At 59.5% G+C, this 57,671-nt stretch carries 53 protein-coding genes, 2 tRNA genes and 1 pseudogene; 20 read left to right on the forward strand and 36 right to left on the reverse strand.

Going from position 1 to position 57,671, the window contains the following annotated elements:
* Positions 1-237: 237 nt before the first annotated feature.
* The 15 genes from lpxB to IB248_RS08665 all read right to left on the reverse strand — a co-directional run bounded on the left by lpxB (position 238) and on the right by IB248_RS08665 (position 15,868).
* Positions 238-1,419 (reverse strand): lipid-A-disaccharide synthase, encoded by a 1,182-nt coding sequence (lpxB, locus tag IB248_RS08595; RefSeq protein WP_018858814.1) that lies wholly within the window; start codon positions 1,417-1,419, stop codon positions 238-240.
* Positions 1,416-2,297 (reverse strand): LpxI family protein, encoded by an 882-nt coding sequence (locus IB248_RS08600; protein WP_192240713.1) that lies wholly within the window; start codon positions 2,295-2,297, stop codon positions 1,416-1,418. The genes lpxB and IB248_RS08600 overlap by 4 nt, the downstream gene beginning before the upstream one ends.
* Positions 2,298-2,300: 3 nt before the next feature.
* Positions 2,301-3,119: an acyl-ACP--UDP-N-acetylglucosamine O-acyltransferase gene (gene lpxA / locus IB248_RS08605; protein ID WP_192240714.1), complete on the reverse strand. Its 819-nt coding sequence runs from the start codon at positions 3,117-3,119 to the stop codon at positions 2,301-2,303.
* On the reverse strand, positions 3,116-3,583 hold the full coding sequence (fabZ, locus tag IB248_RS08610) for a 3-hydroxyacyl-ACP dehydratase FabZ (protein ID WP_018858817.1): 468 nt from the start codon (positions 3,581-3,583) through the stop codon (positions 3,116-3,118). Before fabZ ends, lpxA begins: the two co-directional genes overlap by 4 nt.
* Positions 3,576-4,637, reverse strand: coding sequence for a UDP-3-O-(3-hydroxymyristoyl)glucosamine N-acyltransferase (gene lpxD / locus IB248_RS08615; protein WP_062375388.1), 1,062 nt, complete (start codon positions 4,635-4,637; stop codon positions 3,576-3,578). The genes fabZ and lpxD overlap by 8 nt, the downstream gene beginning before the upstream one ends.
* Before the next feature lie 50 nt (positions 4,638-4,687).
* Complete coding sequence (gene bamA / locus IB248_RS08620; protein WP_025659035.1) at positions 4,688-7,024, reverse strand: outer membrane protein assembly factor BamA; 2,337 nt, start codon at positions 7,022-7,024, stop codon at positions 4,688-4,690.
* 194 nt (positions 7,025-7,218) lie between these two features.
* Entirely contained in the window at positions 7,219-8,352 is a 1,134-nt protein-coding gene (gene rseP, locus IB248_RS08625) for an RIP metalloprotease RseP (RefSeq protein WP_062375382.1), read from the reverse strand.
* A 28-nt stretch (positions 8,353-8,380) separates the two neighbouring features.
* Positions 8,381-9,214, reverse strand: coding sequence for a phosphatidate cytidylyltransferase (locus IB248_RS08630; protein WP_192240715.1), 834 nt, complete (start codon positions 9,212-9,214; stop codon positions 8,381-8,383).
* The gene (locus IB248_RS08635; RefSeq protein ID WP_192240716.1) at positions 9,214-9,960 is read right to left on the reverse strand and encodes an isoprenyl transferase; all 747 of its coding nucleotides are present in this window, start codon (positions 9,958-9,960) and stop codon (positions 9,214-9,216) included. The genes IB248_RS08630 and IB248_RS08635 overlap by 1 nt, the downstream gene beginning before the upstream one ends.
* Positions 9,961-10,003: 43 nt before the next feature.
* A complete protein-coding gene (gene frr / locus IB248_RS08640; RefSeq protein ID WP_018858823.1) occupies positions 10,004-10,564 on the reverse strand; it encodes a ribosome recycling factor in 561 nt (186 codons plus the stop codon).
* A gap of 52 nt (positions 10,565-10,616) precedes the next feature.
* Positions 10,617-11,339 carry a UMP kinase gene (gene pyrH / locus IB248_RS08645; RefSeq protein WP_018858824.1) on the reverse strand — a complete coding sequence of 241 codons (723 nt, stop codon included), beginning with the start codon at positions 11,337-11,339 and terminating at the stop codon, positions 10,617-10,619.
* Positions 11,340-11,432: 93 nt separating this feature from the next.
* Entirely contained in the window at positions 11,433-12,359 is a 927-nt protein-coding gene (gene tsf, locus IB248_RS08650) for a translation elongation factor Ts (protein ID WP_025659039.1), read from the reverse strand.
* 242 nt (positions 12,360-12,601) lie between these two features.
* Positions 12,602-13,369 carry a 30S ribosomal protein S2 gene (gene rpsB, locus IB248_RS08655; protein ID WP_016553822.1) on the reverse strand — a complete coding sequence of 256 codons (768 nt, stop codon included), beginning with the start codon at positions 13,367-13,369 and terminating at the stop codon, positions 12,602-12,604.
* A gap of 251 nt (positions 13,370-13,620) precedes the next feature.
* Positions 13,621-14,331, reverse strand: coding sequence for a pentapeptide repeat-containing protein (locus tag IB248_RS08660; RefSeq protein ID WP_192240746.1), 711 nt, complete (start codon positions 14,329-14,331; stop codon positions 13,621-13,623).
* Between the two features lie 700 nt (positions 14,332-15,031).
* Positions 15,032-15,868 carry a cell envelope integrity EipB family protein gene (locus tag IB248_RS08665; protein WP_192240717.1) on the reverse strand — a complete coding sequence of 279 codons (837 nt, stop codon included), beginning with the start codon at positions 15,866-15,868 and terminating at the stop codon, positions 15,032-15,034.
* Positions 15,869-16,005: 137 nt separating this feature from the next.
* On the opposite strand from IB248_RS08665, the gene IB248_RS08670 reads away from it, so the two are divergent.
* The 4 genes from IB248_RS08670 (at position 16,006) to IB248_RS08685 (ending at position 18,940) form a co-directional block, all read left to right on the forward strand.
* The gene (locus IB248_RS08670) at positions 16,006-16,473 is read left to right on the forward strand and encodes a RidA family protein (RefSeq protein ID WP_113471672.1); all 468 of its coding nucleotides are present in this window, start codon (positions 16,006-16,008) and stop codon (positions 16,471-16,473) included.
* Positions 16,473-17,192, forward strand: a complete 720-nt coding sequence (locus IB248_RS08675; RefSeq protein WP_169683350.1) for a glycerophosphodiester phosphodiesterase — start codon at positions 16,473-16,475, stop codon at positions 17,190-17,192. The genes IB248_RS08670 and IB248_RS08675 overlap by 1 nt, the downstream gene beginning before the upstream one ends.
* 78 nt (positions 17,193-17,270) lie before the next feature.
* The gene (locus IB248_RS08680) at positions 17,271-18,461 is read left to right on the forward strand and encodes a GNAT family N-acetyltransferase (RefSeq protein ID WP_192240718.1); all 1,191 of its coding nucleotides are present in this window, start codon (positions 17,271-17,273) and stop codon (positions 18,459-18,461) included.
* A gap of 53 nt (positions 18,462-18,514) precedes the next feature.
* Positions 18,515-18,940 (forward strand): HIT family protein, encoded by a 426-nt coding sequence (locus tag IB248_RS08685; protein ID WP_018858831.1) that lies wholly within the window; start codon positions 18,515-18,517, stop codon positions 18,938-18,940.
* Here the strand turns inward: IB248_RS08685 and IB248_RS08690 are convergent.
* The 8 genes from IB248_RS08690 to IB248_RS08725 form a co-directional block, all read right to left on the reverse strand.
* Entirely contained in the window at positions 18,937-19,869 is a 933-nt protein-coding gene (locus IB248_RS08690) for a phosphatase PAP2 family protein (protein WP_018859928.1), read from the reverse strand. The two genes, IB248_RS08685 and IB248_RS08690, sit on opposite strands and share 4 nt — an antisense overlap.
* Positions 19,870-19,977: 108 nt before the next feature.
* Positions 19,978-22,479 (reverse strand): ATP-dependent Clp protease ATP-binding subunit ClpA, encoded by a 2,502-nt coding sequence (gene clpA, locus IB248_RS08695; RefSeq protein ID WP_192240719.1) that lies wholly within the window; start codon positions 22,477-22,479, stop codon positions 19,978-19,980.
* Between the two features lie 10 nt (positions 22,480-22,489).
* Positions 22,490-22,843: an ATP-dependent Clp protease adapter ClpS gene (gene clpS, locus IB248_RS08700; RefSeq protein WP_008526939.1), complete on the reverse strand. Its 354-nt coding sequence runs from the start codon at positions 22,841-22,843 to the stop codon at positions 22,490-22,492.
* A 259-nt stretch (positions 22,844-23,102) separates the two neighbouring features.
* Entirely contained in the window at positions 23,103-23,474 is a 372-nt protein-coding gene (locus IB248_RS08705) for a phasin family protein (RefSeq protein WP_026372161.1), read from the reverse strand.
* Between the two features lie 230 nt (positions 23,475-23,704).
* Complete coding sequence (locus IB248_RS08710; RefSeq protein WP_192240720.1) at positions 23,705-24,127, reverse strand: DUF3597 domain-containing protein; 423 nt, start codon at positions 24,125-24,127, stop codon at positions 23,705-23,707.
* Between the two features lie 246 nt (positions 24,128-24,373).
* Positions 24,374-24,577: a DUF3126 family protein gene (locus IB248_RS08715; protein WP_007532353.1), complete on the reverse strand. Its 204-nt coding sequence runs from the start codon at positions 24,575-24,577 to the stop codon at positions 24,374-24,376.
* Between the two features lie 127 nt (positions 24,578-24,704).
* Positions 24,705-25,538, reverse strand: coding sequence for a serine O-acetyltransferase (gene cysE / locus IB248_RS08720; protein WP_169683356.1), 834 nt, complete (start codon positions 25,536-25,538; stop codon positions 24,705-24,707).
* Between the two features lie 112 nt (positions 25,539-25,650).
* Positions 25,651-26,433: an alpha/beta hydrolase gene (locus IB248_RS08725; RefSeq protein WP_192240721.1), complete on the reverse strand. Its 783-nt coding sequence runs from the start codon at positions 26,431-26,433 to the stop codon at positions 25,651-25,653.
* Between the two features lie 154 nt (positions 26,434-26,587).
* Here IB248_RS08725 and IB248_RS08730 point away from each other — a divergent pair, with 154 nt between their 5' ends.
* Positions 26,588-26,833: a zinc-finger domain-containing protein gene (locus IB248_RS08730; protein WP_018859934.1), complete on the forward strand. Its 246-nt coding sequence runs from the start codon at positions 26,588-26,590 to the stop codon at positions 26,831-26,833.
* 25 nt (positions 26,834-26,858) lie between these two features.
* Positions 26,859-28,004 (forward strand): FAD-dependent monooxygenase, encoded by a 1,146-nt coding sequence (locus IB248_RS08735; RefSeq protein WP_192240722.1) that lies wholly within the window; start codon positions 26,859-26,861, stop codon positions 28,002-28,004.
* Here IB248_RS08735 and IB248_RS08740 read toward each other — a convergent pair whose 3' ends face one another.
* A complete protein-coding gene (locus IB248_RS08740) occupies positions 28,005-29,195 on the reverse strand; it encodes a cystathionine beta-lyase (protein WP_192240723.1) in 1,191 nt (396 codons plus the stop codon). It lies immediately after the preceding gene.
* A gap of 364 nt (positions 29,196-29,559) precedes the next feature.
* Between IB248_RS08740 and IB248_RS08745 the strand changes: the two genes are divergently transcribed.
* The 4 genes from IB248_RS08745 to IB248_RS08760 all read left to right on the forward strand — a co-directional run bounded on the left by IB248_RS08745 (position 29,560) and on the right by IB248_RS08760 (position 33,828).
* Positions 29,560-30,585 (forward strand): amino acid ABC transporter substrate-binding protein, encoded by a 1,026-nt coding sequence (locus tag IB248_RS08745; RefSeq protein ID WP_018859938.1) that lies wholly within the window; start codon positions 29,560-29,562, stop codon positions 30,583-30,585.
* Between the two features lie 91 nt (positions 30,586-30,676).
* Entirely contained in the window at positions 30,677-31,879 is a 1,203-nt protein-coding gene (locus tag IB248_RS08750) for an amino acid ABC transporter permease (RefSeq protein ID WP_026372163.1), read from the forward strand.
* A gap of 1 nt (position 31,880) precedes the next feature.
* Positions 31,881-33,035 (forward strand): amino acid ABC transporter permease, encoded by a 1,155-nt coding sequence (locus tag IB248_RS08755; protein WP_018859940.1) that lies wholly within the window; start codon positions 31,881-31,883, stop codon positions 33,033-33,035.
* Between the two features lie 19 nt (positions 33,036-33,054).
* Positions 33,055-33,828, forward strand: coding sequence for an amino acid ABC transporter ATP-binding protein (locus IB248_RS08760; protein ID WP_018859941.1), 774 nt, complete (start codon positions 33,055-33,057; stop codon positions 33,826-33,828).
* Positions 33,829-33,977: 149 nt separating this feature from the next.
* On the opposite strand, the gene IB248_RS08765 is transcribed toward IB248_RS08760, so the two are convergent.
* Entirely contained in the window at positions 33,978-34,412 is a 435-nt protein-coding gene (locus IB248_RS08765) for a hypothetical protein (protein WP_018859943.1), read from the reverse strand.
* 230 nt (positions 34,413-34,642) lie between these two features.
* Between IB248_RS08765 and IB248_RS08770 the strand changes: the two genes are divergently transcribed.
* The 3 genes from IB248_RS08770 (at position 34,643) to IB248_RS08780 (ending at position 36,584) form a co-directional block, all read left to right on the forward strand.
* Complete coding sequence (locus tag IB248_RS08770) at positions 34,643-35,704, forward strand: class I SAM-dependent methyltransferase (RefSeq protein ID WP_018859944.1); 1,062 nt, start codon at positions 34,643-34,645, stop codon at positions 35,702-35,704.
* A gap of 230 nt (positions 35,705-35,934) precedes the next feature.
* Positions 35,935-36,009: transfer RNA gene (locus IB248_RS08775), tRNA-Glu, on the forward strand.
* Between the two features lie 215 nt (positions 36,010-36,224).
* A complete protein-coding gene (locus IB248_RS08780; protein WP_192240724.1) occupies positions 36,225-36,584 on the forward strand; it encodes a hypothetical protein in 360 nt (119 codons plus the stop codon).
* Here IB248_RS08780 and IB248_RS08785 read toward each other — a convergent pair.
* From IB248_RS08785 to IB248_RS08805, 5 genes are all read right to left on the reverse strand, one after another.
* Positions 36,577-36,990: a hypothetical protein gene (locus tag IB248_RS08785; RefSeq protein WP_018859946.1), complete on the reverse strand. Its 414-nt coding sequence runs from the start codon at positions 36,988-36,990 to the stop codon at positions 36,577-36,579. The two genes, IB248_RS08780 and IB248_RS08785, sit on opposite strands and share 8 nt — an antisense overlap.
* A gap of 17 nt (positions 36,991-37,007) precedes the next feature.
* Positions 37,008-38,810, reverse strand: a complete 1,803-nt coding sequence (gene recJ, locus IB248_RS08790; RefSeq protein ID WP_169683363.1) for a single-stranded-DNA-specific exonuclease RecJ — start codon at positions 38,808-38,810, stop codon at positions 37,008-37,010.
* Positions 38,811-38,992: 182 nt separating this feature from the next.
* Positions 38,993-40,315 (reverse strand): homoserine dehydrogenase, encoded by a 1,323-nt coding sequence (locus IB248_RS08795; protein WP_018859948.1) that lies wholly within the window; start codon positions 40,313-40,315, stop codon positions 38,993-38,995.
* 64 nt (positions 40,316-40,379) lie between these two features.
* Complete coding sequence (locus IB248_RS08800; RefSeq protein ID WP_007532313.1) at positions 40,380-41,597, reverse strand: LL-diaminopimelate aminotransferase; 1,218 nt, start codon at positions 41,595-41,597, stop codon at positions 40,380-40,382.
* A 225-nt stretch (positions 41,598-41,822) separates the two neighbouring features.
* Positions 41,823-42,239: a hypothetical protein gene (locus tag IB248_RS08805; protein ID WP_018859949.1), complete on the reverse strand. Its 417-nt coding sequence runs from the start codon at positions 42,237-42,239 to the stop codon at positions 41,823-41,825.
* Positions 42,240-42,393: 154 nt separating this feature from the next.
* Here IB248_RS08805 and phaC point away from each other — a divergent pair, with 154 nt between their 5' ends.
* Positions 42,394-44,232, forward strand: a complete 1,839-nt coding sequence (phaC, locus tag IB248_RS08810) for a class I poly(R)-hydroxyalkanoic acid synthase (RefSeq protein WP_112641381.1) — start codon at positions 42,394-42,396, stop codon at positions 44,230-44,232.
* Between the two features lie 24 nt (positions 44,233-44,256).
* On the opposite strand, the gene IB248_RS08815 is transcribed toward phaC, so the two are convergent.
* The gene (locus IB248_RS08815; protein WP_018859951.1) at positions 44,257-45,276 is read right to left on the reverse strand and encodes a methyltransferase; all 1,020 of its coding nucleotides are present in this window, start codon (positions 45,274-45,276) and stop codon (positions 44,257-44,259) included.
* A 316-nt stretch (positions 45,277-45,592) separates the two neighbouring features.
* Between IB248_RS08815 and IB248_RS08820 the strand changes: the two genes are divergently transcribed.
* From IB248_RS08820 to IB248_RS08845, 6 genes and pseudogenes are all read left to right on the forward strand, one after another.
* Positions 45,593-46,918: a DUF2778 domain-containing protein gene (locus tag IB248_RS08820; RefSeq protein ID WP_026372164.1), complete on the forward strand. Its 1,326-nt coding sequence runs from the start codon at positions 45,593-45,595 to the stop codon at positions 46,916-46,918.
* 568 nt (positions 46,919-47,486) lie between these two features.
* Positions 47,487-48,323, forward strand: coding sequence for a type I methionyl aminopeptidase (gene map / locus IB248_RS08825; RefSeq protein ID WP_192240725.1), 837 nt, complete (start codon positions 47,487-47,489; stop codon positions 48,321-48,323).
* 7 nt (positions 48,324-48,330) lie between these two features.
* Positions 48,331-49,150 (forward strand): annotated as a pseudogene (radC, locus tag IB248_RS08830) (DNA repair protein RadC).
* A 149-nt stretch (positions 49,151-49,299) separates the two neighbouring features.
* Complete coding sequence (locus tag IB248_RS08835; RefSeq protein ID WP_245268038.1) at positions 49,300-49,836, forward strand: dual specificity protein phosphatase family protein; 537 nt, start codon at positions 49,300-49,302, stop codon at positions 49,834-49,836.
* An 87-nt stretch (positions 49,837-49,923) separates the two neighbouring features.
* On the forward strand, positions 49,924-51,330 hold the full coding sequence (gene sthA / locus IB248_RS08840; protein ID WP_018859955.1) for a Si-specific NAD(P)(+) transhydrogenase: 1,407 nt from the start codon (positions 49,924-49,926) through the stop codon (positions 51,328-51,330).
* 189 nt (positions 51,331-51,519) lie between these two features.
* On the forward strand, positions 51,520-53,310 hold the full coding sequence (locus IB248_RS08845) for a radical SAM protein (RefSeq protein WP_026372165.1): 1,791 nt from the start codon (positions 51,520-51,522) through the stop codon (positions 53,308-53,310).
* A gap of 38 nt (positions 53,311-53,348) precedes the next feature.
* On the opposite strand, the gene IB248_RS31630 is transcribed toward IB248_RS08845, so the two are convergent.
* From IB248_RS31630 to IB248_RS08870, 5 genes are all read right to left on the reverse strand, one after another.
* A complete protein-coding gene (locus tag IB248_RS31630) occupies positions 53,349-53,591 on the reverse strand; it encodes a hypothetical protein (RefSeq protein WP_018859957.1) in 243 nt (80 codons plus the stop codon).
* A gap of 337 nt (positions 53,592-53,928) precedes the next feature.
* Positions 53,929-55,407: a trigger factor gene (tig, locus tag IB248_RS08855; RefSeq protein ID WP_169683367.1), complete on the reverse strand. Its 1,479-nt coding sequence runs from the start codon at positions 55,405-55,407 to the stop codon at positions 53,929-53,931.
* Between the two features lie 186 nt (positions 55,408-55,593).
* Positions 55,594-55,678 (reverse strand) — tRNA-Leu (locus IB248_RS08860).
* Between the two features lie 154 nt (positions 55,679-55,832).
* Positions 55,833-56,420, reverse strand: coding sequence for a GDYXXLXY domain-containing protein (locus IB248_RS08865; protein WP_018859361.1), 588 nt, complete (start codon positions 56,418-56,420; stop codon positions 55,833-55,835).
* Positions 56,417-57,520, reverse strand: coding sequence for a DUF2157 domain-containing protein (locus IB248_RS08870; protein ID WP_018859362.1), 1,104 nt, complete (start codon positions 57,518-57,520; stop codon positions 56,417-56,419). Before IB248_RS08870 ends, IB248_RS08865 begins: the two co-directional genes overlap by 4 nt.
* Positions 57,521-57,671 lie beyond the last annotated feature (151 nt).

Here is a 57,671-nt window from a genome sequence, read left to right on the forward strand (position 1 = left end):
CATCGCTATGCCCGCTTTCGAAGTCTCACCCGCGTCGCATGCCAGTGCCTGCTGGCTGCAGCCGCCCAAAACATCAAGAAGATCGCCATGGCGCTCACCAAGCCACCCAGACCAGCCATGGCATGAGCGCCAGAGGCCGCCAACTTCGCCCCGCCTCAGAACCCAACTAAAACAACCAACGTCCAAAAAACAAACCCGCCGAAAATATCGACGGGTTTGTCAGCAGTCTGAGCCCGGTCAGAAATGACCGGGCTTTTTCTTTTGGAGAACGTCGAGAACAATCTCTGCCGCATGTTCTCCCGGCGGCTTCTCGGTCTGCATTCTCTGCCAGAGAACGTCGAAGCCCTGCATCATTGCCTGCCGTGGCAGGCTATCCGCTGAAAGCTTCTCCATCCAGCGAGCGAAGCTGCCGCCTCGGACCACGTCGTTGATATACTCGGGCACAACAGCGTAATCGGCGATCAAGTTCGGAAGCGCAGCACTCCACGTTTTGATCTTGCTGGTCATGAGCCTGATGATCCAGTCCGTCTTGTACGCCGAAACACAGGGAACGCCCGTCAAAGCCAGCTCAAGCACGACAGTGCCGGAGGCAGCCATGGCGGCATCGGCCTCCGTGAACGCTCGCCACTTCGCCTCGGCTCCCGTCACGATCTCCGGCTTGGCCGTCCAATCCTTGACGAGCTCACGGATCATGGCTTCGCGGCGTGGCATCGTCGGCAAAATAATACGCATCTCGCCGTTGCGCGCTACCAACTCGCTAATGGCATCGCCAAAGTGTGGCAGCAGCTTGGCGATCTCCGACGAGCGCGAACCCGGCAGAAGCATGACTGTCTTGCGGTCGGCCTGGTTTCGCGGCTTCGTCTGCGCGCGCTGGCGTCGTGCATCCAACAGGTTGGGATCGGCTGTCAAGCGGTGGCCGACATAAGTTGTCGGCGGCCCGCCCAGCTTGCGCATCACGTCCGGTTCGAATGGCAACACAGCGAGCACATGGTCGACATAGGCGAGCATGCGCTGCGCCCGGTATTCCTTCCACGCCCATACGCTGGGGCAAACGTAGTTGACGACAGGCAAGCTGGGCAGCACCGTGCGAACACGCTTTGCGACCCTGTGCGTGAAGTCGGGACTGTCGACGATAATAAGCACATCAGGCTTTGCGGCGATGATGGCCGACGCCGTCTCACCGATACGCCGAACGAGCCGCGGCAGCTTCGAAAGCACCTGGGTGATGCCCATGACCTGAAGGTCGGCGAAATCGAAAAGCGAGCGCAGACCCTGCGCCTCCAGCCCCTCGCCGCCAACGCCGATGAGTTCCACGTCGCCAGGAAACTTTCGTTTCAGAGCGGCGATCAGGTCGGCACCCAGGAGGTCGCCCGAAACCTCTCCAACAACAATGGCAACTCTCAGTGAAGCTTCGCTCACGCCAGCCCCCAGGATGGCAATCCCCTATCCAGTCCGCATACAAAGATACCGGCTTCATCGGCAGCCTTGATGACGGCGTCGCGCTCCAGGATGAGCGAGCGGCCCGCCTCCACAGCCACTCCGGCAAGTCCTGCTCTCTGCAGGTTCTCGATCGTCGAAATGCCGATCGATGGCAGGTCCGCGCGGATATCCTGCTGCGGTTTGCACAGTTTCACCAGCACGCCGTGGCGGCGCTGAGAAATTCGCCCCGCCGACCGCAGCTCGGCGACACGCTCCAGCATGCTGTCCGTGCCTTCCACGCCTTCGAGCGCGACAATGCGACCGCCGACCGACACCGACCCTTGACCGACGTCCAGCCTGCCGAGCGCATCCGCTGCTTCTGCGGCTCGCGCGATGTCCTTCGCATTATCGAGGCTTGGTCGCACAGCGCCCAGCGGACCGACCGATGCCAGCAGATCCGGTGCGATCTCGTGCGCGCCGACGACCCGGCGCCCATTCTCTTCGATCAGCGTGATGACCATCCGCAACACGGTATCGTCGCCACCAGCGAGCAGCGTCCGGATTGTCGACGGTAATTTCACGAGGGTCCTCAGCGTCGGCCGCACTTCGCGCCATTCCGGACGCCGGCGTACACCACCAGACATCACGACGCGGTCGATGCCGTTGCCTTCGAATATCCGACTGAGAGCGGCAAAATCTCCGACCCCGATAACCGCATGGTCAAAGCCTTCCCAAGAGCGATCGGCCTCGTCCTTCAGAGCGATAATAAAGGGATTTTCACCTGCTTGCCGCGCCGCGGTGGCGACATAGGACGGCAGAAGCCCGCTACCTGCGATGATGGCCAAGCGGCCCTTTGCCATGTCACCCGCGAGAGCCAAGCATCACCCTTTCTGTCCCCTGGTCGGAGAGGAAAGAGCACGATCGCTATCGGCTGCGATGAAGTCGAGGATCTGAAGGACCTGCTCGCAATCGGCGTATTCATCCCGGATCACGGCGGCGTTGGCACGGATCGAACCGGCGCCTTCGAAGATCGCCTTGTAGGCGCGCCGCACGGCATGAATCGTCGCCCGGTCAACACCGGCGCGGGTCATGCCAACGACGTTCAGTCCACTCAGAAGGCCCGGATTGCCGTTCAGCATGCCATAGGGAATGACGTCATAGCTGACCGCAGAGAGACCGCCGACGAACGCCTGGCGACCGACACGTGTGAATTGGTGCACGGCACAGCCACCACCAAGAATGACACGGTCCTCAATCGTCACATGGCCGGCGAGCATCACGTTGTTGGACATGATGACGTTGTTTCCTACCCGGCAGTCATGGGCGATATGCGAATTCGCCAGGAAAAGGTTGTTGTCGCCAACAATCGTCTGGCCACCAAAATCGGCAGTACCCGTGTTCACCGTGACGCCCTCGCGGAACGTGCAGTTGTCGCCGACCGTCAAGGTCGTTTCTTCGCCGCCGTGATGGACGCTCTGCGGATCGCCGCCGATCACGGCCATCGGGAAAACGCGGCACCCCTTACCAAGCGTCGTCCTGCCGGATACGACCGAATGCGCCAGCAACTCCACGTTATCACCCAGCACGACCTTCGGCCCGACATGGCAGAAAGGGCCGATCTTCACGTTCTCGCCAATCACGGCGCCATCTTCGACGACCGCCATGGCGTGAATGCTGGCGCTGGCTGCTATCGTGCTCATGCCTGATCCTTGCGAACGATCATCGCCCCGATGTCGGCTTCGGCGACGAGCGCTCCATCAACCTTAGCATCGCAATGGAACTTCCAGATATTACCGCGCTGTTTCTGTTTCTTCACGTGGTATTCGACGCGATCGCCGGGAACGACCGGCTTGCGGAAACGCGCGTTATCGATCGTCATGAAGTAGACGAGATTGCCGGTTTCGCCCTGCTTCTTGGCGCAGATCGCGCCGGCCGTCTGCGCCATCCCCTCGATGAGCAGAACTCCCGGCATAATTGGCGATTCCGGAAAGTGACCGGTGAAATGCGGTTCGTTTGCAGTCACGTTCTTGATACCGACCGCGGATTCGTCGCCATCGATCTCGATAATCCGGTCTACGAGCAAGAACGGATACCGGTGTGGCAGCAGCTTCATGATCTCGATGATATCTGCCGAAGAGAGCGAAGTCTTTGCTTCCTCAGTCATTCTTTTCTCCCGTTTTCTTGCCGCCGGTTGATCGCGCCAAAATCGCGGCCGTCTCCCGTAGAAAATCGTTGATGGGGCGGGCCGGCACACCGCCGTAGCGCTCACCAGCGGGGATGTCTCCGATCACGCCGCTCTTTGCAGCGATCTGCACCCCGTCGCCAATCTTGATATGTCCGTTCAGTCCTGCCTGACCGCCGATCTGCACGCCGTCGCCAAGCACCGTACTGCCGGCAATGCCGACCTGCGAAACGATGGCACAGTGACGTCCGATGCGGACGTTGTGGCCGATCTGGACCTGATTGTCGATCTTCGTGCCCTCGCCGACGACCGTATCATCCATCGTACCACGATCAATCGTTGTATTCGCGCCAATCTCGACATGATCCTGGATGATCACCCGGCCGATCTGAACGATCTTGATCATCCCGCGTGGACCCGGAGCGTAGCCGAAACCATCCTGGCCGATCCGTGCACCATTGTGAATGATGACGCTGTTGCCAATGAGGGCGCAGAGCACGCTTGCGCCAGCCGCGATCGTGCAATTGCGGCCGATCTTGACGTTGGGCCCAATGATAGCGCCGGCGCCAATATGTGTACCCTCGCCGATTTCAGCGTGCGCACCGACCACCGCCATCGGCTCGATCGAAACCTTCCCTTCGAGACGGGCCGTAGGATCAACAACCGCGCGATCCGAAATACCAGGGGCTTCGGAAAAAAGGGCTTCTGGCCGCAGCGCCTTCGGGTAGAGGAAACCACCCGCCATCGCAAAGGCCGCATGGGCATTCTTCGAAATCAGAACAGGCAGATGATCCGGCACCAGCGAGCGCAGCCCCGCGCTGCAAAGCACTGCAGACGCTGCGCATGTCGCAAGCTCGTCCTTGCTCCGCTTCGAGATGATGTAACAGAGATCGCCCGCCTTCGCCCGACTTACGGGGGAAACGGAACGGATCACAACATCTGCATTTTTGGGGTCAGCAAGCTCTGCCCCAAGATACTGCGCCAACTCCGAGAGTTTCACGCCATCATGGGGCAGAAAAAAGCTATTTTGCTCCATCGGCAAATCTCCAGAACGGAATTCGGTTTTACGGTTCCGGACTGCCGATATCAGAATTGGTTGTTTATGCCAAACTTGAAGTGCTGCGTCTTGTCAAAGTCTTCCTTGGCGACCGGAATAGCGTAGTCGACGCGCAGCGTACCGAATGGCGACGCCCACATAAGACCAACGCCGACGGACGCACGGAGTGACGCATCTTCGCCGTTCACAGTATCACCGAGCGGGTCGACATCATTGCCGAACAGCGTGCCAGCGTCGGCGAACAAGGCGCCACGCAGGCCAAAGTCACGCGGAACCAACGGGAGCGGGAACGTCGCTTCAGCCGAGACCGTGAAATAGGTCGTACCGCCGAGCGGATCGTCGTTCGCCCCGGCAATGCGCGGGCCGATGCCCTTGTTTTCGAAGCCTCTGATATCGCCGTTGGTCAGCGTGAACTGGTCAAAGACGTTCAGGCTCTTGTCAAAGCCTACAACATAACCCGCCGAACCCGTAACCGAGCCGATAATGTCAGCATCATCGGCCAGCAGATGGAAATACCGCGCCTTGCCGTAGATCTTATAGAACTGCGAGTCACCGCCGATACCAGCAATTTCCTGCGTAACGCTTGCGTAGATGCCTTCGCGCGGCAGCGTCATGTCGTCAAGCGTGTTGTAGGTCAGCGTCTGCGAAACAGACGACTTTACCCATGGGCTATTCTCAACAAGGTTCTGATACGGCGCAGACAGATCGCTCAGCGAACCCGAGGGATCGTACTTCATCTGCTTGTAGTTGTAACGGAACGTCGTCGCCAGATCTTCCGTGATCGGCGCCGTGGCACGAAGAACACCGCTGTTTTCTTCGTAGTCGTAGTTATCGTTGCTCGACGTCTCGCTGTGATTGAGGTCGAAACCGACAGCCAAACGGTAACCGAGGAAGTAAGGCTCAGTGAAGTTCAGGCCATAGGTACGAGAACCTTCCTGACCACCACCAGCGCTGATCTTGATATACTGACCGCGACCCAGGAAGTTCTTTTCCTCGACCGAGGCTTCAAGCAGCAGGCCGTCGCCGCCGGCCGCATAGCCCGCGCCGATACCGAACGAACCCGTCGACTGGTCCTGCACATCAACCACAACGACAACGCGGTCCGGAGAGCTGCCCGGCTGCGTCGAGATGTTGACCGACGAGAAGTAGCCGAGAGCTTCGAGACGGCGCTTTGCCCTCGTGATCATCTGCTGATTGAAGGCGTCGCCTTCGCTCATGTCGAACTCGCGACGAATGACAAAGTCGCGCGTGCGGCTGTTGCCGCGGATTTCGATACGCTCGACATAGGCGCGCTCGCCCTGGTCAACGAGGTATTCGACGCCGATCGTGTTGTTCGCCAGGTCACGATTGCCGCGCGGCGTTACGCGCGCAAAAGGATATCCAGCGGAGGCGACCTGGTCAGATATCGCTTCCATCGACTTCTGGACTTCCTTGGCGCTGTAGACCTGGCCCTCGCGAGTGCGGACGAGCCCCTGCAACTGCGTGGCATCAACTCCGGGAACCGTCGATTGCACGGTTACGGCGCCGAAATTGTAGCGCGGACCTTCTTCGATATTGAAGGTCAACGTGTACTTGTTGGTCGCCTCGTCGAAGGTCGCGTCCGACGAGATGATACGGAAGTCGGCAAAGCCGCGATTGTAGTAGAACTGACGCAGCGCCTCTTCGTCAGCGCGAAGCTTGTCTTCGCTGTAGACGTCCTTGCGTGTCAGGAACGACAGGAAGTTGGAGCGCTTCGTGTTGATGACCGAAGCGAGACGGCCGGAGCTATAGGCATTGTTGCCAACGAAATTGATAGCGCCGATCTTGGTGCGATCACCTTCGTCAATGACGAAAGCCAGATTGACGCGACCTTCGCCGAGCGGCACGACCTGCGTGGTCACCTGGACCTCGCTGCGACCGGTTGCCGCATACGCGTCCTTGATCGACTGAATGTCCGCCTGGATCTGCGCGTCGTTAAAGGGCCCGGCCGCGTGCGTCTTCACGATCGCAGCAAGCTTGTCGTCCTTGATCTTCCGGTTGCCGTTGAAGACGACCTGGTTGATGAGCTGCGCTTCCTGGACCGTCACGACCAGCGTGCCGCCGGAAACGGAAATCTTGACGTCGGAGAAATAGCCCGTGTCGTAAAGCTGCTTCACAGAGTCATCGATGTCGGTGTTGGAGAAGCTCTGGCCAGGCTGGATTGTGAGGTTCGAGCGAACGGCCTCAGCGCCGACACGGCTGGCGCCGCGCACATCGATGCGCTGAATCACTGCAGCTTCTGCCGTCGTAGCGGAGACGAAAACCGCTGCACCTGCTCCCGAAGCAACAATACCTGCAGACAGCGCAACCGCCGATACTGCGTTCAAAAATCTTGAACCAGCCTTCATTTCACCCATTACCTTTTTTCTCGTCCCCGGCCCCAGGCGTCCCCCGATTCCGGTCACGTGTGTCGTTTTACCCGCTTTTGCCTTACAAGCAAGGGAGCAAGTTAATTTCTGTTTACTTCATTTCAAAGCGTGACGCATTCGCCACTACAGCTTTGAAACATCGTAAATAAATGGTAATTTCCCTCGTCGAGCAATCAACCAATCAAAGCGCTTATATCGTTCCAGGTGGCAAAAACCATCAAGCTCAAAACCATCGCCAAGCCAATGCGAAACGCAATGTCCTGCGCAGACGAACCCAACGGTTTTCCCCTCACGGCTTCAATCGCATAGAACATCAAATGTCCGCCATCAAGTACCGGAACCGGCATCAAGTTCAGTAATCCGATGGAAACAGACAAGACAGCGGCAAGCTGAAGCAAAGCTGCAACGCCCAACGTCGCCATCTGACCGGAAGCCTGAGCCACGCGGATCGGTCCGCCAAGCTGGTCTGGCTTCATATAGCCGGAGATCAGGTTGCCAATATACTTGAAGGTGCCAGTTACGATGTGCCAGGTCTGGATCGCGCCTTCCTTGACCGCCTCCAGCGGCGAGTAGGTCTGTACCCGGAAGTGGCCGACCTCCTGGTTGGTGACGATGCCGATCAGGCCGATTTCGATCTTGTTGCCGAACTGGTCGGTCATATCGGTTCGCGCCGGCACCATCGGAACATCCAGCTTCTGGCCGTTGCGCTCGATCGTTACGACAATTTGCTGCTCGGGCCGAATGCTGACGTAGCGCCGGACGTCGTCAAAAGTCTCGACCCTCGTGCCATCGATGGCGATCAGAAGGTCGCCAGGCACGACGCCCGCTTCGGCTGCAACGCTGCCCGGCTTGACTTCCGCAACCACAGGATCAGCAACCGATCGACCGTAGATCGAGAAGAGAACCGCAAAAATCGCAATCGCCAGGATGAAATTCGCTATCGGGCCGGCAGCAACCGTTGCGGCACGCTTCCACAGCTTCGCACCGGCGAAGGACCGCGCACGATCCTCTTCCGACATTGACGCGAGCTTGTCGTCATCGGGCTTGCTCGATACATCCTCGTCGCCGAAGAAGCGGACATAGCCGCCCAGCGGTATCAGTGAGAGCTTCCAGCGCGTTCCATGCTTGTCGGTGAAGCCGAGCAATTCCGGACCAAAGCCGATCGAGAACGCCAATATGCGGATGCCGCTCCATCGCCCCACCAGATAGTGGCCCATTTCATGCACGAAAACGAGCAATGACAGCACGAGGACAAAGGGCACGATATAGCCCGTCAGGAATGCCAATATACCGGTCAAGCCAAGCATCTGATTTTTCCGCCAGCCTTTGCAGATATTATACGCCGAACAGGGCTGCACCGAGCGACGTTATTTCGCCGCCCTTTATCAGCGAAAAAAGCCCAGCTAGCAAGAACGCCGCAAAGCAGGCGAAAATGAGCCCGTCGACACGGTCCATGACGCCGCCATGCCCTGGAATCAGGTGGCTCGAATCCTTGACGCCGAAGCGACGCTTGATGAAGGATTCGAAGAGATCGCCGCTCTGACTGCATACCGATAGGATGAACGCAACCGGAGCCGCGAGCACGAGGCTCTGCGGAAAGGCAAAATAGGCAACCAGGCTACCGGCGATCACAGCGGAAACGGCGCCGCCAATAGCGCCGGACCATGTCTTTCCGGGAGATATCTTCGGCGCCAGCTTCGGGCCACCGATGGCGCGCCCGACGAAATAAGCAAGAATGTCGGTCGACCACACGACTGCGAATACAAAGAGCATCGCGAGAAGGCCGACGCTATCGGAGCCGCGGATGCTCGAAAGGGCAATTCCCGTAAGACCGGCGTACACGATCCCCGTGGGAAACCAGCGCGATACGCCGGACACAAGCACGAAGCCGACAGCAATCAGGAAGAACAGCACCAGTAGCAGCAGGGAATATCCAAGCGTCCCCGCAACGACGGCCACCGCGATTGCCGCCTGCCCTATCCAACCGATCGCATTGGCGACCGGCTGTTCCGTGGCAAGCTTCGTAATGGTCGACCATTCATAGTAGATCAGCAGTCCGATCGCTGACGACAGCAGGCTGAAGGCAACGCCGCCGTACCAGGTGGCGAGCAGAACGATAACGGCAAGGATTACGCCCGAAATAATGCGCAGCTTCAGCTCCTGCTGCATCAGGTGCCCACTGCCGCAGCCGTCTGTGCCACCAGTCCGCCAAAGCGACGGTCGCGCGACGCGAAGGTTTCCAACGCCGAGTAGAAGATCTCCCGGCTGAAATCGGGCCAATACTCGGGCACGAAAATGAACTCGGAGTAGGCCGCCTGCCAGAGCAGGAAGTTGGAAAGGCGTTCTTCACCACTTGTGCGGATGATCAGGTCCGGATCCGGGATCCCGGCCGTGTCGAGCCGCGCATCGATCAGCGCCGGAGAAATATCCTGCGCCTTCAGCCGGCCTGCCTCGACATCCCGTGCAAGGCTCGCCATCGCACGCGCGATCTCGTCGCGCGAGCCATAGTTGAAGGCGATGATGAGCGTCAGCGCGGTATTCGTCTTTGTGGTCTCTTCCGCATCCACGAGAAGATCGAGGATGTCGCTCTTGAGGCTGTGCCGGTCGCCAATCACTTTCACGCGCACGTTCTGGCGATGCAGTTCCGCCAAGTCACGACGAATGAAGGCTTTCAGCAATCCGAGGAGATCCGAGACCTCCGTTACCGGACGCCGCCAGTTTTCCGACGAGAAGGCGAAGAGCGTGAGATATTTGATCCCGATGTCGCCCGCTGCGCGCACGGCCTCGCGCACAGCGTCAACGCCCTTTCGATGCCCCATCGTCCGCGGAAGCCCGCGCTGCTTTGCCCATCGGCCGTTGCCGTCCATGATGATGGCAACGTGTTCTGGCACAGTCAAAAATGTTCGTTCCGACATTTCCCGTCCGGTTCTTGCAGCCAAGGCGCAGCCGCAGCGCGCCTTAAACCTGCATGATTTCCTTTTCCTTCTCGCCAAGCAAGCGGTCGACCTCAGAAATCGTCTCGTCGGTCATCTTCTGCACACGATCTGATTGTGCCCGGCTTTCGTCTTGGCCAATCGCACCGTCTTTTTCGGCTTTCTTAAGGCCGTCCATGCCGTCACGACGTACATGGCGAATCGCAACCTTGCTCTTCTCGGCATAGTCGTGGGCGACCTTCACCAGCGATTTGCGGCGCTCCTCGTTGAGCTCCGGCAGCGGGATACGCAGGTTCTGGCCATCGATGATCGGATTGAGGCCGAGGTTGGCCTCGCGGATCGCGCGATCGACGGCGTTGACCATCGACTTGTCCCAGACGGAGATGCCAAGCATGCGCGGCTCTGGAACGGTCACGTTTGCCACCTGGTTCAGCGGCACGCGCGAACCATAGGCCTCGACCATGACAGGGTCGAGAATGTTGGCCGAGGCGCGGCCGGTGCGCAGCGATGCGATATCGTGCTTGAACGCGGAAATCGCGCCATCCATGCGGCGCTTGAGTTCCTTGATGTCGATGCCTTCACTCATTTTATTGCTCCCGTCTTGGTAGAAGCTGCGGCAAAGCAGGCCGCCCACTCAATCAGTTATCAGAGACGATGGTCTTGAGGCCACCGCCTTTGAGGATTTCAGCAAAACCACCCTTCTCGTGGATCGAGAAGACGATGATCGGAATGGAATTCTCCCGTGCAAGCGCCACTGCCGCGACGTCCATGACGGCCAGTCCCTTGTCGAGGACTTCCTTGTGCGTCAGGTGGTCGAAGCGCGTCGCCTCGGGATCCTTTTTCGGATCAGCCGAATAAATACCATCGACTTGCGTTCCCTTGAAGATCGCTTCCGCTCCCATTTCGGCGGCGCGCAGCGCGGCTGCCGAGTCCGTCGTGAAGAACGGGTTGCCGGTGCCGCCTGCGAAGATCACGACGCGGCCGAGCGACAGATGGTAGAGCGTCGCGCGCTGCGAGAAACTCTCGCAGATCTCCGGCATCGCAATCGCCGAGAGCACAACAGTGTCGATGTTCAGCTTGCGCAGCGACGTTGCCAGCGCCAGCGCGTTGATGACGGTCGCGAGCATGCCCATGTGGTCTCCGGTAACGCGATCGCCACCCTTGGAGGCAACTGCGACACCGCGGAAGATGTTGCCGCCGCCGACGACGACGCCGACTTCCACACCCATCTGCCGCGCTTCGGCTATGTCAGCCGCAATGCGGTCTGCGACCGCTACATCAATTCCAAATCCCTGGCTGCCCATGAGGGCTTCGCCGGAAGCCTTGAGTAGAACGCGTTTGTAGACAGGCTCTGACGACATCGTGGCTCCTCGTATATTACCGCTGTGTGCCGGATACACGAAGGGCACCGCGTTGTCACGCGATGCCCTTCGGTTTTCACATGTATAGGTCGATCAGCCCTTGGCGACAGCGGCCACCTCAGCAGCGAAGTCGCTCTCTTCCTTCTCGACGCCTTCGCCGAGGAGAAGGCGTGCCATGCCGACGACTTCGATCTTGGCGCCGGCTTCCTTTTCTGCTTCCTTGACAGCAGCGCCGACCGTCAGGTCGGGGTTGATGACGAAAGCCTGCGAGAGCAGAGCAACTTCTTCGAAGAACTTGCGCATACGGCCTTCGACCATCTTTTCGATGATGGCTTCCGGCTTGCCGGATTCGCGGGCCTGCTCGATGAAGACGTTGCGTTCGCGCTCGGCAACGGCAGCGTCGACTTCTTCGGCGCGGATGGCGAGCGGGTTGGTCGCAGCGATGTGCATGGCAACCTGGCGGCCGATCGAGGTCAGGACGGCCTTGTCACCTTCCGACTTCAGGGCGACGAGCACGCCGAGCTTGCCGATGCCGTCGCCAGCAGCGTTGTGGATGTAGGTCGCAACAACGCCGTGCTCGACTTCGAGCTTGGCAGCGCGACGGAGCGTCATGTTTTCGCCGATGGTCGCGATCGCGTCCTTGATGGTGTCGGCGACCGGCTTGCCGGATGCCGGGTATGTCGCGGCAGCAATGGCCTCAACCGTGCCATCGGTGGACAGGGCAACGTTGGCGATGCCGCGAACGAGATCCTGGAAGGCATCGTTGCGGGCAACGAAGTCCGTTTCCGAGTTCAGCTCGACGACAACAGCCTTGTGACCGGCGCCGGCAATGGCAATCAGGCCTTCAGCAGCAGCGCGGCCGGCCTTCTTGTCGGCCTTGGAGATGCCCTTGGCGCGCAGCCAGTCGATCGATGCTTCGATGTCGCCGTTGTTTTCGAGCAGCGCCTTCTTGCAGTCCATCATTCCTGCGCCGGACTTCTCGCGCAGTTCCTTCACCAGTGCAGCCGTAATCTCGGTCATAAGCTTCCTCTTGTCGGTTCAAACGGTGGCCCGCAAAGGCGGTGCAACACCGGATTGAGGCACGAAATGTACCTGTATGTATGACAGCGTGATGAAAGACGCCTCATACGAAACTCAAATGGCGAGAGACTGATCGCCCTCGCCTGAAACGGTCAAGGCCGCCGAACTTTAGAAAGTCGCGAGCGGCCTTTTCCCAATCTCTGGAAAGCATGACGGGCCATCCAGCCCGACTGCTTCTTTTATCAGGCTTCGGCTTCGCCTTCGAGCGCCGGCTCAACCGGAGCTTCGATCGATGCGCCGAGATCGCGGCCCGACGAGCTCTGCTGGCGAGCGATACCGTCGATGGCAGCGCGTGCGATCAGGTCGCAGTAGAGAGCGATGGCGCGCGAGGCGTCGTCGTTGCCCGGGATCGGATAGTCGATCAGATCAGGATCGCAGTTCGAGTCGATGATTGCGACAACCGGGATGCCGAGGCGCTTGGCTTCGTCGATCGCGATCTTTTCCTTGTTGGTGTCGATGATGAACATCAGGTCCGGCGTGCCGCCCATATCCTTGATACCACCGAGAGCCTTGTCGAGCTTTTCGCGCTCGCGCTCGAGGTTCAGGCGCTCTTTCTTGTTGTAGCCGGACTGTTCCGAAGACAGGATTTCGTCGAGCTTGCGCAGGCGCTGGATCGAGTTGGAGATCGTCTTCCAGTTGGTCATCATACCGCCGAGCCAACGCGAGTTGACATAGTACTGAGCGGAACGCTTGGCCGAGTCAGCGATCAGCTCGGAAGCCTGGCGCTTGGTGCCGACGAAGAGAACGCGGCCGCCACGAGCAACGGTGTCGGAGACAACCTGCAGGGCGCGCGACAGCATCGGAACGGTCTGAGCCAAGTCGATGATGTGGATGTTGTTACGATCGCCGAAAATGTACGGCTTCATCTTCGGGTTCCAGCGGTGAGTCTGGTGGCCGAAGTGGACGCCTGCTTCGAGGAGCTGGCGCATAGAAAAATCGGGCAATGCCATGCCTTGTAATCCTTTTCCGGTTGAACCTCCGCAAGGCTAACAGCACCCTCTTCGAGGATGCCACCGGGCGGAACAATCCGGATTTCTCCCGGACCATCCCATGCCTTACGTGTGGAATGCGGGTGGCCTTACCCTCCCTTCCGCAGAAAATCAAGGCTTCCTGCGAAAAAAGCGACATTCGGAGCCGGCAGCCAGCGTGGGGTGGAGAGGATGGGCCGGCAGGCCCTTGGCGTCCACCACCGCGCCAAGCGTCAATCGGACTCGCAGGGCCAGCTTGTCGGCGCGGAGAGACCGGCGGGCAACTTGGTCTTGGCATCCCCGCAGGCAAGATCGACCTGAGCCTGCTCGAGACCAGTCGCGGCAGACAAATCAAGCCCTTCGATCCGCGTCAGAAACATGAAGGCGCGATCGAACGCCACCGGTCCTTCAAATGTTGCCTCGCTGAGGTCAGCGCGAGATAGATTGGCGAGCGAGAACCGTGCGCCCGTTAGAACGGCTCTGTCAAAACTTGCGCGGCCAAGTTCGGCCTTTTCAAAATTCGCACCACTGAGCTTTGCACCATTGAAATTGGAGCGTTGGAGTTCCGCGCCGGCGAACGACGCTCCTTCTGCGAAAACGTTCTCGAAGCCGGATCGATAGGCCTCGATTTTCGAGAAGTTCGCCTTGCCGGCCTGCGCTCCCGTAAGCCATGCCCGCACCAGTGTTGCCTTCTCGAAATTCGTTCCGGTCAGGTTGGTGTGGCTGAGATTGGTCAGGCTGAGATCGGCATCTCCCAGGTTGGCACCCTGGAAGTCGCTCCCTTGCAACATGAGATTCCTCTTGGTGCATTCACTCCAATTAACTCCTGCCGCCGGCGTGCTGCCGCAATCTGCAGCGAGGGCCGGAGGGCTCACGAACAACGTCAGCGCAACCAGTCCCGTTGAAATACCATAGAGTCCACCACTCAAAACACCATGCCGCATCGTCAAGATTCTCACTCCAATCCGACTCTAGCGCCCAAATCAGCACGCCTTTCGAATTACTAGCATAGAGAGGGTTTACTTAGCGACAATCGTCGGCGTGCGCATTCGTGACGGTTCTTTGCGAAACTAGACAGCGGATGCCATAAAAATTGCTGCTCAAAGCCGTGTCCAAGCGTTCGTCGAAGGTTCGGAGGCAATGCGACAGAGCGTTGTCGCGAACCGTGCGGATCTCCTATATGCTTAGCGGCGAGCGCCCTGTCATGCGCGATCTGAGAAGGGACGGAAAATGTCCACTCTAGCGCTTTTAATAGTGCAGGCTGATATTCCCAACGAAGCGGACCGAGCGCCTTTCGACGATTGGTATGATCGCCATATGCCAGACGCAGTACGCGCTTTTGGGGCACTCCACGCGTGGCGCGCTTGGAGCCGAACCAATCCCTCGAAGCACACTGCCTTCTATGAATTCTCTAGTTTGGAGGCAGCGAACGCCGCGATGCGATCGCCGGGCCAAGAATTCGATGTCACATGGGGCTCACGCGCCACACGGACGCGTGACGTTCTAGAGGTTGTTCAAAGGGCGCCTGTTTCAGACTGAGCGGGCCCGTTCAAGCTGGGAAATCAAACCTTCAGCCCGCGACAAAGTTCATGAAGTGCGAGTTTAGGTAGGGATGTCCTGCTTGTTGCACTTGCTACATTCCGGTTATTTGCAGGCAGCCGATTTGCTGTCGAGCAGTTCGAGCTTCGCAAGCCTGCCGCTCAAAACAAAATCGCCATAGTCCATCGTCAGATCACGCGTGATGCCATTTTCATAGAGCTTGAACGACATACGGTAGACCGGCAAAGCGTCCGTCCTCGTATTCTCGTTGAAATACGAGATCGTGACCGGCCAGAAGGCTGCCTTCGAGAAGGCGCCAGCGTTGCCCGCATCGGCCTCGTCGGTTGCGGGCGCCACCTGCTTTCCGACCACCGTCGTCGTCACCAACGCCTTGTCTCCATCGTCCGAGCCGTCAAAGACGCGCGCCTCGAACAGGCGCTTGCCAGCCTTGGCGTTCTGGATCACGTCCAGCATATGTTCCGTTGGGAACCGGCTTGCCGCCAGCTGCAACTCCTTGCTGGTCGGCTGGGTCAAGGCAACCTTGACACCTTCAGCCTGGTCCTGCGCGGCACCGTTAACCTCCTTGTCGAGCTGGTCGTCGGTGAAGGATTTGGTGTCGAAGGTGAACCGGCGGTCCTTGAGGTTCTCGAAGGTCTTTGTTTGCTGGTCGCTGACGCGGACGGCATCGCCCGTATCGATCTGGGTAACGAAACGGAAGTTAGTGGTGAAGCCCGTGCAGTAATTGCCGTCGAACTCATAAACCATGCGGCCCGACATGCCCGAAATGCCGGAGCGCTCGGAGGCATCCTTCAATTCCAGATCGTAGACCGCCCGGTGAGCAACGAGGCCAGTCGCGATCGCCGCACTCGTTACCGGCGCGGCCGCATGGACGGTCGTCGAAACGCTCGCCAGAAGAAGTGCGGCAAGACTCGATCGGAACATTGACAATCTCCTGTTGGACTCGCCTGCAATGTTATAAGAACGCTTTCGGCCAAATCGAGGCTCGAAAATGTCACAAAGCAGATTCCAAGCCTTGATGCATAATTTTAGAACTATTGACAATAAAAGCGGAGAGGAAAATGCCCGATCAAATCGCTGCACGCCTGAAAGAAATGGGGATATCCCTGCCTGAGGCTGCTGCACCGGCCGCCAACTACGTCCCCTACGTCATCAGCGGGAACCTTCTCTATATCTCCGGACAGCTGCCGCTCGAGGGCGGAAAGATTGCTGTTCTCGGTCACCTGGGCAAGAATGTAGACGTCGCAACCGGCCAGCGCGCCGCGGAACTCTGCGCCATCAACATCATCGCCCAAGCAAGCGCTGCCCTCGGCGGCGATCTCGGTCGCATCAAGCGCGTCATCAAGCTCAACGGCTTCGTGGCCTCCACTCCTGATTTCGTCGAACAGCACCTCGTCATCAATGGCGCCTCCAACCTGATTGCAGGCGTGCTTGGCGAGGCCGGAAAGCATGCGCGCGCCGCCGTCGGCATGGCCGCGTTGCCGATGAACGCCGCTGTCGAAATCGATGCGATCGTGGAAATTGCCTGATGACCTCAGCAGCATGGCTCAAGGAGCAACCGGTCGCCCATCGTGGCTATCATGACCTCAACAAGACGGTCTGGGAAAACACACTCTCCGCCTTCACGCGCGCAGTCGATGCAGGATTCGCGATCGAGTGCGATCTGCATTATGCGTCCGACGGCGTTCCTGTTGTCTTCCATGACGAGGATTTGGAGCGTCTGTGCAATCTGAAGGGAGGCGTGCGCGAACGCACGTCCAAGGAGCTCGGTCTCATCTCCGTCGGCGGGACGACCGACAAGATCCCGACGCTGCGGCAGCTGCTCGATCTCGTCAAGGGTCAGGTTCCCTTGGTCATCGAGCTGAAAGGCCGCGAGGCCGATGACGAGGGCTTTGCCGAAGCAGTTCTCGAAGTGCTTGAGGGCTATGAAGGCAAGGTCGCCCTCATGAGCTTCGACCACTGGCTGCTTCGCGATCTGAAGGCGCTCAATGCCCCCTATCCTCTCGGGCTGACGGCAGGCGGCAACAAGCCGGAAGAATTCGAAGTGCATGAAAAGGCGATGAAACTCGGCCTTGACTTCATTTCCTATTTCGTCGCCGACCTGCCGAACCCGTTCATAACCGCCCAGCGCGAAAAGGGCATGGTTGTCATCACCTGGACCGTCCGCGACGAAAAGGGGCGAAAGCATACCTTCGAGAATGCCGATCAGATGACGTTCGAAGGATTCGATCCGCGCGTTTCGGTTTGACGCTCGCTTTTTGGACAAGATCATGCTCAGACTGTTGGTGAGCCCTATTCTCCTCCCAAACGGTCTCGCATTCGCTCCATGACAGACGAACTTTCAATCCGCATCGAGCGGTCTTTCACCGCGATTTCCCCGGAGAGCTGGTCTCAGCTTTCCGGGGCCTCCCGCAAAAGCAGCGTTCTCGCCTACAATCCGTTCGTGTCGCATGCTTTCCTGTCCTCGCTGGAGGAATCAGGATCGGCGACCGCACAAACCGGCTGGATGGGTCATCATCTTCTATTGGAAACCGACAAAGGCGAACTCATCGGCGCCCTGCCCGGTTATCTCAAGAACCACAGCCAGGGAGAATATGTTTTCGACCACGGCTGGGCCGATGCTTTCGAACGAGCCGGCGGACGCTACTATCCGAAGCTGCAATGCTCCATCCCCTTTACCCCTGCGACCGGCCCGCGCCTGCTTGTCGCCGAAGGTCTGCAGCGCCTGCCGATCCAGCACGCCATTGCCGAGAGCCTCAAGGAGGTCGTGCGCCGGCTTGGCGTCTCTTCCGCCCACATCACATTCGTGCCCGAAGACGAGATCGGCATCTTCGAAGGTGAGGACTACCTGCACAGGACGGATCAGCAGTTCCACTTCATCAACGAAGGCTACGCCAATCACGAGGAGTTTCTGGAAACGCTCGCGTCGCGCAAGCGCAAAGCACTTCGCAAGGAACGCCGCACCGCACTCGAACACGGCATTGAAATTGATTGGCTGACCGGTCGCGATCTGACAGAACGGATCTGGGACCAGTTCTTCGAATTCTATATGGACACGGGCGGCCGAAAATGGGGCCGGCCTTACCTGACGCGCAAATTCTACTCGCTGATCGGCGAGCGCATGCCCGATGACATCCTGCTCGTCATGGCAAAGCGTGACGGTCGCTATATTGCCGGCGCGATCAACTTCATCGGCGGCGATACGCTTTATGGCCGTCATTGGGGCTGCATCGAGGACCATCCGTTCCTGCATTTCGAAGTCTGCTATCATCAGGCAGTCGACTTTGCATTGGCGAAAGGCCTCAAACGGGTGGAAGCCGGCGCCCAGGGCGAGCACAAGCTGGCACGAGGTTACCTGCCGGTGACAACTCACTCCGCGCATTATGTTGCTCATGCTGGGTTGCGGCGGGCTATAGCCGACTATCTCGAGCGCGAGCGTGACGACGTAGAGCACATGAACGAGATCCTGACGGAGCACAGCCCGTTTCGAAAGGGCGAGCGCCAGCAGGAGGATTGACGCTTTCGCCCCTGCCGCGCTACGCGATCACAGCAGCAACGAGGAGAGTTGGTATGACCAGCGCCGCCTACGACAGCAACAACATTTTCGCCAAGATCCTGCGTGGCGAAATTCCCTCGCACCGCATTTACGAAGACAGCGACACGATCGCCTTCATGGACGTGATGCCGCAGGCTCCGGGCCATGTGCTTGTCCTTCCCAAGGCGGCGTCACGCAACCTGCTCGATGCGGACCCGACCGTTCTCGCCAAGACCATCCCCGTCGTCCAGAAGATCGCCAATGCCGTCAAGGAAGCCTTCGACGCCGACGGCGTCTTCGTCTGCCAGTTCAACGAACCAGCCGCCGGCCAGACCGTCTTTCACCTGCACTTCCACATAATCCCGCGTTTTGAAGGTACGGCCCTGCGTCCGCATTCCGGGCAGATGGAAGACAATGCCGTACTCGCGGCGAACGCGGAGAAGATTAAGGCTGAGCTCTAGTCCGCCAGCCGTATTGTTGAATTTTGCGCATCCGCCGGCGTCGCCTTCTCAAGTAGAGATCGCGCCAGTGCATAGGCGATAGCAAAGGTCACACCACCGCCGACAAGATCGACCAGATGATGCCCTCCGTGTACGAGAATTGCGGGCATCATCAGCGCATTCAGGATGGCCGCTGGAACGAAGACGAACCGGATACGGGCAAGGAAGCAGACCGACATGCACGCCATGACCATGTGGAAGGAAGGGAATGCGATCAGGCCGAGCACATTGGCTGGCGTCAGATGAGTGCTTCCTTCGCGCAACACGCGGCCGAGTTCCGTTCCATAGGCGGGACTAACAGCCAGCGGCATTGCCTCGAGGACCTGCCGAGGGAGCCGCTGGAATGCAGAGGGACCGATCGACGGCAAGAAAAACCAGAACATGATTGCCAGCAGCGCCCCGATAACTCCCGTCAGCAGAAAATGCTGCAGTCTCGTTGTTCTTCCAGAAAAACCAAGAACCAGAATCACGCCTAACAGCTGCATCAGCGAACTCGTGTAGACCGCGTACAACACGAGACCAACCAACGGATGGCGCGCAGCCCATTCGACGATAGCGGGCCAGGAATACCCAAGCATGCCGTCGATCTGCGTTAGCGTGCCGTCAATCTGCGCGAAGTAGGAAGGCAACAACAGATAGTTGAAGATAGAACCGGCAATCGTGAAGAGCACGAAGAGACCCGCAGCGGTCGCCGCTGCCGCGATCCGGTCATTGTGGCGGACACGCCGATAAAATTGACCAAGGGCAACCAGGAACGCGCCGCAAGCAATGAGGCTCGCATATCCTACAAAGTCTATTCCAACGCCCTTCAACAACAACAGGCAGGCATCAAGAAGTGCCAAGGTCGTGATGATGAAAACAATGAAACGTTCAGCCGGCAGAAACACCATCGTAAGGCTCCTTGCTGGAGCCGATATAAAGCCGGTTCACTTAAGAATCGTCTAAGCAACCGCTAGTGCGAAAAAGAAAAGGCGGCCTTCGGCCGCCTTTTGCTCAGTTTACTTCTTCGGAACCCTCGGAACCGCACTTCCCTTCTTGGGCAAGCTCTTGATTACCGGTTCGGCTGCTGCCTTCGCCTTCTTGGCCGTTGCCTTTTTCGGGCGGGCCTTCGTCTTCAACTCGCCGTCATCCTCATCATCGGCCTCGGAATGGACGACTTCGGCTTCCGGCTTCGGCTTGATCGGGGCGCTGTCCGACACAGCTTCGAGGATGATGCCGGGCTTGCCATCTTCCTTCGGACCGACCGTGACGTTGACGACGCCGCCCTTGCGTAGCTTGCCGAAGAGGATCTCGTTGGCAAGCGGCTTCTTGATGACGTCCTGGATGACGCGGGCAAGCGGGCGAGCACCCATCTTGTCGTCGTAACCCTTCTCGGCCAGCCAGGCGATGGCGTCCTTGTGCAGATCGAAGGTGACGTTCCGTTCGGAAAGCTGTGCTTCGAGCTGCATGATGAACTTCTGCACGACCTTGTAGATGACTTCCGTCGGCAGCGCCGCGAACGGGATGATCGCGTCGAGGCGGTTGCGGAACTCGGGCGTGAACAGGCGGGTCAGCGCCTCTTCGTCTTCGCCTGTCCGCTTGGACGAGCCGAAGCCAATCGCGGCCTTGGCCATCTCCGATGCGCCCGCGTTGGTCGTCATGATCAGGATGACGTTGCGGAAGTCGATCTTCTTGCCGTTGTGGTCCGTCAGCGCGCCGTGGTCCATCACCTGCAACAGGATGTTGTAGATGTCGGGATGCGCCTTCTCGATCTCATCGAGCAGCACAACGCAATGCGGATGCTGGTCAACGCCATCGGTCAGGAGACCGCCCTGGTCGAAGCCGACATAGCCGGGAGGTGCACCGAGCAGGCGCGATACCGTGTGCCGCTCCATGTACTCGGACATGTCGAAGCGCAGAAGCTCAACACCCAAAGACGACGCCAGCTGCTTTGCAACCTCGGTCTTGCCGACGCCTGTCGGGCCGGAAAAGACGTAGGAGCCAATCGGCTTGTTCGGTTCACGCAGGCCCGCGCGGGCGAGCTTGATCGACGTCGACAACGCTTCGATCGCATTGTCCTGGCCGTAGACGACCGAGCGCAGTTCCTGCTCGAGATTGGCAAGAACGGCTTCGTCGTCCTTCGACACCGTCTTCGGCGGGATGCGCGCCATCGTCGCGACCGTCGCTTCGATCTCCTTCTCGGTGATCAGCTTGCGGCGCTTGGACGGCGGCAGCAGCATCTGAGCAGCACCAGTCTCATCGATCACATCGATTGCCTTGTCAGGCAGCTTGCGGTCCGAAATGTAACGGGCGGACAGCTCGACGGCGGTCTTGATCGCTTCGTTCGAATAACGCAGGTGATGATATTCCTCGAAGTAAGGCTTCAGGCCCTTCATGATCTCGATCGCATCGTCGATCGACGGTTCATTGACGTCGATCTTCTGGAAACGACGAACCAGGGCACGGTCCTTCTCGAAAAACTGGCGGTATTCCTTATAGGTGGTCGAACCGATGCAGCGGATCGCGCCCGAGGACAGAGCCGGCTTCAACAGGTTCGATGCATCCATCGCGCCGCCCGACGTCGCACCCGCCCCGATGACGGTGTGGATCTCGTCGATGAACAGCACGGCGCCCGGATATTCTTCCAGTTCCTTGACGACCTGCTTCAGGCGCTCCTCGAAATCGCCGCGATAGCGTGTGCCGGCCAGCAGCGTGCCCATATCCAGCGAGAAGATGGTGGCATCAGCAAGCGCTTCCGGCACCTTGCCCTCGACGATGCGCTTGGCAAGGCCTTCGGCAATCGCCGTCTTGCCGACGCCGGGATCACCGACGTAGAGCGGGTTATTCTTCGAGCGACGGCACAGAACCTGGATGGTGCGGTTGACTTCAGCCTGGCGGCCGATGAGCGGATCGATCTTGCCGCTTTTGGCTTTCTCGTTGAGGTTCACGCAGTAGGCCTTCAGGGCGTCCTGCTGTTTCTTCGGACCGCCCTCCTCCTGATCACCGCTGTTGCGAGAAGCCGGCTTGCTCTCGGACTCGCCGTCGTCCGCGCCACGCGGCGGACGGGACTCGGACGAGCCCGGCCGCTTGCCGATCCCGTGCGAGATATAGTTGACGGCGTCGTAGCGGGTCATTTCCTGCTCCTGCAGGAAGTAGGCAGCATGGCTCTCGCGCTCGGCGAAAATGGCAACAAGGACGTTTGCCCCCGTAACCTCTTCGCGACCGGAAGACTGCACATGGATCACCGCTCGCTGGATGACACGCTGGAAGCCTGATGTCGGCTTGGAATCCTCGTCATAGCCAGTGACCAAATTGGAAAGTTCGTTATCGACATATTCAACAAGCGTTTTGCGCAGCGCGTCGAGGTCGACATTGCAGGCACCCATGACCGCGGCCGCATCGGCATCGTCGATCAGGGCGAGCAGCAAATGCTCGAGCGTGGCATATTCATGATGCCGCTCGTTGGCAAAGGTCAGTGCCTGATGGAGCGCCTTCTCAAGACTAGGCGAAAATGTTGGCACGTTCAGATCCTCACTTCTTTTCCATGACGCATTGCAGCGGATGCTGGTGCTGTCGGGCGAAGTCCATCACCTGGCTCACCTTCGTCTCCGCCACCTCGTATGTAAATATCCCGCATTCACCGACGCCGTGATTGTGGACGTGGAGCATGATGCGAGTGGCACTTTCACGATCCTTCTGAAAAAAACGCTCGAGGATATGAATGACAAATTCCATGGGTGTGTAATCGTCATTCAGGAGCAGCACGCGGTAGAGATTGGGCTTCTTGGTCTTTGGCTTCGTGCGCGTGATGACCGAGGTTCCGCGATTTCCGTTGTCCCCGTTCCTTTCGCTGTCGTTTTGCATCCGGATCGGCTTGGCGATCATTTTCTATCATTCCTCGATCATTCCGGTGGGCCTGGGAGGCGTGATTGCCCACCGAATATTCGAACTACTAACTTAGTCCATCCTTGCGCGATTTTAAGCCCCTCGTTTCACACTGCAATCACATTTCGGCCGGTGCCGACGCAAAGACACAGAAACTGGCGAAAGCAGATGACGGACGTCGCGAAAAAAGAAAAGACCGGCCGCAGATGCGTAGCCGGTCCTCGATTTTCAAGGGCTATGCGGCGATTGCCGCCTATCGTTATGCCGCTGCGGGCGTGACAACTGTGGCTGCTTTCGTCGCCTTCGCGGTCGCTGCAGCAACAGGCGCTTCGTATGGTTTGTAAGCGCTTTTGGCGAGATCGGAATACATTTCGCCGAGCTTGGTCGCCTCGCTCACGAAGTTCTCGTATGCGCTTTTCACATAGTTGGTCTGCAACTCGAAGGCAGCTTCAAAGCTGCGCGCTCCGGAAAGACTTTCAAAATGTGTGACCGTGTCCTGAAAGGACTTCTTGGAATACTCCACGGCTTCAGCGGCAATCGCCTGGAAGCCCTTGGCTGTGTCCGAATAGCTTTTCAGCATGGTATCCATGGCTTCCTTGCTCTTCCGGTTGGCGTCATCGAAATTCAACATGACCATCATCCTCCTTGGCCTTTGCAAGCAGGATGAAGCGTAGCTGCAACGCACAAATAGTCAAGCACGATTGTGCATTGCAAAACAACCTTCACTTGCATCCACCCTGTTTTCTTCGGGCAAGACACAACGACACCCTCTCCAATAGTTGATTTTGCTAAAATATATCAGGAGCGCCGCAACCAAGAGCTTTCGAAGAATTTCGGTGCGGCGCCGCCAGCATTGAGCCGTCAATCAAGGAGGTCTGCCGGAACTTTTCCGCCATTCTCGGCAAGCCGTTTCATCAATGCCTTGTGCAGGAACATGTTCATGGTGGCGGTGTCGTGCGGATCGCCGGTAAAGCCAAGCTCTGCCGCAAGTTCCTTGCGCTCCGCAAGGCTCGCGTCCATACCGACAGCCTTCATAAGATCGACGATCGAACGGCGCCAATCCAGCTTCTGTCCGCTCTTCTTCACAGCGGCATCGAGCAGCGGCACGATATCGATCGCAGCTGCGGCGGGCGACGCGGTGGCCGGAGTCGGCTGCGATGGGGCTGCGGGCGCGGCGCTTGGCGCTGCTGCGGTCGGCGGTGGCGTGGGTGCCGCGGACGGTGTGACCGGAGCGGCCACGGCTTCACCAAAAATCGCGTGCTTGATCTTGTCGAAAATACCCATTCTCAGCATCCCTCCTTAGCGCCAGAGCACATGCTCAGAAGAGGAGATGGAGCATTCGACGGAGTGGTCCAGAGAAGGCAGCCTATTTTTCCGCTAAAGATTGCCCTGCGAAAAGAAACAATCGGAGGTTTGCGGGATCAAGGCCTGAGCCGCGCTGCAGATCGATCAAGCGACTTGCCTTGAGAAGCAAGCCGCTCGCGGGCGCGACATGGCAGACGGGCGGCGAGGCCGCCCGTCAATCACAAATCAAAGATCAACGTCGAGGATTGCCATCGAGAAATTATAGGAGCGGTCGCCGTCCTCGTCATCGATATAGACGACACCCAGAAATTCTTCGCCGAGATAGACTTCCGCGGAATCGTTCTTTCGCGGGCGTGCCTTGACGATCACCTGCGGGTTGAACGTGCGCTTGAAATAGGCGTCGAGCTTCTTGATTTCTTCGGGCTTCACACTGCATCTCCTGAGCGGTCTCGGTTGGCCGCTTCTTGCATGGGAAAGACGGCGCTGTAAAGGCGCGGGGACAGACGCGCGAACGCTATCCCCGCCGATATGTCGTACTGTTAAGACGGTAAGCGGCTCAGATATCCGCGCCGATCACCTGATCCATTATTCGCGACGGTTCCGAACACCCGGCTTCTCCGACCACTTTGGCCGGCACGCCCGCCACAGTCGTCTTCGGCGGTACCGCCTTCAGCACGACAGAGCCAGCGGCAATGCGCGAACAATAGCCAACCTCGATGTTGCCAAGAATCTTGGCGCCGGCGCCGATCAGGACACCGCTGCCGATCTTCGGATGCCGATCCGAGCCTTCCTTGCCGGTGCCGCCAAGGGTGACACCATGCAGGATCGACACGTTGTCGCCGATCACAGCGGTTTCGCCGACGACCAACCCGGTGGCATGGTCAAGGAAAATGCCCCTGCCGATACGCGCTGCGGGATTGATGTCGGTCTGGAACACGCTCGAGGATCTGCTCTGCAGATAGAGCGCCAGATCGCGGCGGCCGCGGTTCAGCAACCAATGCGCTAGGCGGTGCGTCTGCAGCGCGTGGAATCCCTTGAAATAGAGCACGGCTTCCATGAAACGCAGGCATGCGGGGTCGCGGTCGTAGATCGCCTGAATGTCGACCCGCAGGATCGCGCTCCACTCCGGCCAATCCTCCAGCATCTGATCGAAGGTCTGGCGCAGCAGGATCGCTTGCATGTCCGGATGATCGAGACGTTCACAGATGCGGTAGATCACGCACTCTTCGAGCGACCGATAATTCAGCACGGTCGAATAGAGAAATGCGGCCAGCACCGGATCGTTTTCCGCGGCAACACGCGCTTCCTCGCGCAGGCTGTCCCAGATCGGATCCATCACCTTGAGAGGATTGCCAGTCTCAAGAGAGCGAATGTCTGTCTTTGCGACCATGAAAGGTCTCCTCGTATGCGTAGGCTCGGCTCTATATAGGGCAAAAACCTGTTAACATAAATGGGTACTTGGGGAATCCTTTGTCCCGCAGCACCGGCATGGAGGCAAGTCACTATCCGGCGACTTTGGCATAAAACTCCAGCGCCGCCTTCTTAAAAACGCGGTCTCCGACGGCCAGCATGTGATCGCGGCCGGGAATATCAAGCGCCTGGGCATGCGGCATCAGCGCAGCCAGTTCCTGGGCTGAACCTGCAATGTCGTCCTTCGTTCCAACGCCGATCAAGGTCGGCGCCTCGATTTTCGCCATGTCGGAGCGTGCCACGAGGTCGCGAGATCCCTTGATACAGGCGGCGAGTGCGTCACGGTCACTCTTCGTCTGGTCGGCGAAGGCCCGGAACATGCGTCCGCGATCATGAGAGACATCGTCGAGCGACGGAGCCAGCAAGGCATCAGCAATCGGATCCCAATCGCCGACACCATCCGTCATGCCGATCCCAAGACCGCCGAGGACCAGCGAGCGGACCCGGTCGGGGTGGGCAAGTGCCGCAAAAACGGAAATGCGGGCTCCCATCGAGTAGCCCATCAGGTTGGCTTCCGGAATCCCAAGGTGATCAAGGAGCGCAATCGCATCGCTTGCCATGTGCCAGGGACGGTAGGCCTCGGCATCCCTTGGCTTGTCGCTTGCACCGTGTCCGCGGTTGTCGATAGCTATGACTCGGTAGCCCTCGTCGCCCAGGGTCTTCAGCCAGCCGGGATTAACCCAGTTGACGTTGGCGCTGGAAGCGAAACCGTGGATCAACAGCACGGGAGCGCCGCCCGGATCGCCTTCATCGAAGAAGGCAAGCTTCAGCCCATCATGTGTCAAGCTGGAAAAAGCGGGCGTATTCAAGTTCATCGGACTGTCCTTTTTGCCGGACCATATTTTATAGGCCAGAGAACTGAAACCCTCGCAGGTGCAAAAACTGTGCGTCCGAGCGCTCTTTGGCTCTACACATTTGCGGTGAAGGACTATAAGGTCCGCGCACGTTACAAAGCATTCGGAGACAGACATGGCCGGCCACAACATTCCCCACTTCCAGAACGACGGCGGACACCGCGTTATCGAAGTCGGCGTGAAAGAGTTCATGTGCACCGGTGCCTCCGTTCCGTTCGATCATCCCCACATCTTCATCGACATGGGCGATGAGAACGAGAAGGTCTGCTCCTACTGCTCGACCCTCTACCGTTTCAATGGTGCGCTGAAGGCAACCCAGACCAATCCGGCTGGCTGCGTCTTCCACGTCAAGGCCGCCTGACACCCATTTCGAGATCGGAAAGCCTATGCCGGCTAAACATGCCGCCATCGTTGGCGCGGGCATAGCGGGCCTTACAGCTGCACTTGCTTTGGCACGGCGCGGCATCAGTTCCGAGATTTTCGAGCAGGCGCCGGAACTGACCGAGGTCGGCGCCGGTCTGCAGATTTCGCCCAATGCGTCACGCATTCTGGCCGAGTTGGGAGTACTCGCGCGCCTGACCGACGCCTGGCTCGAGCCGGACTCCATCCAGCTGATATCCGGAACCTCACTGCGCCGGCTGGCAGCCGTTCCCGCCGGGAGCTTTGCACGCGCCCGCTGGGGTGCTCCCTACGGCGTCCTGCATCGCTCCACGCTGCAGCAAACCCTGCTCGACGCCGTCGCCAACGAGCCGCTCTGCCAGATACATCTAGGCGCGCAGATCAAGGGCCGGCCATTGTCAGACCGCCAAGCAGACCTTCTGATTGGCGCCGACGGCGTCTGGTCGCAGGTTCGGGAAAGCATCGAAGGCAGCCCCTCGCCGCGGTTCTCCGGCAACATCGCCTACCGTTTCACCGTTGACGCCGCAAATGCGCCCGCCTTTCTTGAACGGACGAGCGTCTCTGCCATCCTTGGTCCCTCAGCGCATCTCGTCTGTTATCCGCTCAGGGAAGCCAACCGTTTCAATATGGTGGCGATCACCGCCGGCAATGCCGCATCGCACGACTGGACCAACCAGCCGACGGATGCCCAGCGTCAGCAACTGCTGTCGCGTTTTTCTCGGTGGCATCCTGCGATCGTCGAACTATTCGCCAAGACAGGCGACGTCACCTTCTGGCCCTTGTACGAAACGACGAACGGGCGTTGGCACGACGGCCACAACTGCGTCCTCATCGGCGACGCCGCACACGCAATGATGCCTTTCGCGGCGCAGGGTGCCGCAATGGCAATCGAAGACGCTTATGAGCTTGCGCTGTTCGCCCCGTCGCATCCCGTCGCCGAAGCCCTGCGGTTGTTCGAAGCGCATCGCACGCCGCGGATTGCGCGGCTGCGCCAGCGCGGTGCATTCAACCAGTTTGCCTATCACGCCCGCGGACCGATGCGCATCGGCCGGGACATCGTTCTGGCGCTGCGGCCGCCGCAAAGTCTCGCGGCGGATCTCGACTGGATTTACGGCTACCGCGCCGGCACTTGATCAGACGGCTTTTGCCGCGGCGAAACCGCGCTCGATATCGGCCTTGATATCGACGACATCCTCAAGCCCGATCTGCAGACGGATGACCGGCCCCTCGGCGGGCGCCTTGCAGATACGGCGATCGCTCAGGTTGACGTGAAGCGCGAGGCTCTCGAACCCACCCCATGACCAACCCAGGCCGAAGATTTGCAGCGCGTCGAGGAAGGCGTGCGCCTTGGCCTTGAATTTTTCCGGCGCGTCCACGGCAAGCACGAAAGAGAAGATGCCGCTCGCGCCCTTGAAATCGCGCTTCCACAATTCGTGCGATGGGAAGCTCGGCAGCGCCGGATGCAGCACCTTGGCGACGTCCTCCCTGCCCTCCAGCCATTTGGCGATCGTGAGCGCACTTTCATAGTGTCGCTCCAGGCGCACGCCCATGGTCCGCAATCCACGCAGGATCTGATAGGCGTCGTCAGGCGCTCCGCAAATGCCGAGCGTAATGTTCGCTTCGTGCAGCTGCGGCCAGTAATTGGCGTTTGCCGAGACTGTTCCCATCAGGATGTCCGAGTGCCCGGACGGGTATTTGGTGGCGGCGTGAATCGAGACATCGACACCGAAGTCGAGCGGCCTGAAATAAACAGGCGTCGCCCAGGTGTTATCCATCGTTACCACGGCCCCCTGCTTGTGGGCGACCGCGGCAATCGCCGGAATGTCCTGCATTTCGAAGGTATTCGAGCCAGGCGCTTCCGTATGAACGAGCTTGGTGTTCGGCTTGATCAGCGCTTCGATGCCCGCACCGACCAGCGGATCGTAATAGTCTACTTCTACACCGAGACGCTTCAGCATCGTGTCGCAGAAATGACGGGTCGGTCCATAGACCGAATCGACGATCAACGCATGGTCACCGGCCGACAGGAACGCCAGGAACGGGACGGTAACAGCTGCAAGGCCCGAGGGCACGAGGATAGTCCCAGCGGACCCTTCCAGCGCATCGATCGCCTCGCAAAGCGCATCCGTCGTCGGGGTACCGCGCGTTGCATACGTATACCTCTGTCCACGTGTCTCCATCGTCCTCGCATTTGGAAAGAGGACCGTGGAGGCATGGACAACGGGCGGATTGACGAAACCGTGGTATTCGGCCGGATCGTTGCCGAGGTGGGAAAGGCGCGTGTTGATGCCGGCGTTCTGAAGCAGGCCTTCTTTATCTATCATATCGGAAATGCCTTTGGCGGTGGGATGCAGCCAAACTCTTGGACCGCGTAAAACGATCGGTCAACCCCGTAGCCCGGACTCGCACAGCATCCCTGCCATGCAAATTCCTCAGATATATCAGCGGTTTTGCGCGGTTTTTTTGGCAAGATGCTGCCATTTCGATAGCCATCTGCGCATTTTATGCGCCTCAATTAGTGAATTGCCGAAATATCACGCAATCTTTCATCGCGACACTTGACCATAGTGACATTTGCGACTGTGATAGCACCAACTCGCGCCGGGAGGGTGTCGGGTCATCTGGGAGGTTTGCCTGCTTCGCGAGCGCTCCCACAGAAAGATAAGACAAAGGAAAAGGTTGGGAAAAATGAAGATTAAGCTTCTGTCGGTCGCCATCGGCGCAGCAGTTTTCGGAGTTGGCGCTTCTGCAGCTTCTGCCACCACGCTCGAAGACGTGAAGGCAAAGGGTTTCATTCAGTGCGGCGTCAACACCGGCCTTCTCGGTTTCGCGCAACCTGACGCTTCCGGCAACTGGGCCGGCTTCGACGTCGACTTCTGCAAGGCAGTTGCTTCGGCTGTCTTCGGCGACCCGGCCAAGGTGAAGTACACGCCGCTGTCGGCCAAGGACCGTTTCCCGGCGCTGAAGTCGGGCGAAGTCGACCTTCTGTCGCGTAACACCACCTGGACGATCAACCGCGACACCGCGCAAGGCTTCAACTTCCGCCCGATCACCTACTACGACGGCCAAGGCTTCATGGTCCGCAAGAGCCTGAACGTGAAGTCGGCACTTGAGCTGTCCGGTGCGGCCATCTGCGTCCAGTCCGGCACGACGACGGAACTGAACCTTGCCGACTATTTCAAGTCCAACAACCTCCAGTACAATCCGGTCGTTTTCGAGAAGCTTGAAGAGGTCAACGCGGCCTATGACGCTGGTCGCTGCGACGTCTACACGACTGACCAGTCCGGCCTCTACTCGCTGCGTCTGACGCTGAAGAACCCAGACGAGCACATGATCCTTCCGGAAATCATCTCGAAGGAGCCGCTCGCCCCGGCCGTTCGTCAGGGTGACGATCAGTGGTTCGACATCGTGTCGTGGACGGCCTATGCCCTCATCAATGCCGAAGAGTTCGGCATCACCCAGGCGAACGTCGATGAAATGAAGAACTCGGCCAATCCTGACATCAAGCGCTTCCTCGGCACGGAAACCGATACCAAGATCGGCACCGACCTCGGGCTCACCAATGAATGGGCTTATAACATCATCAAGGGCGTCGGAAACTACGGCGAAGTCTTCGAGCGCAACGTCGGCAAAGGCAGCCCGCTCAAGATCGAGCGTGGTCTGAACGCGCTGTGGAACAAGGGCGGCATCCAGTACGCTCCGCCGGTCCGCTAAGCGGCTGGTCAAGACTTGGGAAGGCGGTCAGCCGCCTTCCCTATATAAAGAGAAAAGCCCGAAAACGGGCTCATAGGGGATAAGACTCGGCATGACGCAAGAGGCTATGCACACGTCACATGTGCAAAGCACTGGCTGGAGTTTCCGGTCGGTGGCTTACGACCCGAGGATTCGGGGCATTTTCTTCCAAGTTCTGACCGTCGCGCTCATCGTCGGCTTCGTGTGGTGGATTGCCCATAACACGGCTCAAAACCTCGCCCGCGCCGGCACGGCCTCCGGCTTCGGGTTTCTGAGCGGGCGCGCCGGCTTCGACATCGGCCAGTCGCTGATCGAATATTCGAGCGATGCGACGTATCGCCGAGCCCTTGTGGTCGGATTTTTGAATACAATCCTCGTCGCGGTCACCGGCATCATTACGGCCACGATCATTGGCTTCGTCGTCGGCATCGGGCGCCTGTCGCACAACTGGCTGATCGCCAAGCTCTGCACGGTGTATGTCGAGGTATTTCGCAACATCCCGCCGCTGCTCGTCATCTTCTTCTGGTATCAGGGCGTTCTCGCTGTTCTGCCAGGCGCGCGAGAGTCGCTGCACCTGCCACTGAACATGTTTCTCAACAATCGCGGGCTCGCCTTCCCGAAGCCGATCTTCGGTGAAGGCATGTGGGCGGTTGGCGTGGCATTTCTGGTTGGTATCGTGGCAGCCGCAATAATCGCGCGCTGGGCGCATAGACGTCAGGCCGCAACCGGTAAGCAATTCCACACGATCTGGGCTTCCATCGGGCTGATTGTCGGCCTGCCCGGTCTGGTGTTCCTGCTGTCCGGCCTGCCGCTTTCGTTCGATGTGCCAGTTGCTGGCAAGTTCAATCTCACCGGCGGCTCCGTCATCGGCCCGGAATTCATGTCGTTGTTCCTGGCACTGTCCTTCTATACGGCGGCATTTATTGCCGAAATCGTCCGCGCCGGCATTCGCGGTGTGCCGAAGGGCCAGTCCGAGGCCGCCGGCGCACTGGGCCTGCATCCATCAAGTATCACGCGCCTCGTGGTGGTTCCGCAGGCTTTGCGCATCATCATTCCGCCACTCACCAGCCAGTACCTGAATCTGACGAAGAACTCGTCGCTCGCGATCGCCATTGGCTTTTCGGATCTCGTCGCCGTCGGCGGTACGATCCTGAACCAGACCGGACAGGCCATTGAAGTCGTGTTCATCTGGGCGGTCGTCTATCTCGCCATCAGCATCCTCACATCGCTGTTCATGAACTGGTTCAACGCCAAGATGGCCTTGGTGGAGAGATAAGATGTCGACATCCAACCAAGCGTTCGTCCGAACGAATTTCATCGATGCCGAACCCGCGCCGCGTAGCGAAAGCGGGCCTCTGGCCTGGATCCGCAAGAACCTGCTGGCTACGCCGAAAGACGTCGTCCTGACGGCTCTGGCCGTTGCCTTGCTCGCATGGGCATTGCCGCACGTCATCAACTGGCTATTCATCCAGGCCGTCTGGACCGGAACGGACCGCACCTTCTGTGCAACCACCGTTCAGGGCGGCACGCAACCCGACGGCTGGAGCGGCGCCTGCTGGGCGTTCGTCAATGCGAAGTTCGACCAGTTCGTCTTCGGTCGATATCCACTGGACGAACGCTGGCGTCCGACAATCGTCGGGATCCTGTTTGTGCTGCTGCTCGTGCCTATGCTGATCCCCAAGGCACCATTCAAGCGCACCAACGCCATTCTGCTGTTTGCCGTCTTGCCGCTTCTTGCCTTCTGGCTGCTTTATGGCGGCTTCGGGCTCGAAATGGTGGATACGCCGCTCTGGGGCGGCCTGATGGTGACGTTGGTGCTCTCCTTCGTCGGCATCGCCGTGTCGCTGCCATTCGGCATCATCCTGGCACTCGGACGCCGCTCGAAGATGCCTGTCATCAAGATGGTCTGCGTCGGCTTCATCGAGATCATTCGCGGCATACCGCTGATCACCGTGCTGTTCATGGCGAGCGTGTTGCTTCCGCTGTTCCTGCCCACAGGCTTTACGATCGACAAGCTGCTCCGCGCCTTGATCGGTGTGGCGATCTTCGCCTCCGCCTACATGGCCGAGGTTATCCGTGGCGGCCTGCAGGCGATCCCGAAGGGCCAGTCCGAAGGGGCCGACTCGCTCGGGCTCGGCTACTGGCAGAAAATGCGGCTGATCATCCTGCCGCAGGCGATCAAGCTGGTCATCCCGGGCATCGTCAATACATTCATCGGCATGTTCAAGGACACATCGCTGGTGTCGATCATCGGCATGTTCGACCTGCTCGGTATCGTCCGTTTCAACTTCACGGACGCCAACTGGGCGAGCGCGGTGACACCCTTGACAGGCCTGATTTTCGCTGGCTTCGTCTTTTGGCTGTTCTGCTTCGGCATGTCGCGCTATTCAGGCTTCATGGAACGCTATCTCGATACCGGCCACAAACGATAAAAGATAAGGGAACGAACACATGGCTGAGGCTCAACCAAAGAAGATGACCGTTTCGGCAACCGACGTTGCCGTCGACATCATCGGCATGAACAAGTGGTACGGTGATTTTCACGTTCTGCGCGACATCAATCTGAAAGTTATGCGTGGCGAGCGCATCGTCATCGCCGGCCCGTCGGGTTCCGGCAAGTCGACGATGATCCGCTGCATCAACCGTCTGGAAGAACACCAGAAGGGCCAGATCATCGTCGATGGCGTCGAACTCACCAACGACCTCAAGAAGATCGACGAAGTGCGCCGCGAAGTCGGCATGGTCTTCCAGCACTTCAACCTCTTCCCGCACCTGACGATCCTGGAAAACTGCACGCTGGCGCCGATCTGGGTGCGCAAGATGCCGAAGAAGCAGGCGGAAGAAGTCGCCATGCACTTCCTGAAGCGCGTCAAGATCCCGGAACAGGCCAACAAGTATCCGGGCCAGCTCTCGGGCGGTCAGCAGCAGCGCGTGGCGATCGCCCGCTCGCTCTGCATGAACCCGAAGATCATGCTCTTCGATGAACCGACCTCGGCGCTCGACCCAGAAATGATCAAGGAAGTTCTGGAGACCATGGTCGGGCTTGCGGAAGAAGGCATGACGATGCTCTGCGTGACGCACGAAATGGGCTTCGCGCGTCAGGTCGCCAACCGCGTCATCTTCATGGACCAGGGGCAGATCGTCGAGCAGAATTCGCCGGCCGAGTTCTTCGACAATCCGCAGCACGAGCGCACCAAGCTGTTCCTCAGCCAGATCCTGCACTAGGTCGATTGGCGAACAACAAATTCAAGGCCGTCGGATTTTTCCGGCGGCCTTTTCGTTTCGGGGCACTTCTGGCGGTTCACACGCGGCGCCATAACATCACAAACAAAAGGCCCCGATGACGGGGCCTTTCGAGGCGAGCCTGAGAGCGATCAGGTCTTCAGCTTGGCATTGCAGAGGCTGTAGAAGCCGCCGCCCTTCTGGATCCACTTCAGGCCATTGAGCGTGTTCGCATCCTTGTTCTGATGGTAGGCGTCGACGCAGGTATGCATCCGGCCCTTTCCGGGCGTTTCCTTGGCGTATTTCGGTGAAATTGCTGTCGGGAACGACACGCCCTTGGGCGCCGTCATCGTCGGCTTGTCCGGTTCTTCGCCACTGTTGAGGGTGACATCGGGTTCGGCCGTCGCATCCGGACCGCACTGCGCCTTGCGGAAATCGTTCCACTTCATGTTCTTCGCAGAGCCGTCAGCCTGGGCCGATTTATACTTCGCGCTGCATTCCTTCATGGTCAGCGCCGAGGACGGCGTAGCAAACGCCAACGCCCCGAGCAGGGAAACGGATGCAAGAATAGTCAACTGCTTGATCATGATCTTTCCTCCAGGCCTCCAGGGGCAATCAAACTATCAGGCTGGCCAATTTTCTTGTCAACGCGACAATTGGTGCAACCAGTACGTTAGATTTGTTCCGGGCAACCGTCGAGCTCCGCTGACGGGATAACATCCCCGCGATGCAGCAGGCGTTTGCTTAGCGGCAAAACGCCGACGGTGGTATAGTGCCGGCCGGGCTGGCTTTTCCTGCACTTCCGAGGGAGGAAGACATGCGCGAACCTGACATGCAGAAAGTAGATGCACTCGTCGGCAGGTTAATCGGCGATGTTGGCGCGGCCGTCTCCGGAGCGCTGGTGGTGCTGGGCGATGACCTCGGCCTGTTCAAGGCCATGGCCGACGGCAAGCCGCGCAACTCTTCCGAACTGTCGAAAAAAACAGGTATCAAGGAACGTTATATCAGGGAGTGGCTGTCCGCCCTCGCAGCTGCCGACTACGTCAGCTATGACGAGAAGAGCGATCGCTTTCATCTGACGCCAGAGCAGGCCATGGTCTTTGCCGAGGAGGACAGCCCAGCCTTCTTTGCTGGCGCCTTTCAGGTCGTGCAGGCCATGTGGACGGACGAACCGAAGGTGGCTGACGCCTTCCGGACCGGCAAGGGTGTGGGATGGCACGAACACAGCGCCTGCCTGTTCCGCGGCACGGAGCGTTTCTTCCGGACCGGCTACAACAACAATCTGGTTGCTGAGTGGATTCCGGCGCTCCAGGGCGTCGACGCCCGCCTCAAAGCCGGCGCCAAGGTCGCTGATGTCGGCTGCGGCCACGGCGCTTCGACGATCCTGATGGCTAAGGCCTATCCTGCCTCGACGTTCTTTGGCTTCGACTATCACGCCCCGTCGATCGAGCGGGCGAAGGCTGCCGCCAAGGAGGCCGGCGTCTCAGATCGCGTCACATTCCAACAGGCGCCCGCCGCCGGCTTTCCGGAGGGGAACTACGATCTCATCGCCATGTTCGACTGCCTCCACGACATGGGGGATCCGGTCGGTGCCGGCAAGCATGTCAAGGAATCGCTCTCGGCCGATGGAACCTGGATGGTCGTCGAGCCCTTCGCCCACGACTGCCTGAAGGACAATCTCAATCCGGTCGGCCGCGTCTACTACGGCGCGTCGACGATGATCTGCACGCCGGCGTCGCTCTCTCAGGAGGTCGGCCTCGGACTCGGCGCGCAGGCCGGGGAAACCAAGCTGCGTAAGGTCGCCCTCGATGCCGGCTTCAAGCATTTCCGCCGCGCCACGGAAACACCCTTCAACATGGTCTTCGAGGTGCGCGCCTGAGGCGAGGTGCGGCGCGCTTGGCCATGGCCCGCCGCGTCACCTGAAACTTTCCACATGCTGAGAAGAGCTTGTGAATATAGAAATAACGGCGAAATATCAAAAAGATAGACAGATTTTCCTAGGCGCCGGAGGTTCAAGGGAGAGAAAAAATCGCGCCATTGTGATTTTTTCTGGTTTTGCCGCTTGCGGGATTCAAAGTGCCTGACTATAAGGGCGCCACCACGAAGGAAGCGCCCTTCGTCTATCGGTTAGGACACCAGATTTTCATTCTGGGAAGAGGGGTTCGACTCCCCTAGGGCGTGCCATCGTTTTCCTTTAAAAATCAGTTGCTTAGATACCCGCTTGCGAAAATTCGATAATTATTTCGAGTTTCGGGGGCAACCGGATTATATGCTGCTTTTCGCAAAGCGAATGTCTGGGAATCAGCCACCTGCTATAGCTTGGGCTCGGACACCATATGGTTCGAGCCCTCCCCGCCAACTACCTAGCAGCAGAATGAGCAGCCCATGGGTCACCTAAAATGACGGCTGATCTTCTGCGGCGTTACGGCGAAGCGGCGCTCCGCAACGCAGAGGAACCTCTCGTCAAAGTATCGCTATTGCGTGACCCTGGCACATTGCGCGAGCCTACTTCTTGGCTGTCGCGCGCATCGAGGAAGCGGGCAAGACTACACGCATTTGATGCTCAGAACCGACACTTCTCTGATCACGCCGTCTGCAAAGGGCTGAAAACAGCGATGGAGAGTCACTCCCAGAAAATCAACTATGCATTGGTAGCGTGGACCCTGAGTGCTCCCGAGCCGCGTGATGCGCTGAAGATAGCGCTCGATCTGATTTTTCACATTAAGCGCTGGCGCGAGCCCTCGATGAGCGTCAGGTAAAGACGCACTCGATTTGGCCAAGCGGACCGAAGTCGGCTGCGAGATGCTGGCCTGCCCAAACCTGAAGAATTTTCGAGCACGAACCAGTTGCGACCACGTCGTTCGGCTCGAGCTGGCGGCCCTTTGCTGCAAGCTCAGCAGCGAGCCAGGCGACAGCGTTCAACGGATCACCCATGACTGACGTCGCCTTTCCCGAAAAAACGGTATGCTTGAACAGAAATGTCGTCACGTCGATCTTGGCGACCTCGTCAAGCGGTATGCCGGGAGCAGGATCGCCGCAGATCGTTGCGACATGCAGGCCAAAGTCGGCAATCGCGGCATAGTCGCCAATCAATGTCCGGCGAGTCCGGCGGCCGATGACGCCAATGGCCGGTCGACAGGCGAGGATAGCGTCGCGAGCCTTCACTGGATAGCCATGTGCACTCACCGCGCCGGAGCGGCGTCCTGGACGCGTAGCTGGATGCGTCGTACACCCTGGTAGTGGTCCGCGCTAAGCGAGCCTGCAACATGGAGGTTGGCGCCCCTCGAATTCAGCAGCAGGTTGCCGAGCTGCGTATCGGCGGCCCGGAAGGCGATCCCATCAAGGCGGGCGCCGTCCATGGCTTCGAGCGTCACCTTCACGTGCTTCTCACCAACCAAACGAGAATCGCGAAGCCGATGGGCGGGAACAGCAAAGAGCGGCTGTGAATGCCCCGAGCCGTAAGGCCCGGCCGTCTCGAGGCGGTCGATCAGATCGAGCGTCGCGCCGCTGGCGGCAATCGCGCCGTCGATCTTCAGCTTCTCGTTGGCGACGAGTGCGGCAACCGTCTTTTCGGCTCGCTCGGCAAAGAAGCTGCGCAAGCGGCCGAGCTTGTCGCGCTCAACGGTGAGACCGGCAGCCATCGCGTGGCCGCCGCCCTTGACCAGCAGGCCATCGTCCACAGCCGCGCGCACCATCTTGCCCATGTCGAAGCCGTTGATGGAGCGACCCGAGCCGGTGCCTTTGCCGGATGGATCGAAAGCAATGGCAAAGGCCGGGCGCTTGAAGCGCTCCTTGAGACGGGCGGCAATCAGGCCGACGATCCCGGGGTGCCACTTTTCGTGGGCAGTGACGATGACCGAGGCGCCCTTGCCGTCCCCATATTCCGCCAGTGCCTCGGCCTCCGCTTCCAGCAGCATCGCCGCTTCCATAGCCTGCCTGTCGCGGTTGAGCTCATCCAGCTGCATGGCGATGGCCTCGGCCGCGCTCGTGTCGTCCAGGGTGAGCAGGCGGCTCCCGAGTGCCGCGTCGCCGATGCGCCCACCGGCATTGATGCGCGGCCCAATCATGAAGCCGAAGTGATAGGGCGTCACCGGTCCAGCAAGACCCGCCTTGCGAAAGAGAGCGGACAGGCCCGCATTGCCCTGGTGGCGAGCGGCGATCAGCCCCTTGACGACGTAGGCACGGTTCAGACCCTTCAGCGGCACGACATCACAGACGGTCGCAAGCGCGACGATATCGAGCCATTGCAGCAGGTCGATCGACCGTACGCGCGGGTTTCCTGCTTCCCGCAACAGCCTTAGCGTCGCGACGAGCACGAGGAACACGACACCCGCCGCGCAGAGATGTCCCTGCCCGGAGAGATCGTCCTCCCGGTTCGGATTGACCAGCGCGTGGCACGGCGGCAGATCGTGTGTCACCTGGTGGTGATCGATCACCACCACATCGATATTCCGCCTGGCTGCCTCGGTGAGGGCATCGTGGCTTGTGGACCCACAATCGACGGTGACGATCAGGCGTGCGCCATTGTCAATCAGACTGCCGATTGCCGCAGCGTTAGGCCCATAGCCCTCGAAAATTCGATCCGGAATATAGATCTCAGCTTTGACGCCGAAGTGCTTGAGAAAGCGGAACATAAGCGCCGACGAGGACGCGCCGTCGACGTCGTAGTCGCCGAAAATCGCGACCTGCTCCTGGTTGCGGATGGCCTCGGCGAGCCGCTTGGCCGCCTTCTCACAATCCGTCAGCGTGTAGGGGTCCGGCATCAGGTTGCGGAGCGTCGGATCAAGAAACTCCAGCGCCTCGTCGACGGTGACACCGCGTCCGGCGAGGACGCGCGCGATAAGTTCAGGCAGCCCGTGCACCTGAGACATCGCAAGCGCCCGGTTCTGGCCGGCCTGATCCAGTCGCGATATCCAGCGGTTGTCCAGTACGGACCTCTCCACGCCCAGAAACGCACGTTGTACCGGATCGGCCGGAATCTCCATATCGCCTGCTGCCCTCGTCGCTTGTCACCACCCCGGGACCGGGAGTGATATCGGCAGCTTTATGCGGCTTGGCCCGGCCGCACAACGGTTTTGGACGAGACACTCGACGTTAGCTGTGGATGCGCGCGGCTGATCTACCGCGGCACCTTCGGCAACATCGATCTTCTGGGAGCGGGTGAGGCTCAGTCTTCCTTCGGCCGCTCGATGCGGATCACCTGCGGTTCACCCACATGATAGCCCTCGCCCTTGATTGCGGCGACCGCCTTGCGAACGCAGTCCTCTGTTGTCGCGTGAGTCACCATGATGATCGTCTGGTGATGCGACGGCGCAAGGTGCTGCTTCGAGCGCTGGACGATCGATTCCAGCGAAATATGGTTTTCCGCCATGTGGGTCGCGACGCTTGCAAACACGCCCGTGCGGTCGAGCACGGTCAGGCGAATGAAATATCCGCCTTCGTGGCTTCGCATCTGCGCCTTGCGGTAGGGCTCGAGCGATTTGGCGGGATGGCCGAGAACGGGCACGCGCTGGGCGCCAGGTCGGCTCTTTGCGATGTCCGCGATGTCACCGAGAACAGACGAAGCCGTCGCATTGCCGCCGGCGCCGGGCCCGACCATCAGCAACTCACCGAGAACATCGGACTCGATCGCCACGGCATTGGTCACGCCGTCGACCTGTGCAATCACGGAATCGACGGGCACCATCGTCGGATGGACGCGCTGTTCGATGCCGGTATCGGTCCGCTGTGCAACGCCGAGCAGCTTGATGCGGTAGCCGAGATCGGCGGCAGCGTGGATGTCCTCGATCGAGATGTTGGTGATGCCTTCGAGATAGATATCGTCGGCCGCGATCTGGTTTCCGAAGGCGAGCGTCGTGAGAATCGAGAGCTTGTGGGCGGTGTCGTTGCCTTCGATGTCGAAGGCGGGATCGGCTTCTGCATAGCCGAGGCGCTGTGCCTCCTTCAGGCAGTCGGCGAAGGACAGGCCTTCCTTTTCCATCTTCGTCAGGATGTAATTGCAGGTGCCGTTCATGATCCCGTAGATGCGGGAGATCGTATTGCCCGTCAGCGATTCGCGCAGCGCCTTGATGACGGGAATGCCGCCGGCAACCGCTGCTTCGAAGTTCAGCAACGCGCCCTTCTCTTCCGCGATCGTCGCCAGTTCGACGCCGTGGTAGGCAAGCAGCGCCTTGTTTGCTGTCACCACATGGAGACCGCGCTGTAGAGCAGCGCGTACGGAGCTGTTTGCCGATCCACCGACGCCGCCCATGAGTTCGACGAAAACGTCGATGTCGCCCTTCTCCGCCAGATCTTCCGGCCGGTCGAACCACTCGATGCCGCCGACGTCGATGCCGCGGTCCTTGGTCTTGTCGCGGGCGGAAACACCCGTAATCAGGATCGGGCGTCCGCACGTTGCGGCCAGCTCGTTGCTGCGCTGCTGAATGATACGGACAAGCGAAGCACCAACGGTACCTAAGCCCGCAATGCCGATTTTGAGGGCATCTGCCATGGATCGATCCTGAAATGTGTCATGAAGGGCAGCCGCCGGAAGCGGCTGCCGTTGAGGGATTATATCAGCGATGTGCGTTGAGCGAGATGACGTTGTGCATCGTTTCGTCTGCCGTCGACATGAACTTCTTGATGTTGCGGGCTGCCTGACGAATGCGGTGCTCGTTCTCGACGAGCGCCAGGCGCACGTAGTCGTCGCCCATTTCGCCGAAACCGATGCCTGGCGCGACAGCCACGTCGGCTTTCTCGACGAGCAGCTTGGAGAATTCCAGAGAACCGAGGTGACGGAACTTTTCCGGGATCTTGGCCCAGGCAAACATCGTCGCTGCCGGCGGCGGCACTTCAAAGCCGGCCTTGCCGAAAGTATCGACCATGACGTCGCGGCGGCGCTTGTAGACGTTGCGGACTTCCGCGATATCAGAGCCGTCGCCGTTCAGCGCGTGCGTTGCCGCTACCTGGATCGGCGTGAACGCGCCGTAGTCGAGGTAGGATTTGACGCGTGTGAGCGCGGCGATCAGACGCTCGTTGCCGACGGCAAAGCCCATGCGCCAGCCGGGCATCGAGAAGGTCTTCGACATCGAGGTGAACTCGACCGTCACATCCATCGCACCCGGAACCTCGAGAACCGACGGAGGCGGCTCACCCTCGAAGTAGATTTCCGAATAGGCAAGGTCGGATAAGACGATGATATCGTGCTTCTTCGCGAACGCGATGACATCCTTGTAGAAGTCCAGCGTCGCCACAAAAGCCGTCGGGTTGGACGGATAGTTGAGGATCAGCGCCAGCGGCTTCGGAATCGAATGGCGAACGGCGCGTTCCAGCGGCGGGAAGAAGCTCTCGTCCGGCTCGACCGACATCGAGCGGATGACGCCACCGGCCATCAGGAAGCCGAAGGCGTGAATCGGATAGGTCGGGTTCGGGCAGAGGATGACGTCGCCCGGTGCGGTGATTGCCTGCGCCATGTTGGCGAAGCCTTCCTTGGAGCCCAGCGTCGCGACGACCTGCGTGTCAGGATTGAGCTTCACGCCAAAGCGGCGCGCATAATAGGCAGCCTGCGCCCGGCGAAGGCCGGGAATGCCCTTGGAGGACGAATAACGATGCGTGCGCGGGTCCTGGACGACTTCGCAGAGCTTGTCGACGATCGCCTTCGGGGTCGGAAGGTCAGGGTTTCCCATGCCGAGATCGATGATATCGGCCCCGCCCGCTCGCGCGCTTGCTTTCAAACGGTTGACCTGTTCGAAAACGTAAGGCGGCAAACGCCGGACTTTGTGAAACTCTTCCATTTCTTTCCCCACGGAAATGCGGCCACCGCGGCCGCGCTCGAAGTTCGTCCTAAATTCCCGGCTGTTCGCGATACGAACTTCAGAATCACCAACGCCGTATTCATCAGACTTGCGTCGCACGGCATTTCTTTGACGGAAAGCCGCGCAGGCCGTGCATTATCGGGAAAAATTCGTCTTCCGCCACAGATGGAAGGCTTTGCTTCCAAATTGCAGCGAAGGCAAGGCCTAATTGGCGATTTCTGAGAGCGTTTCGGCGCCGTGCTCGGCCGCTAGCTTGCGAAATTCCGCGACGCGACGCTGGTACTCGGCTTCCGAGATCGTGCCGGCCTTGCGCTGGGCGGCAAGCGCCGTCAATTGCTTCTGAACCCCGCCAGCCTCGTCGTCGCTCATCTGAACGTTTGCGGCCGTGAGCGGTGCCCCGAATCCCGGATAGCCGTCCTTGTAATGCGACAGGCCGCTCTCGGTCGGCTCTTCACCCTTTGTCGCGCTCATGACAACGGGCGTCGGGGCCGCTTGCCTTGCCGCGAAGGCGGCCTTTTCCTCGGGCGTCTGCATGCATCCGGCAAGCGCCATGGCCGCGGCGGCGCCGATGAGCGCGATACGGGTCATGTTTGCGATGGTGCGGATGCCAATTCTCGTCATTTGCCAGAGGTCCCAAATCCTGAGGTGCTTCGACTGTTAGATTCGTCGCCGCCACAAAGCAATAGCACGAGCGTGCGTCAGCGGAACTTGTTTTATAGATCTTTCCAGATGTACAACTCAATTTGCAGGAACATGCCGCCGCCGGAGGAGACACGTGACCGACAGCAAGCAGCAAGACGGCGACAAGGCAAAGAGCCGGGGATTCGATGCGAAGGACCTGGATCCGTACCTGATGAAAGATCCCGAGGCGATGGCGGTCAACTTCGCCCGTGCACTGGAGAATCTCGGCAAGGCGGCCACGGCCTGGCTTGCGCCACGCGAACGTGGCGAGATCGCAGAAAATGCAGCGGAGCCGGTGACCGACATGGTCAAGACGCTCTCCAAGGTCACCGAATACTGGATCTCAGATCCGCGCCGCACCTTCGAAGCGCAGACCCAGTTGATGAGCAGTTACTTCGGTATCTGGATGCGCTCGATGCAACGCATGCAGGGCGAAACGCCGGCGGCGGAACCGGAGCGCAACGACAAGCGCTTTGCCGATGAAGACTGGCAGAAGAACCCGTTCTTCGAGTTCCTGAAGCAGGTTTACCTCATCACCGCCGATTGGGCGGAGAAGATGGTAGCCGAAACCGACGGGCTCGACGAGCACACGAAGCACAAGGCCGGTTTCTATGTGAAGCAGATCACGGCCGCCCTCTCGCCGACCAACTTCGTTGCCACCAATCCGCAGCTTTACCGCGAAACGATCGCGACCAGCGGCGAGAACCTGGTGCGCGGGATGAAGATGCTTACCGAGGATATCGTGGCGGGCCAAGGCGACCTGAGGCTTCGCCAGACCGACATGACCAAATTCGCCGTCGGTCGCGACATGGCGCTGACCGCGGGCAAGGTGATCGCGCAGAACGAGATCTGCCAGATCATCCAGTACGAGCCGACGACAGAGACGGTGCTGAAGCGCCCTCTCCTCATCTGCCCGCCGTGGATCAACAAATTCTACATCCTGGACCTCAACCCGCAAAAATCATTCATCAAATGGTGCGTCGATCAGGGCCAGACCGTTTTCGTGATCTCCTGGGTCAATCCGGACGCGCGGCACGCGCAAAAGGATTGGGCCGCCTATGCGCGCGAAGGCATCGACTTTGCCCTCGACACCATCGAGAGGGCGACGGGTGAGAAGGAAGCGAACGCCGTCGGCTACTGCGTCGGAGGCACGCTGCTTGCGGCAACGCTAGCGTTGCACGCCAAGGAAAAGAACAAGCGGATCAAGACCGCTACCCTCTTCACGACACAGGTCGATTTCACCCACGCCGGCGACCTCAAGGTCTTCGTCGACGAGGAGCAATTGGGCCGGCTTGAAGCCCACATGGAGGAGATCGGCTACCTCGACGGCTCAAAGATGGCGACCGCCTTCAATATGCTGCGGGCTTCCGAACTGATCTGGCCCTATTTCGTCAACAACTATCTGAAGGGCCAGGAACCGATGCCCTTCGACCTTCTGTTCTGGAATGCCGATTCCACCCGCATGGCGGCGGCAAACCACGCCTTCTATCTGCGTAATTGCTACCTCAGGAACGCGCTGACGGCGAACGAGATGATCCTGGACGGTCAGAAGCTGTCGCTGAAGGACGTCAAGATCCCGATCTACAATCTCGCCACCCGCGAAGATCATATCGCGCCTGCAAAATCGGTGTTTCTCGGCAGCCAGTTCTTCGGCGGCAAGGTCGATTTCGTGCTGGCAGGCTCCGGCCACATAGCGGGCGTCGTCAATCCCCCGGACAAGAAGAAATACCAATACTGGACCGGCGGCGGCGTAACCGGCGACTATGAGACGTGGCTTACCAAAGCGGCTGAGAACGCCGGCTCGTGGTGGCCACACTGGCAAGCCTGGATCGAGGCGAAGGACAACAAGCGCGTGCCCGCCCGGAAACCGGGAGGCACCGCGCTCAACGCCATCGAGGAGGCGCCGGGAAGCTACGTGATGGAGCGAGCCTAAGAGCGACGCCCCTGCTCGGCTTCGTCACTCCAGGAAGATCAGACTGGCAGGTGACGGGGGCAGCGGTCGGGAAACGAACTCCTGAAAACCAGCCGACTTGGCCATATCGGCCAGTTCCCGCTCCGTGTAGGCGTCTCCCTTCGGTGTCGTGGCCAGCATGACCATGGCGAAAGCAGCCGGGAACTCGGGCGACACCCGATCCTCGTTCGGAACGAACTCGACGATCGCAACGCGGCCTCCTGCCGCCAGACTTGCTCGCGCCTTTTTCAGGAGCATGACGCAGCCTTCGGCGTCAAAGTGATGAAGGAAATTCGGCAGCAGGATGAGATCATAGCCACTGCCCCAATCAACCTCGAAGGCACTGCCGGGTCGGAAGCTGAAGCGCCCCGCTACTCCTGCATTCGTTGCATTTTCCTCGGTCACCGCAAGAACCGGCTTCCAATCAATAGCAACCACGCTGGCAGATGGCGCCACCTTGGCGATTTCTATACCGAAGGCACCAGGACCGGCGGCAACGTCCAGCACCTTGCTTGGCAGCTTTGACCATGTCGCAACGTCAGATGCCACAGCTTTCGCGCTCGCTGTGTTAAGCCCAAACATGCCCCTCGCAAACTTGACCCAAATAGGGTTGTCCGGCTCCACGTTGGCCAAGCCGACGGAGCCTCCGTTGCGGACGTAGGCGGCAGGGTTTTCGAGGAACAAGGACATCATTTGCGGCGACCCCATGAAATCGATCGCCGCACCTATATAGGCCGGGGAACGCCTGTCCAGAAAGGCCTTGCTCGACGGCGTCGGCGCATAATTCTCACCGCTCTTCGTCAGAAGACCCGAAACTACCAGGAAGTCGCAAAGAATGCGCACCCCACGCTCGGCGCAATTAATGTCCGACGCGAGCATCGCCGCCGTGCGCGCTTGCCCGCCAAATTTTGTGAAAAGATCGAATTCGATCGCTGCCTTCATCGCCGCCGTTTTCCGAAATGCAAACATCGCATCAACAAGCAAGGCTGGCGAGATTTCTTCATGAACCACTTGTGTCGAAGACATCGGCTTTCCCTCCCAACGTGGAGCCACGCGACGGGAGGTATTCATAGCAGAATCCGCATTCCTCGGCACGTCCTGACAAAGGAGGAGCAGGCAAAAAGCCGGCGCCCCAGGGACATGCCCAAAGCCTGCCCTCAATTTCGAACGGCTCGAGCGAGCTCGTAAAGGAATTGGTTACCATAATTCGGCATCCTGCCAATCAACCGGACATATTAGCGAGCCGCAATTTAGCCCTGATGCTTCTATACCGGCCCCGGCGAAGGAATTTCCATCGGTTCGTACCGCCGGCCCCAGTAACGAGTTGTGAAAGACGGGTCTCATGGCGTTTGCGGTCGATGTGTTTAGCAATAGCAGGCCTATAGGTACGTCCATTTCTCGTTTCGGTTACTCTTTCCGCTTTCTTTCAGGTGCAGCTCTCATCGGTGCGGGGTTTGCCGCTTCAGCGTGGGTCGTCGCTACACTTGCGACCATGCATATGGTCGCACCGGCCCCGCATCCGAGCGCCGGTCGCTTCGCCGACATCGCGCTTGCCCCCGCAAGCGTCGCGAAGACCGAGCCTGAGCAACGCCTCGTTCACGTCAAAAAATTCTCGCGCTTGCGCATGAGCACCGATGCCGAACTGGCCCTTGCAAGGGGTGTTCACGTAGCCGCTCCGTCGGCGGCGCTTGCGGCGGCATTTGTCGGGCAGTCCGAACCTCTTGCGCTCTCCGAAGCCTCCCCGAACAGAGAGCTGGCGACGGCTGTCGCGTCAGCGGCACCCGCTCAGCCCGCGCGCCCGGCCAAGGACGACACCGTAGAGGTGGCATCAGCGACCGTTGCCTCGACTGACCGTATCATCATCCCGTCGAAGCAGGAGGTCGCAGCCGCCGAAGGACCTGCCTTGCTGGCGCTCGCAGCAAGCCCTGCGGCCGAAATCAAGGGACAGGTACCGCCCGCCGCCACCAAGCCCGGCCCGGTCGAGATTGCGGCTCTTGCGCCGACTGAGCAGCCTGCACCGGGGGCAACCCAGCCGTTCGATCTCGTTTTGAGCGGCACCGACACCGCGATCCCCTTGCCCATGGCTCGGCCCGATGGCCTGATCAAGCGGGCTACCCCCAACGATCGCAGTGCTCCGGCTGAACCCGTACTTGCCTATGCGCGCCCGGATGCCGGCGCTTCCGATGATGACGACGATCAAATGCCGACGGTGAAGAAGGGGCTGTCCCCCGCGATCGCCCGCAATGGCGTCGCGGTCTACGACATTTCGGCCAACGTCGTCTACCTTCCGAACGGCGAACGCCTGGAAGCCCATTCCGGCCTCGGCAAGATGCGTGACAATCCGCGTTATGTGCATGCCAAGAACCGCGGCCCGACCCCGCCGCATACTTACAATCTGACGATGCGCGAAAGCCTTTTCCACGGCGTCGAGGCGATCCGACTGAACCCTGTCGGCGGTGCAGGCTACGTCTACAACCGCGTCGGCTTGCTTGCGCACACCTACATGCTCGGCGCCCGCGGCGACTCGAACGGTTGCGTGTCCTTCAAGGACTACAAGCGCTTCCTCGCTGCCTTCAAGCGCGGCCAGATACGCCAGCTGGTGGTGGTCACGAGCATGCCGAACAAGCCGACGTCCACCTTCGCTTCGTTGTTCTCGTCGCGCTCCTAATCAATAGTCAAAAGAAAACACCGCGCTCGATTTTCCCCGCACCTCGCCCCCATGCCATCATCCCCTTGTCCCGTCGCGGATACACCGCAAGGCGTTGCGGCGAGGCGGAACCGGCGCAGGGTGCGGAAGAAGGACGTGAGCTTCCGCATCAGGGGTCTGCAGAAAATGGTCTCCCTCTGGGGACGGCGGCGTCCGCGCGAATGCGGCGTTGAGTTGAGCCTCGGACGTGCCTGTGTGGCACACATGGTCCCCAGGGGAAGCGAAGCTTGCTCGGGCAAGGCCGCAGAGGGACCGGAGTTGCGGACATAAACCGACGAACGGGGCTCTGGGAAGAGCCATATGATTTTATCTCAACGAGGCAAATTCCAGCGCCCCGTCCAATGCATGCATGCTCAAGCCGAGGGTCGTGAGGATCGCGTGAGGGCGAAGACGCGTGCCGCTCGCAGAAAAGCCACTTGGCACCGATACACGACGCACACGGCAGAAATAGCATTCGCCCCATTGATCGCGATGGACGAACCCGGCATAGCTGCATTATGTACCAGAATGACAATCCTAAGGGCCTGCAATGGTGAATTATATCGAAGCCTCTTCCGCGCCATCGAAGAATACCGGCGCAATTAGGCTCTACGGTCCCGAAGCATTCGAAGGAATGCGGAAGGCGTGCCAAGTGACGGCGCGTTGCCTCGATGAGCTGGCGGCGTTCGTGCGGCCCGGCGTTGGGACCGATGCAATCGACCGTTTCGTGTTCGAATTTGGCATGGACAACGGCGCGATTCCGGCGACGCTCAACTATCGCGGATACACAAAGTCTACCTGCACATCGATCAACCATGTCGTCTGCCATGGCATTCCGGATGCAAAACCCCTGCGCGAAGGCGATATCGTCAACATCGACGTCACCTACGTGGTCGAAGGCTGGCACGGCGATTCAAGCCGGATGTACCCGGTCGGAACCATCAAGCGCGCTGCTGAGCGGCTGCTTGAAGTGACCTATGAATCCCTCCTGCGTGGCATATCGGCCGTTCGGCCCGGCGCCCGCACCGGCGCGATCGGGGAAGCCATTCAGACCTATGCCGAAGCCGAGCGCTGTTCCGTCGTGCGCGACTTCTGTGGTCATGGCGTCGGCGCGCTGTTCCACGACTCCCCAAATATCCTGCACTATGGTCGCGCGAACGAAGGGCCCGAACTGCGGGAAGGCATGATCTTCACGATCGAGCCGATGATCAATCTCGGTCGGCCGCATGTGAAGGTTCTGGCGGACGGCTGGACTGCGGTAACGCGCGATCGCTCACTTTCGGCGCAATACGAACACACGGTCGGGGTTACTGCCGACGGCTGCGAGATTTTCACGCTTTCGCCAGGCGGCCTCGACCGACCCGGCCTCCCGCCCTTGAACCGATGAGCGCTTGATGACGAAGGGTCCTGTTTCGCATTCCAACGACGCCGAACTGCCCTTGGCCACCAGCGATGCAAGCGACGAACGCTCCTTTTTCGCGGAACAGGCCGCCAAGCCGGCATCCTTGGCGAAGCAGGCCAACCTCTCCGCCTCGCTTGGCAAGGAAGAGCACTACCACGGGCACCGCGAGCGCCTGCGCGACCGCTTCCGTCAGCATGGCGATACAGCCCTCGCCGATTACGAGTTGCTCTAACTGCTGCTGTTCAGGCTGATCCCCCGGCGCGACACCAAGCCGATCGCCAAGGCGCTGCTCGAGCGCTTCGGCTCGCACGCTGCCGTCTTCGGTGCACCGCTGCCTCTGCTGCAGGAGGTAAAGGGCATCGGCGAAGCCGTGGCGCTCGATTTGAAACTGGTCTCGACGGTCGCACAGCGGACCCTGAAGAGCGAGCTTCGAGGCAAGCAGGTGCTGTCGTCCTGGTCGTTGGTGATTCAATACTCACGCCGCGATGGCTCACGAGACACGCGAGCAATTCCGCATTCTCTTTCTCGACAAGCGCAACGCATTGATCGCCGGCGAGGTTCAAGGGCGGGGCACGGTCGATCATACGCCGGTCTATCCGCGCGAGGTTGTGCGGCGGGCGCTGGAGCTTTCGGCCACAGCCCTGATCCTCGTGCATAATCATCCCTCCCGCGATCCCACGCCGTCACGGGCCGATATCGACATGACCAAGATGATTGTCGACACCGCAAAGCCCCTCGGCATCACGGTCCACGACCACATCATCATCGGCAAGGACGGTCACGCTAGCCTGAAAGGGTTGCGTCTGATATAGGGGTCTAAACCTATAGGAGTCTAAAGTGCTTCAGGTATCCGTCAGGTTTAGGTGGCAAAGGGACAATGCTGCAATCAAACTGCTCCGGGACCTTTATGACGCCAACCGCCTCTCGCCGATTTCCTCGCAGCGCGATAGCAGCGCTGTGCTTGCTCGCCGGGTCTTTTCTCGCCGGTGGCAGCTACGCCCTCTACCTGACAGTTACGGACAACTTCCACGCGGTCGTCGATGGCGAAGTCTATCGTTCATCGCAGCCATCGCCTGAAGCCCTTGCGGGTTTCTCGAAGCGTTATGGGATCAAGACGATCATAAACCTGCGAGGCAATAACCCGGTACGGAGCGCCGAAGTCGAGCAGGCAAAGACACTTGGCATCGAGCATATCGATTTCCCGATGTCGGCCTACAAGGAGCTTTCGCCAGAGCGAGCGATGAAATTGATCCAAGTCATGAAGGACGCGCCGAAACCGCTGTTGATCCATTGCAACTCAGGCGCGGATCGAACCGGTCTCGCTTCCGCTCTCTATCTGGCCGGCGTCGACAAGACGAGCCAGGGGGTTGCGGAGAAACAGATGTCCATCTTCTACGGGCATATCGGGTTGCCTTTCGCTCGCGCCTTCGCCATGGACCGCAGCTTCGAGAAGCTGGAACCCTACTTGGCTTCAATAAATCCAGACCTCTCCTCCTAGAGCATTTTGCAACATTGACCTGCCCCGGTGGACGCGCGACATATTGCGTCGCAAAATGATTCCAGCTTTCCAATCGGGGCCAGCCTAATGTTCCAGTACGATCTCGTTGTTGTGGGCAGCGGCCCGGCAGGCCGCCGCGGCGCAATCCAGGCAGCCAAGCTTGGCAAGAAGGTCCTGGTCATCGAGCAAGGCAAGCGCGTCGGCGGTGTTTCGGTGCACACCGGCACCATCCCCTCCAAGACGCTGCGCGAAACGGCGCTCAATCTGTCCGGATGGCGTGAGCGCGGCTTCTATGGCCGATCCTATCGCGTGAAGGAAGAGATCAGCGCGGATGACCTTCGGCGCCGCCTGCTGATCACCCTTGATCACGAAGTCGAAGTGCTGGAACACCAGTTCGCCCGAAACCGGGTGCAGCACATCAGGGGCAAGGCAAGCTTTCTCGACCCGTCGACACTCGAGGTCGTCAAGGATGATGGGGAAGTGGTCAAGGTCACGGGAGCGAGCATCCTGCTTGCGGTCGGCACGAAACCGTTCCGTCCGGACGACATCCCATTCGATAACAAGACGGTGCTCGACAGCGACGAACTGCTCGACATCGACGAGCTGCCGCGCTCGATGGTCGTGATCGGCGCGGGCGTCATCGGCATCGAATATGCGACGATCTTCAGCGCATTGGATACCGCGGTGACCGTGATCGATCCGAAGGCGACGATGCTCGATTTCATCGACCGGGAAATCGTCGAGGACTTCACCTACCAACTGCGCGATCGCAACATGAAGATCTTGCTCGGCACCAAGGCCGACAAGGTGACGCGTCTCGACAATGGCAAGGTTGAACTGAAGCTCGACAATGGTCGCCGCCTGGTGACAGACATGGTCCTGTTCGCCGCCGGGCGCATGGGCGCGACCGACACGCTCAACCTGGACGCGGCCGGGCTCGAAGCTGATAGCCGCGGTCGCCTCAAGGTCAATCCGGAGACCTTCCAGACGTCCGTACCAGACATCTATGCCGCGGGCGATGTCGTCGGCTTTCCGAGCCTGGCATCCACCTCGATGGAGCAGGGCCGCATTGCTGCGCGCGTTGCTATCGGCGCGGTCGCGAAGGAGCCGCCAAAGTACTTTCCCTACGGCATCTATGCCGTGCCTGAGATCTCCACCTGCGGCCTGACCGAGGAAGAGATGAAGGAGCGCGGTATCCCCTATGAATGCGGCATCGCGCGTTTCCGCGAGACTTCGCGTGGCCACATCATGGGACTCGATACTGGGCTTCTGAAACTCATCTTCTCTCTGAAGACGCGCCGGCTGCTTGGCGTGCACATCGTCGGCGAAGGAGCGACCGAGTTGGTTCACATCGGCCAGGCAGTGTTGAACCTCAAGGGCACCGTCGAGTACTTCGTCGAAAACACCTTCAACTACCCGACCCTCGCTGAAGCCTACAAGATCGCAGGCCTCGACGCGTGGAACCGCATGGGCGACATCAAGTCGGAGCTTTAATCCCTCCGACTAACGGCAACCGATTCGAATTTGATAATTTCTTGAACGAAAACAGACACCTACGCGCCGTCCAAAATCCATTCCAACTGACTTATTTGTGTCGAATAGCATCGGTAAAAGCTTTACTTGTATAATCCACCGTGTCTGGTAGCGTCCATTTTCGGGGATTCCTCTTACCAGCGAGTGACCGTGCAAGATCTTCCAAAGACTGCCGAACGGACCTTTCAGCTCATCCTCATCAAGCCGTCGCACTATGACGATGACGGCTATGTAATCCGGTGGTGGCGGGCGATGATCCCGTCGAATTCCTTGGCTGCGATCTATGGAATCGCTGCCGACTGCGCCGAACGCAAGGTATTGGGGCCCAATGTCGGGATCGAGATTACGGTCATCGACGAGACCAACACTCGGGTCAACGTCCCCGCACTTCTCAAGCGGCTTGAACAGCACGACAATTTCGGGATGATCGCCCTGGTTGGTGTGCAGTCGAACCAATATCCGCGGGCGCTCGACATTGCCCGGCCCTTCCGCGCTGCCGGAATTCCGGTTTCGATGGGCGGTTTTCACGTGTCGGGATGCCTGGCCATGCTCGACGGCAAGGCGGTCGGCCTCGACGCCTGTCGCGAGATGGGCATCTCGATGTTTGCTGGAGAGGCAGAAGGCCGGTTGGACCGCGTTCTACAGGACGCCGCCGCCGGCAAGCTTGAGCCGCTCTACAATTTCATGAACGACCTGCCCAGCATCGAAGGTGCCGCCGTCCCATTTCTGCCGAAAACCAATGTCGCGCAGACGCTCGGCCTCAGCACGAGTTTTGACGCCGGCCGTGGCTGCCCCTATCAGTGCTCCTTCTGCACCATCATCAACGTGCAGGGCCGCAAGTCGCGTTTCCGCTCGGCCGACGATGTCGAAAAGCTGGTGCGAATGAACTGGGCGCAAGGCATCCATAAGTTCTTCATCACCGACGACAATTTCGCACGCAACAGGGATTGGGAAGCAATCTTCGACCGCCTGATCGAACTCAGGGAGAAGGACGGCATTCCGCTCGGATTGATGATCCAGGTGGACACCCTCTGCCACAAGATCCCGAACTTCATCGAAAAGTCAAAGCGTGCCGGCGTCACCCGCGTCTTCATCGGGCTTGAGAACGTAAACCCGGACAACCTCACGGCGGCCAAGAAGAACCAGAACAAGATCACCGAATACCGGAAGATGCTGCTTGCCTGGAAGGCACAGGGCATCATGACTCTCGCCGGTTACATTCTCGGTTTCCCCGCGGACACGCCGGAGACGATCCGCCGCGACATCGCGATCATCCAGCACGAACTGCCTCTTGATGTCATTGAATTCTTCGTGCTGACACCACTGCCGGGCTCGGAAGACCACCAGACCTTGTGGAAGAAAGGCGTCGAGATGGACGCCGATCTCAACATTTACGACGTGGAGCACGTCTGCACCGCGCATCCGAAGATGAGCAAGCAGGAATGGGAGGGCATCTACCAGGAGGCCTGGTCGCTCTACTATTCGCCGGAGCACATGAAGACGCTGCTGCGCCGGGCCGTTGCCACGGGCGTGCCGCTCGCCAGCCTCGTGAAGGTCCTTGTGTCGTTCGCCACAACTGTACCGTTGGAGAACGTGCATCCATTGCAGAGCGGCCTTCTACGTCTCAAGCATCCCTCCGAACGGCGGCCCGATATGCCGCGAGAAAGCGCTGTAACCTTCTGGCCGCGTTTCGTCTGGGAGACGGTCACCAAACACCTGTCGCTAGGTGCGACCATTGCCAAGCTTGCAATCAGCGCCTTCTTCATCGCACGAGACAAAGCGTCCAAAGCCTATATGGACCAGGCACTGACACCGGTCGGTGACCATGAGGATGAGACGCTTGAACTCTTCACGAAGACAGCCGGCGGGCGGGCTGCTGTGTCCCACATTCACAAGGTCGCGGAATTGACCCACGCCCACAAGGCCCGACCGGCAGTCTGAGGTCGACCGCCGCCGCCGACAACGCAAGAACGGGCCGGTTAAATTTGTGCCGCAGAGATCGCCGCTATATTGAGTAGTGACGCAGCTTGAAGCGTGTCGAGAAATTCCACGCACTCAACCAGCCTGCCGTTCTCGAAGGTCATCTTGTCCATGATTTCGGTATCGAACTTGGTCGTACTATGACGCATCTGGCCGACGCGATGAACCGGTGCAACATTTCCGTCGACACGGATGTCGAGTTCCAGCGCCGTCATGTCCCAGGTGTCAATGAACTGCCGCATCGTCGCGCGGAGTGCAGCGCTGCCGACAACCGGGTTGGTGAGTGACGCCAGATACTGGCTGCCTTCTGCCCGGAAAACGCAATTGTCCCAAGGAATGACATAAGCGCATCAAGGTCCCCCCCGATGCCGCGCCTCGAAAATCCGCCTTGTCAGGTCTGCGCCGGAAGCCATCGTCAATCCTTCCCCTGCCAACAACGCTTAGATTGCATCAGATCATTCCAAAATGCAACCATATCGTGTGACCTGGACGGACGGCAGCCTAAAAGCAGGCACGCGACCTGGAAAAGAAAAAGCCCCGCACAAGGCGGGGCTTTCGTAAATTTCAACTGGCCGAAGATTACTCGGCGCCTTCCTCGGAAGCCTTCTTCTTCGGAGCTGCTTTCTTCTTCGGAGCAGCTTCTTCGCCTTCAGCAGCTTCTGCCTTTGCAGCAGCCTTCTTCTTAGGAGCGGCCTTCTTGGCATCCTTCTCGGACTCTTCGCCTTCTTCGTCGGCGAGCAGTTCTTCCTTGGTCACCTTCTTGTCCGTGACGTCGATTTCGGTCAGCAGATGGTCGATGACCTTTTCTTCGAAGATCGGAGCGCGGATCGAGGCTGCCGCACCCGGCTGGCTGCGGAAGAAGTCAAGGATCTGCTTTTCCTGGCCCGGATACTGGCGCAGCTGCTCGTAGATGGCGCGCTGCATTTCGTCTTCGCTTACTTCGACGCCGGCCTTTTCGCCGATTTCAGAGAGAACGAGGCCGAGGCGAACGCGACGCTCAGCGAGCTTTTTGTACTCTTCGCGTGCCTTCTCTTCCGTCGTGTCTTCGTCTTCGAAGGTCTTGCCGGACTGAGCGAGATCGTTGGCGACCTGGTTCCAGATGCCGTTGTACTCGGCGTCGACGAGCGAGGCCGGGGTCTCGAACTTGTACATTTCGTCGAGCTGGTCGAGGATCTGACGCTTGACCTTCTGGCGGGTCATCGAGCCGTACTGCGACTCGATCTGGCCGCGGACGATTTCCTTCAGACGGTCAGCCGATTCAAGGCCGAGCTTCTTGGCCAACTCGTCGTTGATTTCAACGTCGGCCGGAGCAGCAACGTCCTTGACCGACAGGTCGAAGGTGGCTTCCTGGCCAGCGAGGTTCTTGGCCGGGTAGTCAGCCGGGAAGGTAACGGTGATGGTCTTCTCGTCACCAGCCTTGGTGCCGACCAGCTGGTCTTCAAAGCCCGGGATGAACCGGCCGGAGCCGAGAACGAGTTCGGCGCCCTGGTCGGTGCCGCCCTCGAAGGCAACGCCGTCGACCTTGCCGACGTAGTCCATCGTGATGCGGTCGCCGTTGGCGGCCTTGCCCTTCTTGGTTTCGTACGAACGGGCGCTTTCAGCGACCTTCAGAACCTGTTCGTTGACTTCCTCTTCGGAGATGTCGACGACTTCGCGCGTGATCTTGATGCCCTTGTTGGACTTCAGTTCGATCGGCGGCAGAACTTCGTAGGACAGCGTGAACTCGAAGTCCTTCTGAGCGGCGAGGATCTGTTCTGCCTCGTCCTTGTCTTCCGTCATCGCGATTTCCGGCTGCGTCGCGGACTTTTCGCCGCGTTCGGCCAAGATGGCGGTCGGCTGCTCGCGGACGATCTCGTTGACGAGGTCGGCCATAATGGACTTGCCGTAAACCTTCTTGAGGTGAGCGGCCGGAACCTTGCCCGGACGGAAGCCGTTGATGCGGACCTTGTCCTTCACGTCGGCAAGACGCTCATTCATCTTGACTTCCATGTCCTTGGCCGGGATTACGACCTTGATTTCGCGCTTCAGCCCTTCAGCGAGCGTTTCGATAACCTGCATGTCTTCCTACCTCATTTCGTGGCGGCCGTGCCCAGACGCCGTTCGTTTCGATGAGCACGACGCCGGAAAGTTGCCGAGCGTGGCTTGTTCTCAATTCTTATTCATTCCGCCCCTGGCGGAACGGCGCCTTGCTGCCGGGTAATCGAGGAACACCGGTTCCGGTCCCCCCGCCTGCAAGCCAGCTTTTGGTGCGGGTAGAGAGACTTGAACTCCCACGCCTTGCGGCACCAGAACCTAAATCTGGCGTGTCTACCAATTTCACCATACCCGCGTTCTCAAAAACCGCATGCATATGCCTGCACATGAGGCCTTCCGGAGCGCGGCGTCTCTATAACACCCGATTTGGGAGAGGCAAAGGAAAAATGAAGGGCAAATGACAGTGATTTCGCCCGCGCTCGCAGGCTTCCACACCATTCGGCGTCAACTTAATAAAGAGGCTCGTCGTAGGCGGGCTTCCCGTCGACGAGCAGGCTGCGTATCTGTGGCGTTCCATCCGAGGCCACGCGAACGGCAATGGAGACGTCACCGCCCTGGCGCGCCTTCTCCAAGGCCGTGCCTTGGCCTTCCGGAACGTAATAGCGTTCGATGCCATACTCGACGCGGATGTGGTCGGCGGAATTGGGGCCATAACTATAGAAAGGCCTGCTATGCAGAACCACGGTGCCCGGTTGCTCGGCCAAGCGTTCGAACGATGCTTCGACAATGCCCCAGAATCCGCCATCGCCAGGCTTCAGCCGCACCCATAGGCTCTTCTTGCCCTGGTCCTGCGGTACACCGCCAACAATCGATGCTACCGGGACCGAGGAGATCTCGTAGTTCAGCACGACATAGTCACCGCGCAGAAAGTCGCGCGGATCGACGGGCGCGGTCTTCAGCAGAGCGTCGGTACCGCTGCGCAGAATCGACGCACGGCTCTCGATCGCATAGCCAAGAACGGCGGTCTGCAGCGCCGCTACGATGATTGCAGCGACGATGTAGCGGCTGCCTGAGCCTTGCGGCGAGAAAATGCTCATACGCTTGCCTCCGGAGTTCTGAGGGCAAATCGCCGCTCGAGGCGAATGACGAGCCACGCGACGGCAGCAACGAAGAGCCCCGAGAACAGGAAGAGGCTCGATGTCCCGAGAATCGACCCGACGGTCACCGACGCGAGGTAGAGCATCTCAGCGGCAAAGGCGGCGTAGGCCAGATAGCGCACCGCACCGTTGTTTCGTCCCTGGAGCGCAATGGCAACAACTGCGGCGCCCAGCGTCACCAGCGCCAATGTCACGAACTGCCAGCCATGCTCCAATTCAATATGGAGCAGAAGGAGACCGATGATGGCGACGAGGAAAGTGTAAAAGGCAGGAGCCGATCCGGCAGTCCTGAGAAGCGCGGAACGTCGTGCTACCGGCAGGCTGACGAGAACAAAGGTGAGCATGCCGCCGATAGCATAGGCGAGCGCGAGCCAGAAATTCTCGTTCACCGCATAGAGCCAGGTAAGCCAGGCGACAAGCAGCAGATACGCGAGATGGCGCGCGCGATCCGCGCCGGTGAGGTGGACGAGACCAATGACAACCGCTGCCATGAGCGGCACAATCCAGGGATCGAGGCCGACCCAGCGCGTATCGTAGGTATCGAGATAGGCCGCGAAGCTGCCCCAAGACAGAAAGCCTGCCACCGCGGCGACGACGCCGGAGCGAAACAGCACCGCCGAAACCACTGCCATGCCAAACCACAGGTACATGACCGTCAGTTGGTCTCCCGACAGATGATACATCTGCCCGATCAGCGAAATCGCTCCACCGAAGGCCAATGTCCCGATCACCAGCAGTCCGCCCGCTGCGCCGGTTGCGCCGCGCCTGAGCATGACCGCCGCGCCGAGATGCACGACCCAGATGATTGCAAGAATGACGGCGACGCGCACAAGACGCGGGATGGCTTCCCAATTCGAAGCGACAACCAGCAGGATCGCCGCCCCTAGCAGGATTGCCGCGAGGATCATCAGCACGTTGCCAAGGCTGAAGCTTGCCGGGCGCGCGTCATATTCCTCCAAGAGCGCTCCTGCAGTTGCCTCCGGCAAGAGCCCCTTTTCCACCCAAAGCGAGAGGTCTCGCTCCAATCGACCGCGATACATGCCCTACTCCGCCAAACGCGCGACTACGCGCTTCCTCTCTTTGCTTTATAGCCGTTGATCGAGCACGAGGGAAATATTCCCATACGAATTCGTCATTGGGCGAATTTGGGGTGCTTTTTAACCGATCCATAACGGCAGGTTGCTAATATAC

This window comes from Rhizobium sp. RHZ01, assembly GCF_014851595.1.
GTDB lineage: Bacteria > Pseudomonadota > Alphaproteobacteria > Rhizobiales > Rhizobiaceae > Rhizobium > Rhizobium altiplani.

Coding starts and splice junctions, on each gene's coding strand:
- tig (WP_169683367.1), bottom strand. CDS start 55,407: ATGCAGGTTATCGAAACGCTCGCTGAAGGGCTGAAGCGCGAAATCAAG.
- IB248_RS08760 (WP_018859941.1), top strand. CDS start 33,055: ATGGCTGAGGCTCAACCAAAGAAGATGACCGTTTCGGCAACCGACGTT.
- IB248_RS08745 (WP_018859938.1), top strand. CDS start 29,560: ATGAAGATTAAGCTTCTGTCGGTCGCCATCGGCGCAGCAGTTTTCGGA.
- IB248_RS08705 (WP_026372161.1), bottom strand. CDS start 23,474: ATGTTGAATTTCGATGACGCCAACCGGAAGAGCAAGGAAGCCATGGAT.
- IB248_RS08670 (WP_113471672.1), top strand. CDS start 16,006: ATGCCCGATCAAATCGCTGCACGCCTGAAAGAAATGGGGATATCCCTG.
- IB248_RS08660 (WP_192240746.1), bottom strand. CDS start 14,331: ATGCGGCATGGTGTTTTGAGTGGTGGACTCTATGGTATTTCAACGGGA.
- rseP (WP_062375382.1), bottom strand. CDS start 8,352: ATGCTTGGCTTGACCGGTATATTGGCATTCCTGACGGGCTATATCGTG.
- rpsB (WP_016553822.1), bottom strand. CDS start 13,369: ATGGCATTGCCCGATTTTTCTATGCGCCAGCTCCTCGAAGCAGGCGTC.
- IB248_RS08675 (WP_169683350.1), top strand. CDS start 16,473: ATGACCTCAGCAGCATGGCTCAAGGAGCAACCGGTCGCCCATCGTGGC.
- IB248_RS08665 (WP_192240717.1), bottom strand. CDS start 15,868: ATGTTCCGATCGAGTCTTGCCGCACTTCTTCTGGCGAGCGTTTCGACG.
- lpxD (WP_062375388.1), bottom strand. CDS start 4,637: ATGGAGCAAAATAGCTTTTTTCTGCCCCATGATGGCGTGAAACTCTCG.
- fabZ (WP_018858817.1), bottom strand. CDS start 3,583: ATGACTGAGGAAGCAAAGACTTCGCTCTCTTCGGCAGATATCATCGAG.
- IB248_RS08770 (WP_018859944.1), top strand. CDS start 34,643: ATGCGCGAACCTGACATGCAGAAAGTAGATGCACTCGTCGGCAGGTTA.
- pyrH (WP_018858824.1), bottom strand. CDS start 11,339: ATGTCGTCAGAGCCTGTCTACAAACGCGTTCTACTCAAGGCTTCCGGC.
- IB248_RS08680 (WP_192240718.1), top strand. CDS start 17,271: ATGACAGACGAACTTTCAATCCGCATCGAGCGGTCTTTCACCGCGATT.
- IB248_RS08805 (WP_018859949.1), bottom strand. CDS start 42,239: ATGACGAGAATTGGCATCCGCACCATCGCAAACATGACCCGTATCGCG.
- IB248_RS08730 (WP_018859934.1), top strand. CDS start 26,588: ATGGCCGGCCACAACATTCCCCACTTCCAGAACGACGGCGGACACCGC.
- IB248_RS08750 (WP_026372163.1), top strand. CDS start 30,677: ATGACGCAAGAGGCTATGCACACGTCACATGTGCAAAGCACTGGCTGG.
- map (WP_192240725.1), top strand. CDS start 47,487: ATGGTGAATTATATCGAAGCCTCTTCCGCGCCATCGAAGAATACCGGC.
- bamA (WP_025659035.1), bottom strand. CDS start 7,024: ATGAAGGCTGGTTCAAGATTTTTGAACGCAGTATCGGCGGTTGCGCTG.
- IB248_RS08820 (WP_026372164.1), top strand. CDS start 45,593: ATGGCGTTTGCGGTCGATGTGTTTAGCAATAGCAGGCCTATAGGTACG.
- IB248_RS08710 (WP_192240720.1), bottom strand. CDS start 24,127: ATGGGTATTTTCGACAAGATCAAGCACGCGATTTTTGGTGAAGCCGTG.
- IB248_RS08795 (WP_018859948.1), bottom strand. CDS start 40,315: ATGGCAGATGCCCTCAAAATCGGCATTGCGGGCTTAGGTACCGTTGGT.
- IB248_RS08815 (WP_018859951.1), bottom strand. CDS start 45,276: ATGTCTTCGACACAAGTGGTTCATGAAGAAATCTCGCCAGCCTTGCTT.
- IB248_RS08630 (WP_192240715.1), bottom strand. CDS start 9,214: ATGCAGCAGGAGCTGAAGCTGCGCATTATTTCGGGCGTAATCCTTGCC.
- IB248_RS08740 (WP_192240723.1), bottom strand. CDS start 29,195: ATGATAGATAAAGAAGGCCTGCTTCAGAACGCCGGCATCAACACGCGC.
- IB248_RS08765 (WP_018859943.1), bottom strand. CDS start 34,412: ATGATCAAGCAGTTGACTATTCTTGCATCCGTTTCCCTGCTCGGGGCG.
- IB248_RS31630 (WP_018859957.1), bottom strand. CDS start 53,591: ATGCGGCAGTTCATTGACACCTGGGACATGACGGCGCTGGAACTCGAC.
- IB248_RS08755 (WP_018859940.1), top strand. CDS start 31,881: ATGTCGACATCCAACCAAGCGTTCGTCCGAACGAATTTCATCGATGCC.
- IB248_RS08635 (WP_192240716.1), bottom strand. CDS start 9,960: ATGTCGGAACGAACATTTTTGACTGTGCCAGAACACGTTGCCATCATC.
- frr (WP_018858823.1), bottom strand. CDS start 10,564: ATGAGTGAAGGCATCGACATCAAGGAACTCAAGCGCCGCATGGATGGC.
- IB248_RS08780 (WP_192240724.1), top strand. CDS start 36,225: ATGACGGCTGATCTTCTGCGGCGTTACGGCGAAGCGGCGCTCCGCAAC.
- sthA (WP_018859955.1), top strand. CDS start 49,924: ATGTTCCAGTACGATCTCGTTGTTGTGGGCAGCGGCCCGGCAGGCCGC.
- IB248_RS08870 (WP_018859362.1), bottom strand. CDS start 57,520: ATGTATCGCGGTCGATTGGAGCGAGACCTCTCGCTTTGGGTGGAAAAG.
- lpxA (WP_192240714.1), bottom strand. CDS start 3,119: ATGAGCACGATAGCAGCCAGCGCCAGCATTCACGCCATGGCGGTCGTC.
- tsf (WP_025659039.1), bottom strand. CDS start 12,359: ATGACCGAGATTACGGCTGCACTGGTGAAGGAACTGCGCGAGAAGTCC.
- IB248_RS08690 (WP_018859928.1), bottom strand. CDS start 19,869: ATGGTGTTTCTGCCGGCTGAACGTTTCATTGTTTTCATCATCACGACC.
- IB248_RS08865 (WP_018859361.1), bottom strand. CDS start 56,420: ATGAGCATTTTCTCGCCGCAAGGCTCAGGCAGCCGCTACATCGTCGCT.
- IB248_RS08800 (WP_007532313.1), bottom strand. CDS start 41,597: ATGGAAGAGTTTCACAAAGTCCGGCGTTTGCCGCCTTACGTTTTCGAA.
- IB248_RS08735 (WP_192240722.1), top strand. CDS start 26,859: ATGCCGGCTAAACATGCCGCCATCGTTGGCGCGGGCATAGCGGGCCTT.
- IB248_RS08685 (WP_018858831.1), top strand. CDS start 18,515: ATGACCAGCGCCGCCTACGACAGCAACAACATTTTCGCCAAGATCCTG.
- clpS (WP_008526939.1), bottom strand. CDS start 22,843: ATGATCGCCAAGCCGATCCGGATGCAAAACGACAGCGAAAGGAACGGG.
- IB248_RS08725 (WP_192240721.1), bottom strand. CDS start 26,433: ATGAACTTGAATACGCCCGCTTTTTCCAGCTTGACACATGATGGGCTG.
- cysE (WP_169683356.1), bottom strand. CDS start 25,538: ATGGTCGCAAAGACAGACATTCGCTCTCTTGAGACTGGCAATCCTCTC.
- recJ (WP_169683363.1), bottom strand. CDS start 38,810: ATGGAGATTCCGGCCGATCCGGTACAACGTGCGTTTCTGGGCGTGGAG.